The sequence below is a fragment of the Chryseobacterium scophthalmum genome (assembly GCF_900143185.1).
Classification (GTDB): domain Bacteria; phylum Bacteroidota; class Bacteroidia; order Flavobacteriales; family Weeksellaceae; genus Chryseobacterium; species Chryseobacterium scophthalmum.
Genome location: NZ_FSRQ01000001.1, coordinates 2189917 through 2242795, shown reverse-complemented (window position 1 = coordinate 2242795; position 52879 = coordinate 2189917). Strand labels below are relative to the sequence as shown.

Below are 52879 nucleotides of genomic sequence, written 5' to 3'. Positions count from 1 at the left end.
ATTCCGAACACAGAAGTTAAGCCCTCTAGCGCCGATGGTACTGCGAAAGCGGGAGAGTAGGTCGCCGCCAGTTTTTTTTAAAGTCTCATAGATTTGTTTCTATGAGACTTTTTTTTGTTATATACATCAACAATATAGATCAATGATAAATGATCAGTAATAAGCAATAGGTAATGAATAATAAATAATAGATAATAAGGAATTTTGCCTATTGCCTATTGCCTATTGCCTATTGCCTAATAGCTTAAGGTTAAGGTTAAGGTTAAGGTTAAGGTTAAGGTTAAGGTTCGCTCCTCCGGAGCGAAACCTTTGTAGCAGAGAATCATAAACAATCTCTCAGAGCTCCGGAGGAGCGATACAATTATTCACTATATTTTTTGGTTCAACTCAAAAAAAATAATATCTTGTTGTAAAAGCCTCTCTTTACAATAGTAAGTATATAATCTGTTATGAATGATTTCATAATCTTATTTCACAACAGTTTCTGTTTTTTGTAGATTTATATTTTCTTTAGCCATCAAATACTTTACAATAGTCAGTTTAGTTTATCATTTGAAAGATTTAGTGAATATTCGAATTAAATGATTACTGAAAATTCTGTTAATCTTCAATCTTTATTGTATGCTGAATTTTTTAGCCCGGATAGCAGCGGTTACCCCGCAATATGAGTTGGAGAGAAGAGGATTTAGAGATGGAAAAGCAAAGGTGTGAGGAGTAAAAGCGAATAGCCGGAATAAGCTCATAAGAAATTTGTTGTTTTAATCTAAATTATATATTTACATCCTTAAAATTTACGTTTAAGAAGCTGTTACAGTAGAATCTTTATTTTCTAATAATTGAAAATGAAACTGAATATTGGCAATGTTTTTCCAGGTTGCATATTTAAATAGAAAAAAGCCGATTAACATTCCCAAAGTATTTAAAAATACATCATCTATATCTGCAACGCCTCTTCCTGTAAAATACTGTGTTGATTCGATGATACTTATTGCAATTAAAAAGAACAAAGTAACGGGGATAAAACGGTTGAATTTTTTGATGCATAATCCCAACAAACCGAATGGACTGAATAGAAATATGTTCCCAAATATGTTGACGATAAAAGCCTGATTATCTATGTTATTATCATTAAAAAAATGCTGAATAGTAATAAACGGCTGATGCTGAATATAAGAAATTTCAGAAGGTTCTCTTCCGGATGCATAAAACATCATGTATAATAAAACGACGGTATATAAGGCAATAAATACTGCAAAATATCTTTTCATAGGTTTCCTTTTGGGATTAGTAATTAAAAAGAGGTTGTAGTGCTTATTAGTTTTTAGATATATTATGTTAACAAAAATCTTACCTTAATAGTATGGTGTTTTGAAACTTTATAATTCTTTAGGACTATTTAACATAATATAAAAAGCCCCACTTCTAAAAGTGAGGCCAAATATTTTAAAATCGAGTAAAATCAGACTTGAATTACTCCTAAATTAAATTTCTCAGTAATTGGAGAATGGTTCGCCGCTTCAATACCCATAGAAATCCATTTTCTGGTATCGATAGGGTTGATGATCGCATCAGTCCACAATCTTGAAGCCGCATAGGTCGCTTCTGTTTGTTTTTGATATTTTTTTGTAATGGTATCTAAAATTTCCTGGTGCTCTTCTTCAGTAATTACTTTTCCTTGCTTTTTCAAAGTAGATTCCTGAATTTGTGCCAAAACTTTCGCAGCCTGAGCTCCTCCCATCACCGCTAAATCTGCCCATGGCCAAGCTACAATTAATCTCGGGTCATACGCTTTTCCACACATTGCATAGTTTCCTGCTCCGTAAGAATTTCCGGTGATGATCGTAAATTTAGGTACTACAGAATTAGAAACTGCATTTACCATTTTTGCACCGTCTTTAATGATTCCGCCGTGTTCTGATTTTGAACCTACCATAAATCCTGTTACATCCTGTAAAAAGATCAAAGGAATTTTTCTTTGGTTACAGTTTGCAATAAATCGCGTTGCTTTGTCGGCAGAATCAGAATAAATTACTCCACCAAACTGCATTTCGCCTTTACCGCTTTTCACCAATTTTCTTTGGTTGGCAACAATTCCTACAGACCAACCGTCAACTCTTGCCGTTGCACAGATAATACTTTTACCGTAATCTGCTTTGTATTCTTCAAATTCAGAATTATCAACAATACATTTTATAATTTCTAAAGTATCGTATTGCTCTGCTCTGGAAACAGGCATAATTCCGAAAATATTATCTATTTTTTCTTTAGGAGGGAAACTTTCTATTCTGTCGAAACCTGCCTTGTCATAGCTTCCTACAGATTTCATAATATTTTTAATGCGGTCTAAAGCATCTTTATCGTCTTTAGCTTTATAATCGGTAACTCCAGAAATTGCACAATGCGTTGTTGCTCCACCTAAAGTTTCGTTGTCAATACTTTCACCGATTGCAGCTTTTACCAAATAACTTCCAGCTAAGAAAATAGATCCGGTTTTATCTACAATCATCGCTTCGTCGCTCATAATCGGAAGATAAGCTCCACCTGCAACACAGCTTCCCATTACTGCTGAAATCTGAATAATTCCTGAAGCGCTCATTTTAGCATTATTTCTAAAAATTCTTCCAAACATTTCTTTATCAGGGAAAATTTCGTCCTGCATCGGAAGATAAACTCCTGCAGAATCTACAAGATAAATTATTGGAAGTCTGTTTTCCATAGCGATTTCCTGCGCTCTTAGATTTTTCTTTCCAGTAATCGGAAACCAAGCTCCAGCTTTTACCGAAGCATCATTTGCTACAACTAAACATTGCTTTCCGGAAACATAACCCATTACAACCACAACACCCCCACTTGGGCAACCGCCATGTTCTTCATACATTTCATAACCCGCAAAAGCACCAATTTCTATGGAATCTGAATTTTTATCAAGAAGATATTCTATTCTTTCTCTTGCCGTCATTTTCCCTTCGTCACGAAGTTTCTGAAGTCTTTTTTCGCCACCGCCTTTTTTAATTTCTGTAAGCAAACGGTTGATTTCAGATAATTTTAATTTATTTTGATCTTCTCTTTTGTTAAATTCAATATCCATGAAATTTATATTTTAATCTGCCTAAAGATACTATTTTTAGAAAAAGTAGTAAAATATGTTTATTTTATTTTAATGATTTGGTTATCAGAAAATTATGATATTTTTAACAAATGATATGTTTTTTTTGGTGCATATTTTGCTAACTTTACAATAGAGTAATAGAAATGAAAGTTTCTATATAAATACTCTAAGTTCCTAGTTTATTTTTTTAATAGTTTATTATTTGAAGGCCCTGAAAGTTCTATAGATTTTCAGGGTTTTTGGATTTTTATACTCATTCTGTTATTTCTTTGATATCTAAATTTTAGTATTTATCTGATAAATTAAATAAAATTTTATCCTGAACAAGAAAGTTGATATTATCATTAGAAATAATGATACTAATCTTATATTTTTTTAAATTTAATGAAAAGCTATTTGTAAATTTGTCTGTTTAAAATTTAGAGGATCAATATGCAGAAATTAGCACTTTTCAGATTACATTTAATTGTCTTTTTATGGGGATTCACAGCAATTTTAGGTAAACTGATTACCGCAAATGCCCAGATTCTTGTATTTTACAGAATGCTTTTTGCAGCCATATTTCTTTATGCATTTATAAGAATTTACAAAAAAGAGAGCATTAAAGTTTCAAAAAAACTATTCTTACAGTTATCGGGAGTTGGTTTTTTTATGGCGCTGCATTGGTACTGCTTTTTTTATTCGATTAAAGTTTCCAATGTTTCTATTGCTTTAAGTTGTCTCTCGTTATCTACTTTGTTTGCTTCGGTTTTGGAGCCTATTGTTTTTAAACGGAAAGTTGATGTTTCGGAAGTGGTAATGGGAGCGGTTATTGTTGCCTGTATTTTACTTATTTTTAAAACAGAGTTTCAGTATAAAGAAGGAATTTTTTACGGAGTTTTGTGTGCCATTTTCGGAACCGTATTCTCAGTTTTTAATGGAAAACTTTTCGGAAAAACCAGTTCTGGAAATATTATTTTCTATGAAATCTTTTCAGGATGGTTTATTTTAATGATATTTTATCTTGCAACAGGGCAAATCATGCACATGGATGAAATAAATTATAGAGATCTTGCGTTAATAGGCTTGTTGGCAAGTGTATTTACAGCGTATCCTATGTTTGAATCTGTGAAGCTGATGAAATACATTTCGCCATTTACTTTAATTTTAACAGTTAATTTAGAACCAGTTTACGGAATTATACTAGCTTTTTTTATCTTTGGAGAATCAGAACACATGAGCCCGGTATTTTATGTTGCATCTTTGGTTATGATTTTGGCAATTGTTGTAAATGCGCTGATAAAAACTAGAAAACAAAAAAACATTAACTAAGCATCTATTCTACATGATGAAAAAATATCTATTATTAGTATTTTCCCTTTTATTTGGGTTTTCTCAATCTCAGATTATCAGAAAATATTCCAATGAATTTTTAAATATCGGAGCCGGAGCTAGAGGAATCGGGATGGGAGGTGCCGTAATGACCAGTCAGGACGATGTGTATTCACCAATGTGGAATCCCGCAGGTTTGAATGGGATTACAAGAGATTGGCAAGGTGCAGCAATGCACGCAGAATATTTTGAATCTATCGCAAAATATGATTATTTGGCTTACGCAAAAGTTTTGGAGACAGGAGTTTTTGGAGTTTCAATTGTTCGTTTAGGGGTTGATAATATTTTAAATACTACTCAATTAATCGATACGGAAGGAAATATTGATTACGATAAAATTACTAAATTCTCACAATCAGATTATGCAGGAATCATTTCTTATGCATTCAATCCTGGTGGAAATCCGAAATTGGATGTTGGTGTGAATGCTAAAATCGTTTACAGAAATGTAGGAAAATTTGCTAGCGGATATGGTTTTGGTTTTGATGTTGGTGCTATTTATAAAGCTGATAACGGATGGAAATTCGGTGGAGTTCTTCGCGATGCAACTACAACCGTCAACTTTTGGACTGTGAATCAAAAAGAATTGTCCACAATCGTAAATGGTGAAGAATTTAACCCTGCTCCAACCGATAAAATGGAATTGACAATGCCGAAGCTAAATGCAGGAGCAAGTAAGTTATTTAATATTAATAGCAGTTTGTATGTTTTACCAGAAGCAGGAATTAATGTAGATTTTGCTAAAACGGCGGCTCTGCTTTCAACAGATTTTGCAAGTATAACCCCTTATGCAGGAGCTGAATTGGGATATCAGAAAATGATTTTTGTAAGAGTAGGTGTTAACAGATTTCAGTCGATTACTGATATTGAAGATCTTCAGAGAAAAGTTTCTTTCCAGCCAAGCGCAGGTATAGGAATTCGTTACAGAGGTTTAACGCTTGATTACGCAATCAGTAATTCAGGAATCGGAGGTTCTAATTTTTATTCTAATTTCTTCTCATTAAAACTGGATATGGGAGAATTTAGAAATGATTAATTATTTTATTTAAATAAACTGTATGAAGAAGCTATCAGTCTTAATATCATCTTTTTGTGTAATGTTATCATATGCACAGAAAGTTTCTGATTATAAATATGTTGTTATACCAAGTTCGCTTGAAAGTTTTAAAAAAAATAATTACGGACTTAGCGCATTTCTAACTAAAAATATGAAAGCTAAGCAATATGTTGTGCTTTCTGAAAATAGAGGTCAATGGCCGGAAGAAGCAAATGTTAATCCGTGTAGCGTTCTGAATGCTGATCTCGTAAATGACAGCAGTTTTCTTAGAAATAGAATTATTTTAGAATTTAAAGACTGCAACAGCAAAGTGATTTCTTCTGAAAAAGGAAACTCGTCAATAAAAGAATATGAAGAAGGTTTCAAAGATGCATTATCTAAAGCTTTAGTAAATATTTCTATCTCAAAACCTGTTGAAAATACAACTTTTAAACAGGAAGTTCAAGTGGTGAAAGAAACTGCACAGGAAACTCCTAAAGTAAGTGAACAAAAATCTCAGGCTTCAAAGGCAGAAAAATACAGCAACGGAAAATTAAGTCTTCAGAAAATTCAGATTGATGCTTCTCAATTTATTTTGGTAGACGGAAACAGTTCTGTTCCCTTTGCTACTTTCAAAGAGACTACCAAAAAAGATGTTTTCAGAGTTAAATTAGGTTCAGGTGAATCTACAACAGGGTATTATGAAAACGGAAATTTAGTAATTGAAATTCCGAAAGGTAACGACGAGTATTCTAAAGAAGTATTTTCACCTGTAAAATAGTTTTAAAAGGTTCAAAAAAATATAAAAAGGCTTACCTGAAATTTTCAGGTAAGCCTTCCTTAAAATAAACCATAAAAACTAAAATTAAGGCATCAACACCGTATCAATTACGTGTATCACACCATTTGACTGATTAACATCTGCAATCGTAACTTTCGCTTTATTACCTTTTGCATCGGTAACGTATAAATCTTTTCCTTTTGTCCAGAACGTAAGCTCCTCACCTTGTACTGTTTTCATCATTGCTTTACCATTTCCTGCTTTTACAGCTGCCCAAACTTGTTTTGCACTATATTTTCCGGGTAAAACATGATAGGTAAGAATTTTTGTAAGCATTGCCTTATTCTCTGGTTTTACCAAATTTTCAACTGTTCCTGCTGGTAATTTTGCAAAAGCGGCATCAGTTGGAGCAAATACTGTGAAAGGACCTTTGCTTTGAAGCGTTTCCACTAAACCTGCAGCTTTTACAGCAGCAACCAAAGTTTTGTGATCTTTAGAGTTTACCGCATTTTCAATAATGTTTTTCGAAGGATACATTGCTGCTCCACCTACCATTACTGTTTTTTCTTTCATTTGCTGTGCAGCTGCATTTCCACTGAATGCGAATGATAAAGCCACCATTCCGAATACTGCGATTTTTGATCTTGTGTTCATTTCTTTAATTTTTTAAATTATTATTGAGTAAGTAATTTTGTTTGTTACCCTCATTTACGAAGATCAGTTTGGTTTAGATTTAAGAATTTAAATTTTAACAATAATTAACTGTAATTGATTATTTTTTAAATCAATTCTGTGTGGTACGTAATTTTTAATTTTTTTTCTCATTATTTATATTATTTCATTACATTTGAAATGAAAAATATTCACCATAAAAACAAATTATTCAGAAGAAGAACTTATCGTTTTACTGATACAGAAAAACGAAGCTGGTTTTCATCACTTGTATGATAACTATTCTGGTGCGTTGTATGGTGTGATCCTCAGAATTGTTCAGTCTAAAGAATATACAGAAGAGATTATTCAGGATGTTTTTGTGAAAGTCTGGAATTCTATCCATCAATATGACTCTACGAAAGGTAGATTTTATACTTGGATGATTAATATTGCAAGAAACACAGCAATTGATTATCTTAAATCTAAAAGCTTTCAAAAGCAACTTAAAAACCAACCTTTACCAGATTTCGTATATGAGAATGCGGAACTTACAACCACCAATAATTCAGATTTTATTGGGTTTAATAAAGTGCTTGAAAGTTTGGAATCTGATAAGCAGGAACTCATTGATCTTGCCTATTATCAAGGATTTACGCAGAGTGAAATATCAGAAAAACTGAATATGCCTTTAGGCACTGTAAAGACCAAAATGCGAAATGCATTGATTAAATTAAAAGACTTGTTAAAAGATTATCAATAAATTGGATAGTAAAGAATACATATCATCCGGAATTCTAGAATCTTACATTCTAGGTCTTGCTTCTCCCGAGGAAGCGGGTATTTTGGAGTGTGTGATGAAGAATAATGCTGAAGTAAAAGCTGCGTACGAAGAAGCGCAGAAAACTTTTGAATTGCTTGCAACTGCACAGGCAATGACACCACCCACTGATTTAAAAGCAAAAATCTGGGATAAAATTCAACTTGAACAAGAAGTTGTAGAAGAGAAACCTGTAATTCCTATTAATAATGTTGAACCAAAAATGGAAACTCAACAGGTAACGCAGGAAATAAAAGTAGAAAAAAACAACAGCTGGAAAACCTTTGCGGTGGCTGCATCTGTTTTATTTTTAGTAAGTATTGGAGGTAATTTGTTTTGGATGAATAGCCAAAATGAGATTAAAAAAGAATTAGCAGATCTAAAATCTGATAAACAATCTCAACACCTTGCGATGCAAAATCTTGAGCAAAAATTGAAGATAACTTCAAACCCAAATATGCTTAAAATTGTTTTGGCGGGCGTTGAAAAACATCCAGAATCCAACGCTGTTGTATATTGGGATAAAACTTCCAAAGATGTTTATTTAACGGCGAATAGTTTGCCAAAAGCTCCTGAAGGAATGCAGTACCAACTTTGGGCAATTGCAGACGGAAAACCAGTGAGCGCAGGAATGTACACCGACGAAAAAGATGCTAAAATAGCTTTAGCCAATATTCCGAATGCGCAGGCTTTTGCCATTACTTTAGAAAAAGAAGGCGGAAGCACAATTCCTACAATGGAAAACATGTATGTAATGGGAGGAGTTTAGAACTTTTCTTTAACAATAAATTGAAAATCTCTTATCATTGATAAGAGATTTTTTGTTTTATTCAGCGTTGAAAAATTCCCAGATTACTTTCGCTTTAGATTTTCCTAAAATTTCTTCTAAAGTTTCAAAGTTGGCATCTTTTATTCTTTTTACTGATTTTAATTTAGATAAAAGCAGTTCAATCGTTTTTTCACCAACCCCCGGAATTTCCTCAAGCTCAGATTTTATCGTAGAATTGGTACGTCTTGTTCGGTGATGTTTTACGCCAAAACGGTGGGCTTCATCACGTACTTGTTGTAAAATCTTAAGAGTTTCAGATTTTTTATCGAGATATAAAGGAATAGGATCTTCGGGAAAGAAAATTTCTTCGAGTCTTTTGGCAATTCCCACAATGGTAATTTTTCCGTAAAGACCAAGCAATTTTAAGCTTTTTACTGCAGAAGATAGTTGCCCTTTTCCACCATCGATCAAAATTAATTGGGGTAAACTTTCGCCTTCCTCCAGCATTCTTTTGTAGCGTCTGAAAATGACTTCTTCCATTGTTTTAAAATCATCGGGACCAATAACAGTTTTTGGATGAAAAATTCTGTAATCAGCCTTACTCGGTTTTCCGTTTTTGAAAACAACACACGCCGAAACCGGATTGGTTCCCTGAATGTTTGAGTTGTCAAAACCTTCGATATGTCTCGGTTCTACAGGCATCCTTAATAGCTTTTGCATTTCTGCCATAATTCTGTTAGAATGTCTTTCAGGATCAACAATCTGTACCTGTTTTAATTTTTCAATTCTGTATTCTTTGGCGTTTTTTTCAGAAAGTTCAACGATTCTTTTTTTATCGCCGACTTTCGGAACAATCAGCTTTACGTTCGGAATTTCAACGGTTAAGTGAAAAGGAAGCAAGACCTCTTTAGAATCAGAATCAAATTTTTGACGGATTTCAATTAACGCTTCTTCCATGATTTCTTCATCGGTTTCTTCAAGCATTTTCTTGATTTCTGTAGTGAAACTTTGAATAATATTTCCGTTCCTGATCTTGAAATAATTAACATAAGCCGCAGTTTCATCACTCGTCATTCCGAAAACATCTACATCATCAATATCCGGATTTACCACCGTATGCTTTACCTGATAATCCTCAAGAATATCCAATCTTTCTTTAATGAGCTGAGCATTTTCAAACTGAAGATTAGACGCATATTTCGTCATTTGATTAATTAAATATTCTTTTGCTCTTCGGAAATCTCCTTTTACAATTCCGCGAATCGCATCGATTTTTTCGTCGTAATCTTCCTTACTCTCCAAATCTTCACAAGGTCCTTCACAGTTTTTAATATGGAACTCCAAACAGACTTTGTATTTTCCTTCCTCAATTTTTTTCGGAGATAAATTTAAATTGCAGGTACGAAGCTTATAAATATGTTTAATTGTATCCAATAAAATCTTTGCAGGACGTACTTTTGCGTAAGGTCCAAAATATTCCGAACCGTCTTTTATTTTATTTCTTGTAAGGAAAATCCTTGGGAAATCTTCATTTTTAATACAAATCCACGGATAAGTTTTATCATCTTTCAACATCACATTGTAGAAAGGCTGATGTTCTTTAATCAGATTGTTTTCCAATAAAAGAGCATCATATTCACTGTTTACAATGGTCGTTTCAAGACGGTTAATCTTTCCGACCATAATTTTGGTACGGTATCCGGAAAGCGTTTTGTTGAAATAAGAAAGTACTCTTTTCTTTAGGTTTTTAGCCTTTCCTACATACAGCAGATTTTCGTTTTTATCATAATATCGATAAACGCCGGGTTCTGAAGGTAAAGTTTTAAGCTGTAATTCTAAAGACGGATTCATATCACAAAATTAAGCATTCTCAATGTATTTTAAACCAACAAAAAAAGCTGCAGAAATTCTACAGCTTTGAAATATTTTAAGATTAAATTTTATCCGTTACTCATTTCAGTATATTCATTGACCAAAAAGCTGAAAAAGCCCCATTCTACAGATTTTTTAGGATATTTTTTCATGAATTCTGCATTGTCACCAAATAAGAAATCATAATTGTCTTCAAAATCATCTTTGTGAAGCCAAAGAATTTTCTCTCCTTTTTTTACATAATAAGATTTTGCAAGTCCACCACCAAGTTGCATACCAAATCCTACCGTCATACCAGAAGTTTCTTTTGCTCTCGGATCATTATAAACAGAAATAATTTCGCTAAATTCAGGATTAATCAATTGCATTAAAAACTCTTTATCATCTTTTTTGTTTTTCAACGAAACGGTTTGATTTACAAATTGAATTTGGCCATCAGGCGTATTTTTACTCAGTTTTTTAGTGTTTAAGCTTCTCAAGTTAGTCATGTGTTTTCCAACTTTCAAAATTTTCGCCAATTTCGTAGGGTAAATGTACATTTCGTTCACATTATCTGCGTTGAAAACTATCTTCTTTTTTGTAGCACTGTCTTTTATAGAAATTTCGTAAATCTGACCTTTTTTGGTTTCAATATTGTCGCAATATCCTTTGTTGATAGTTCCGTCTTTTGAAATGATGGTTGAGATTTTTTTTGTGGATGGGCCAGGAAATCCTTCATTGAAAAGATAAGTTTCCATTTTTTTGATGTCTTCCTTAGAATACTTCACCTTGTCTTGAGCAAATGAGAATGCACTTGTGAATGAAAGTGCCAATAATAGAGCTTTAAATTTCATAAATATTAGTTTAAATTATTTCGGTAAAAATAACTAAATAATTGATGATTTGATAAAATATTTTAATGATGTCGAAGTTTTTTGTAAATCGGAATATTGTCTTATTTAAGGATACCATATTTTACTTTAATAGGCTTTTTAAGTATGATTCAAAATGTGTATTTTTAGGCAAATTTTTTGAAATGATATACGGTATAGATACTTTCAGTTTTCACGATGTTTTGGAAATCTGTAATGACCCAAATAAAGCTACATTAAATAAAGAAGCGAAAGAGCAGATTTTAAAATCTCAGAATAATGTAAAACAGATTGTAGAGTCAGATCGATGTGTTTATGGGATCAATACAGGATTCGGACCGCTTTGTGATACTAAAATTTCGGCTGATGAAACAGCTCAGCTTCAGTACAATTTAATTATTTCTCACGCAGTAGGAGTAGGGAAACCGATTGATAAAGAATTTTCAAAAATTATGATGATTGCGAAAGTTCATGCGTTGTCTAAAGGTTTTTCGGGAGTTTCTCTGGAAGTGATTGAAAGATTTATTCTGATGCTTGAAAAGGATATTATTCCTGTAGTTCCGGAGCAAGGTTCTGTAGGAGCTTCGGGAGATTTGGCTCCTTTATCACATTTAGTTTTACCACTTTTAGGACTTGGACAGGTTTGGGTAGGAAACGAAATTTTTGAAACTGCTGATGTTTTAGAAAAAAACAATCTTGAGCCATTGGTTTTAGGACCGAAAGAAGGTTTGGGATTAATCAACGGAACTCAGTTTATTCTGGCTCATGCGATAAAAGGTTTAGAAAAATTTGAATATTTATTAGACTTAGCAGATATGACTGCTGCAATGAGTCTTGAAGCTTACAGAGGTTCGGCAAGCCCATTTAAAAAAGAACTTCATGACATCAGACCGTTTGAAGGAAGCAAAAAAGTGGCGGCAAGAATGCTGAAATTTTTAAAGAATTCTGAAAACTTAAAAGCTCACGAAGAGTGTGAAAGAGTACAGGATCCTTATTCTATGAGATGTGTTCCTCAGGTTCACGGAGCGAGTAGAAATGCTTTTGAACATCTTAAAATGATGGCCGAAACGGAATTGAATTCTGTAACCGATAATCCGATCGTTTTAAGCGCTGAAGAATCTATTTCAGGAGGAAATTTCCACGGACAACTGATGGCAATGCCTTTAGATTATGCAACTTTAGCTGTTGCAGAGTTAGGAAATATTTCAGACAGAAGAAGTTATTTATTGTTAGAAGGGAAATACGGTTTACCAAGATTATTGACTGAAAGCTCAGGTTTGAATTCAGGATTTATGATCCCGCAATATACTTCTGCAGCGTTGGTTACTGAGAATAAAACGCTTTGTTTCCCGGCTTCGGCGGATTCTATCCCGACAAGTTTAGGTCAGGAAGATCATGTTTCGATGGGAAGTATTTCAGGTAGAAAATTCAATCAGGTTTTAGGAAATCTTGTAAATATTTTAGCTGTTGAATTGATGTTTGCAGCACAAGGTTTAGAATTCAGAAGACCTGCAAAATGTTCAAAAATCATTGAAGAAAACTTTGCGATTCTTCGTTCTAAAGTAGATAAATTAGAAGATGACCGATTAATCGGAAAAGATATGTTGGCCATTGCAGAGCTGATTAATGATAGAAAGTTTGTGGTGAGTTTTTAATTTAAAATGATGAAGAAAATTTTATTTGGAACCGCATTTCTCTTGGCTTCTATGATGTTTGCCCAAACCTCAAAAGAAAAAAAAATCAACGAATTTATCAAGCTTACAGAGATAGATAAATTGGGAAAACAATCCATCGATAAGATGATTGATATTTATAAGAAACAATTCACCGATTTGCCGGAAGAGTTTTGGGTTGAATTTAAAAAAGAAGCCAATGAAGATGAATTAACCAGAATTTATATTCCCATCTACGATAAATATTATTCTGAATCTGATTTGGATGCGCTGATAAAATTCTATAAAACCCCAACGGGAAAAAAGATGATTGCAGTAATGCCGGATGTGATGAAAGAAAGTATGGAAAAAGGGCGAATCTGGGGTGAAGAGATTAGCAAGAAAGTAATGGTAAAAATGGAGAAAACAATAGCAGAAAAGAGTGCTCATAGAAAAGCCGAACTGGAGAATGCGCCTGTAGTGACGGTGTCTGAATGATTTTTTTAATATAAAACTCTCGCAGATTGAGCGAATTTTGCAGATTTTTTAATCCACTTAATCTGCGAGAGGAATTTTAACCTAAGCAAATCTTTAAGTTTTAGTAAAAATGTAATGAAGAAAATAATTTGTTTAATTACTGTTTTTTCAAGTGTTTTAGTATTTTCTCAATCTAAAAATGATAAAGTCAAAACTTTGATTTCTTTAAGTGCCTCTTTTAAGCTTTCAAAGCAGGTTGAAAAAGATGTATTCTTAAGTTTTAAAAAAAGATATACAAATATTCCTGATTCTGTTTGGTCTTCATTAGAACCTAAAATCAATATTGATAATTTAATTAACCAAGTGATCGGTATTTATGAAAACAAATTCACAGAAAAGGAAATTGATGGGCTTTTGACTTTTTATCAATCGGAATTAGGGCAAAAATTTATTAAAAACAGTCCAGATATTATGACTGAAGTACAAAATGCTACAGCTGATTGGGCTAAAAATATAACTGATCTGGTTAATAAAGATTTAGAAGAAAAAGGTTATTTACAATCACCTCCACCGCCTTCTCCAAATCCACCAGCTCCTATGATTCCAAAAAAGAAATAACAATGCAAATCCTCAGAACTACTTCCGAGAATCAGAATTTTCAAAGTTTAGTACAAAAACTCGATGCTTATCTAGCCGAAATGGATGGTGATGATCATGCTTTTTATGATCAATATAATAAAATTGATCTGCTGAAAAACTGTATCGTTATTTTTGGAAATGAAAAACCTGTTGCTTGCGGAGCGATAAAACCAATTGACGAAAACACAATGGAAGTCAAAAGAATGTTTACGCTTCCTGAGTATCGTGGAAAAGGCTTTGCAGGATCAGTTTTAAAAGAACTGGAAATCTGGACTAAAGAATTGGGTTATGAAAAAACAGTTTTAGAAACAGGTAAGAAGCAAACAGAAGCTGTTGCTCTTTATAAAAAATGCAACTACACTATTATTCCCAATTATGGACAATATGCAGGAATTGAAAACAGTGTCTGTTTTGAGAAAATTTTATAAAAATATCAATAAAGTCGGGCTTTGGTCCGACTTTTCTTTTGCAATGAAATTTGGATTTAGCTAAAATTTAAATGAAAATCATTTACCATTTCTCCGTCAAATATTTCCAATATCGTTTTGGAACATGCTGAATGTGCAATTTTGTATTTTTCCTTTCTTTAATATTGGTTTTTGTAAAATAACTTTGCCAAAGTGTCTGGTATTTTTTTTCTTCTTCGTGAAATTTCTGTTGATATTGGTTTAAATCTACTTTTTCATTTGGATAAAAGAATTCACAGTTTTCTAAATCATACAACAAACCATAATGTCTTCTCAAATCATAAATCATCCATTTTTGGTCTGCGTAACGGTCTTTAAAATGTTTTCTGATCAAAGGTAAAACATTAAAATCAGGATCAATTTTCGCAAAATAAATATCATCTTGTAATTTTTCAAACCGTACAAAAGCAGTCATTCGATGTCTTTCTCTACTTACAGATTTGCATATTTTTGAAATTTTCAAAATATCATTATCTGCAAAATTTTGTAATATATTTTCTTCAGGATGTTTGATAGATTGTTTTACTGCTGATAAAATAAGATTTTCCATTTCCTGATCTTCTGAAAGAAAGATCTGTAACAATTGATGGATTCCCGACTTCCCAATATTTTGTTCTAATTTGTTTAAAACTCTTTCCGATTTTTCCTGTTGCGTGGTCACTTCATGAATTTCTGCAAACATATTTTCCTGTAAGAAATTTTCTTTGCTACAAATCTCCACATCTTGATACCGATACTCGAAAACTTCAAATATCGCAGTGAAAAGTCCGTCGAAACTTCCGTCGTAGAGTAGGGTGGTCATTTGAGTGTCTTAGAGTTATAATAGAATTATTTGTGAAAATATTCGTGAAATTCGTGTTTAAAAAAGTGTCAATTGCTGAGAAAATTGATTTTGAAATTTAGACTGACTTCCGCCAATAATCAACTTCCTTAAATTTAAATCAGTTAAATGTTTTAAAAATGGATTTCCATACGTGAAATCAATAAAATATTTTGCACGATTAACAGCCGCTCCTAATTTTTTAAGATGGTCAATATTTAAAACCTGAAATTTTCTTGCACTCACAATTTTCTGCGCAGTTTTCACACCAATACCAGGAATTCTGAGAATCATTTTATAATCTGCAGTTTGAAGATTGATAGGGAACTGATCCAGATGTCTCAAAGCCCAACTTAATTTTGGATCGACTTCCAGATCAAGAAATGGCATATTAAAATCTAAAATTTCATCAGCTTTAAAACCATAAAAACGCATTAACCAATCCGATTGATACAACCGGTTTTCCCGTAAAACAGGAACTTCTGAAGTAATTGCAGGTAAACGATTGTCGACTGTAACCGGAATGTAACCCGAATAATAAACCCGCTTCATTCCGTAATTTTTGTAAAAATGATCGGCAACTTTGATGATTTGTAAATCGTTTTCGTTGGTTGCTCCCACAATCATTTGTGTAGATTGACCAGCCGGAGCAAATTTCGGAGTACTTCTGATGATTTTCTTTTCATCTTTATATTGCTGAATTCCTTTCTGAACAATCCTCATCGGCTGAAGCATATCTTCACGATTTTTATCCGGCGCCAATAATTTTAACCCGGATTCTGTCGGAATTTCGAGATTGACAGATAATCGGTCTGCGTAAAGAGCTGCTTCATTCATCAAATCATCACTTGCTCCCGGAATTGATTTCAAATGAATATATCCGTTGAAGTTATGTTCGGTTCGCAGTTTTTTGGCAACCCTTACCAGACGTTCCATCGTTGTATCGGCATCTTTGAAAATTCCTGAACTTAAAAATAGACCTTCAATATAATTTCTGCGGTAAAAACTGATCGTTAAATCGACAACTTCTTCCACGGTAAAAGCAGCACGTTTGATATCATTCGATTTTCTGGAAACGCAATAGATACAATCGTAAATGCAATGATTGGTCAAAAGGATTTTGAGAAGAGAAACACAGCGACCATCTTCAGTATAAGTGTGGCAAATTCCGCTTGCTGAACTGTCGCCTAAACCACCGTTATTTTTTCTTTTTCCACCGCTTGATGAGCACGAAACATCATACTTCGCAGCATCTGCAAGTATTTCGAGTTTCTCTTTTATGCGGTCAAAATTCATTTAAATAAATATTTTTAAAATGGAAAATTCAATAAGATTTTAAGCAAAATTAAGTCCAAAATTGAGAAAAGTCAGTGTTTTTAAAACAAACTTATCCGCATATTTCCAAAGCAAAATTAGTATATTTACGGTCATTAATTTATGAGTGAAATCGTAAAAATTACGATGACATACAAGACATAAAAAATATTATCCATATGAATCATAAACCGGTAGAAGGTTTTTCTAAATTAACCAAACAGGGAAAAATAGACTGGCTTGTTAACGAATATCTCGAAGGAAACCAGGATTATCAAAATATACTTAATCAATATTGGAACGAAAATGCAGATTTACAGAAACTTCACGATGAGTTTTCTGAAAACACAATCTCCAATTTTTATATGCCTTACGGAATTGCACCTAATTTTTTAATCAACGGAAAATTATTTGCTTTGCCAATGGCGGTGGAAGAAAGTTCGGTAGTTGCGGCAGCTTCAAAAGCAGCAAAATTCTGGATCGATAAAGGTGGTTTTAAAACGACTATCATCAACACCGAGAAATTAGGACATACGCATTTTATCATCGATGTTGAATCTCACAAACTGCAGCATTTTTTTAATTTTAATTTAAAGAAAAAACTGTTTGAGGCAACAGAAGCGATCACGGCAAACATGAGAAATCGTGGTGGCGGAATTTTAGACATTAAATTGATCGACAAAACTTCCGAAATGCCAAATTATTATCAGCTGAAAGCAAGTTTTGATACGGTAGATTCTATGGGAGCCAACTTTATCAATTCGTGTCTTGAGCAGTTTGGAAAAACGTTGAAGCAGGAAATTGTCATTAGTGAAGATTTTACTCAGGAAGAGAAAAACTCATTGCAGATTGTAATGAATATTCTTTCTAATTTCACTCCGGATTGTGTGGTGAGAGCGGAAGTTTCTTGTAAAATTGAAGATTTAAAAGACGACAGCGGAATTTCAAACGAAGAGTTTGCAAGAAAATTCAAACAGGCTGTAACGATTGCTGAAATTGAACCTTTCCGTGCAACGACTCACAATAAAGGAATTATGAACGGTGTTGATGCTGTAGTTATCGCAACCGGTAATGATTTCAGAGCAACGGAAGCTTGTGCACATGCTTATGCTTCAAAAGACGGAAAATATTCTTCGTTGACGCATTGTACAATTGATAACGGAGTTTTCAGATTCTGGATCGATTTGCCAATTTCGGTAGGAGTTGTCGGTGGTTTGACGAATCTTCATCCTTTGGTAAAATTCTCTTTGGCACTTCTTGGAAAACCTTCTGCTCAGGAATTGATGAGTGTTTTGGCGGTTTCAGGATTGGCTCAGAATTTTGGAGCGCTTCGTTCTTTGATAACGACGGGAATTCAAAAAGGCCACATGAAAATGCATTTGCTGAATATTTTAAATCAAATGGGCGCAACGGAAGAAGAGAAACAGCATTTTGTGACTTATTTTAAAGATAAAACGGTGACGCATCACGAAGTTATCAACGAATTTAACAGATTAAGAGAAAAATAATGATACAGATTATTTTGGCTGTTTTATTTGTTGTTTTTGGATTCTTTCTTAAACAAACAAGTCATCCTGGTTTTAGAGGTTCTAAAAAGTTTTGGAAGATGTTTGTTATTTTGGGAGGTGTAATCTTGCTTAGCAGGTTGGTTTCATATTTTTTACATCCACTGTAATGAAAAAGAAATTTTTATTCTTTCTCTTGATTTCTGGGTTAAGTTTTTCGCAACAGAAAAATTTAAAAATAACTGATTTGCAACCGAAATCTGAAGATTTTGCTTTCCCTAAAGTTTCGTATGCTGAAAAACCTTTGGTTGAAAATAAAATAAATACGTTTTTACAGGTCAATCAGCTTGAATATATTCCGGGTTCAGAAGGAAATCCTTCGAAATTGGTATCTACAGGAAAAAATTCATATTCCAACTATGTTTATTTTTATGGTTGGGAAAAGCTGGAAACGCCTAAAAATATTTTGAGTATTGCCATTAGTGGAGAAGCTTCAGGAGCCTATCCTGAAGGTTTTGATATTTGGAAAAATTTTGATTTGAGAACGGGAAATTTAATCAATACCAAAGATTTATTCCAGCCTAATTCAATAAAAACTGTTGAAGGTTTAATTCAGAAAAACATTAAAAAAGAAATAAATGATTTTCTTAAAGAATTAAAATCAGAGAAAAATTCTTCGGAGGAAGTTTTAGACCAGATCGCTATTTATGAAGATTGTTTTACCGATTTTACTTTAGATGGAATTGAATATTATTTCGCAAAGAATAAGATAAAATTCATTGCCGGAAGATGTTCTAATCATGCGATGAGAGCGCTGGATGAACTGGGAAGTCATGTTGTGGAATTTCCTTACCAAGATTTGGAAAAGTATTGGAGTTCATACGCGAAAAACTTATTATCTGATTCTGAAAAAGTTGATAAAACGAGTTTCAGTAATAAACTGTATAAAGGAAAAATTGACGAAAAATATCCAATCACCGTTTTGATCGATAAAGTATATAATGATGGTTCTTTTTCTGCAAAATATTGGTACGATAAAAATAAAAAACTGATCGAGTGGAACGGTAAATTAAAAGGTAATCATATTTCTATTATTGAAAACGATTATTACAGCGAAGAAACCAATCAGTGGATTTTCAGAGCGTTGGTTGAAGCAGATTTACAAGGGAATAAGATCTCCGGAACTTGGCAGGATCATAAAACAAAAAAATATTTAAAACTAGAATTAGAAGAATTATAAAATGAAAACAATTACTTTGGTCTTCGGTGCTGTTTATGGCATGTTATCAGTTATTTTGGGAGCTTTTGGAGCTCATGCTTTAAAGAAAATTTTATCTGTGGAAAGACTTGAAAGTTTTGAAACAGGAGTAAGATATCAAATGTACGCTGCATTTTTTTTGCTGATTGCAGGGTATATTTTAAAATTTGACACCTCATCTCAAAAATGGATTTCTATTTTGATGATTGCAGGAACAATACTGTTTTCTTTCAGTATATATATGCTCAGTATGCAGGATTATTGGGGGATGAATCTTAAATTTTTAGGACCAATTACTCCACTTGGAGGATTGTTTATGATCTTAGCTTGGTTGATGCTGATTTTTTATTTTGTGAAGAATAAAATTTAAATAATAAGAAAGTCTTCGACTTCGCTCAGACCGACATTCCTACAACAACTTTTAGTATTAGAGATGTCATGCTGAGCGAAGTCGAAGCATTTCACAAAACATTTTACAAATGATGATTGTAATTTTAAACAATAAATTAAAATGAAAATCAACAGAAGACGACGCTTAATACGAACTTTTAATCTTTTGGATCAACCCATTAAGTTTAATCCTTTCGTATTCAGCCGTACTTTTTTTATGTGGGCAATTACAGGTTTGGTTGGCGGAATTATCGCCGGATTATACTGGATTGTTCTCGAACATTTCACAGAATTTTTACATCACTTCCAAGGTTGGATGGTGATTCCTACGATGGCAATTTCCGGTCTTTTGGCAGGTTTGGTCATTCATTTTATTGGCGATCCTGGAGAAATTCATTTGATTGTTAATAACATCAGATTTAATAAAGGAAAATTAGAGCCGAAAAATAATCCTTCCATGATTTTGTCGTCACTTTTTTGTGTTGCATCGGGTGGAAGTCTTGGTCCTGAAGCGCCTTTGGTTCAGGTTACTGGTTCTACGGGAACTTATTTGGGAAAACTTTTTAGACTGAAAGGAGAAGAGTTACGCTCTTTAAGTATTGCCGGAATGGCTTCCGGTTTTACGGCGCTTTTTGGCGCTCCGCTTGGTGGAAGTTTATTTTCTCTTGAAATCCTTCATCACAAACACGCTGTAGAATATTACAAAGCGATTATTCCGGCTTTGGTAGCGAGCTGTTTCAGTTATCTGATGTTTGCTTTGATCATTCATTTGGGAATCGGAGCGACTTGGGATTTGAAAGCCTATCATTATACCGGAGTTTACGATTTTGCGTATGCAACCGCTTTTGGAATTGTAGGAACTTTATTCGGTTGGATTTTCATTTTCGTGGTTAAATTTTTCAAAAAAGTTTTCGAATACAGGAATTTTCCAATCTACATCAAAACTTTGGTAGGTGGAATTTTATTGGGAATTATCGCATTTTACTTTCCACTGACAAGATATTTTGGGCATCATGAAGTTAATGAATTGATCAATGGAAATTACACTTTGAATTTTTTAATTATCATTTTAATTTTCAAAATTTTAGCCATTGCGATTACCGTAACTTCCGGATGGAGAGGTGGTTTTATCATTCCATTGTTTTTTGTAGGAACGACTTTGGGATTGATTATTCATCACTTATTCCCAACTGTTGATACCACTTTAGCGATTGTAAGTTGTATGGCTGCAATCAATGCATGTGTTACGAGAACGCCGATGAGTACAACGATTATTTTGGGAACTTTAACAGGGTTTACGTATTTCGTACCGATACTTTTTGCAAGTTTGACGGGATATTTCCTGGCTCCGAAAATTCCGTTCATCGGTTCGCAATCGGAAAAATTAGCCGAAGAATAGAAATATTTAAGACAAAAAGTAAATGAAAGAAGAAATATCATCTTAATTTTTATTCTAATAAACTTGAACTTCCGTGTCTTTTTATTAAATTTGTCAACCTTTAAATATTAAAATAAAATAATAAAAATAATATGAATCTTCACGAGTATCAATCAAAAGAGATTTTATCAAAGTATGGAGTAGCTATCCAACGTGGTTTCGTTGCAAACAACGTAGAAGAAGCTGTAGCAGCTGCTGAAAAATTGACTGCTGAAACCGGAGCTCAGGCTTGGGTTGTAAAAGCGCAGATTCACGCAGGTGGTCGTGGTAAAGGTGGTGGTGTAAAGTTTTCTCCAAACATGGATAAGCTTAAAGAAAATGCTGAAAACATCATCGGAATGCAGTTGGTAACTCCACAAACTTCTGCTGAAGGTAAAAAAGTACACTCTGTTTTGGTTGCAGAAGACGTTTATTATCCGGGAGAATCTGAAACTAAAGAATTTTATGTTTCTATTCTTTTAGATAGAGCTGAAGGTAAAAATACAATCGTATATTCTACAGAAGGTGGTATGGATATTGAGCACGTTGCAGAAGTAACTCCTCACTTAATCCACAACGAATTGATCGATCCTACTTTGGGTCTTCAAGGTTTCCAGGCTAGAAAAATTGCTTTCAACCTAGGTCTTGAAGGAAATGCGTTCAAAGAATTTACAAAATTCATTTCATCTCTTTACAATGCTTACGTAGGAATTGATGCTTCTCTTTTCGAAATCAACCCGGTTTTGAAAACTTCTGATAACAAAATTATCGCTGTAGATGCTAAAGTAACTTTGGATGGTAACTCATTGTTCCGTCACAAAGATCTTGCTGAGTTGAGAGATACAAGAGAAGAAGATCCTTTGGATGTTGAAGCAGGTGAAGCAGGTCTTAACTTCGTAAAACTAGACGGTAACGTTGCTTGTATGGTAAACGGAGCTGGTCTTGCTATGGCTACAATGGATATCATCAAATTATCTGGTGGTAACCCAGCAAATTTCCTAGACGTTGGTGGTACTGCAGATGCTGCGAGAGTACAGACTGCTTTCGAAATCGTTTTGAGAGATCCAAACGTAAAAGCTATTTTGATCAACATCTTCGGAGGTATCGTAAGATGCGACAGAGTTGCTCAAGGTGTTGTAGATGCTTACAAAGCGATGGGAAGCCTTCCGGTTCCATTGATTGTAAGATTGCAAGGAACTAACGCTGTAGAAGCTAAAAAATTAATTGACGAGTCTGGTCTTCCAGTACACTCTGCAATTACTTTAGAAGAAGCTGCAAACAAAGTAAAAGAAGTTTTAGCTTAATCCTAAAACTTTTATATAAATTTAAACCGTTCCATTTTTGGAGCGGTTTTTTTTTGTTAAAATCTAAAGTATTTGTTTTTAAATTATTATTTTTACAATAATTAAGCACAAATATGAAAATATATTTATACTTTATGCTCTTTTTGTTTATTAATTGTCAATCTCAAATTGTCGGTAATAATGTATTGTCTCAAAGAAAAGAAATTCAATTTGAAGACCAATACCATTATCCTTTTACTGTGAGTCAAAAAGATTTTGTAATCATCAATTCTCAGGAAAAAATGGATGAGATTTTTAAAATCATTCATCAGAAAAATAAAGGAAACAGATTTTCGCCAATTCCTACAGTAATAAAAAATGAAACTTATATTATAATAAAGCCACATTTGAAAAATTCTAATGACGTTTCAATCGATAAAATAAGTTTAGTTAGAAACACACTTTATATAAAAGTAACAGAATTCAACAACCCTGACTTTCAGAAAACAAGCCGTGTTTCACCCAATATTCTTCTGAAATTATCAGGAAATGTAAACTTCAAAAACATCACCACACAATATTAATAATAAAATTTACGATCAATGAAAGCAAAAGCATTTATTATCTCATGTCTTCTTATAGCAGGACATAGTTTTGGACAGCAAAATTACTGGTCAAAGCAGAAAGACAGTAAAATTGAAAGAGGAGATCTCAAACCAAGATGGACAACTCCGAACACCTTCTCTCTTTATCAATTAGATTTAAATAAAATAAAATCTGATCTGAAAAATGCACCACAACGTTTTTCAAATAACAAAAGTTTAGTAATTAAATTCCCTGATTCTAATGGCGGAGTAAGAGATTATATCGTTCAGGAAGCATCGGTAATGGAAGCAGAGCTACAAGCTAAATTTCCTGAATTAAGATCTTATACAGGTTGGGAAAAAGGGAATCCTAACAATACAATTCGTTTTAGTTTAACACCACAAACCGGCATCAGTATTATGTATTTTGACGGTTGGGATGTAAGTTATTTAGATAGCTATACAAAAGATAATTCGTCTTTTATTCTCTATAAAAGAAAAGATCTTCCTAAAAATGACCGACTTTTTGAGTGTCATGTTGAAGATATGCTAGATCAAAATACAAATCAAGATCCTTCAGCACAGAAAAAAGCAGCTTTAGTTGCTGATGGACAATTCAGAACCTATAGATTGGCATTGGCTGCAACAGGAGAGTATACAACCTTTCATGGTGGGACAACCGGAGCAATGAGCGCAATGGTAACCACAATGGTAAGAGTAAACGGGGTGTATGAAAAAACAATATCAGCAACTATGGTGATGATAGCCAATAATAATCTGCTAATTTATACGAATGCCGCTACAGATCCTTATACAAATAATAATGGTTCTACGATGTTGGGTCAAAACATTTCCAATATCAACAGTGTTATAGGAACTGAAAATTACGATATTGGTCACGTTTTCAGTACAGGTGGAGGTGGAGTAGCTTATTTGGGTTCTGTATGTACAACAAATAAAGCAGGTGGCGTTACCGGTTCTGGAGCACCTGTAGGAGATCCTTTCGATATTGATTATGTAGCCCACGAAATGGGGCATCAATTTGGAGGAGGACATACATTCAGAGCAAATACAGGTTCATGTCAAGGAAATGCGAGTACAGCTACAGCATATGAACCTGGAAGCGGAACAACAATTATGGCGTATGCAGGAATTTGTGGATCTAATAATAATGTACAAAATAATAGCGATCCTTATTTTCATGCAGCAAGCGTAGTGCAAATGTATGCAGTTTTACAAAGACCAACAGACTGTTCTGCCAAAATATCAAATAATAATGGGGTACCTACTGCAGATGCAGGAGCAGATTACATTATTCCTAAAGGAACAGCCTTTGTTTTAACTGGAGCAGGAACCGATCCCAACAATGATCCTATTACTTATTTATGGGAGCAGTATAATAATACCAATACGACACAACCTCCTCTTGCAACTGCAACTGCAGGTCCTGTTTATCGTTCGTTGCTTCCTAAAGTTTCTCCGATGAGGTATTTCCCTGCTATGACTTCTGTTTTAGCAAATAATTTAGTTCCGAAATGGGAAGTTACCCCAAGTGTTGCAAGAACGCTGAATTTCTCTCTTTTGGTAAATGATAATAAGGCGACAGGAAATCAGGCTGCAAATGATGCAATGGTGGTAACAGTAACTGATGATGGTCCTTTCACCGTGACTTCTCAAACAACAAATACTTCTTACAGCGCACAAAATCCTATTACAGTAACTTGGAATGTTGCAGGAACCAATACAGGAACCATCAATACTCAAAATGTTACTATCCTTTTATCGAAAGATAACGGAGCTAACTTTAACGAAGTTTTGGCGGCGAGTGTTCCAAATAATGGTTCGGCTGTCGTTAATTTGCCGAATGAAAATGTAGCATCAGCAAGAATTATGGTAAAAGCAGTTGGCAATATTTATTTTGCGGTAAATTCTTCCAATTTCTCTATTCAGCAGTTTTTATCTACATCTGAAAGTGCTGTAAAAAGTTTTGCTATTTATCCCAATCCTGTAAAAGATGTTATTAATATTAAGTTTAAAAACAAAACAGATCAGGCAAAATACACAATTTATGATGTGTCTGGAAAACTTGTTCTTTCGGGAGAGCTGAAAGGTGATCATCAAATAAGAACTGACGGATTTATATCAGGAAATTATATTCTTTCACTACAAATGAATAATGGTGAAATTTATAATGAAAAACTGATTATTAAAAAATAAAGAATAATCATAAAATAAAAAATACGGTTAGATTTATCTGACCGTATTTTTTTTGATTAAATCTAAAGTGACAAATCTCACAAGCTGTTTTCGGCGTAAAACTTGTACCTTTATCATTGATGGAAGACTACATTTTACAACCAAGATTTAAAGATTCTCTTCATTTCAAAGATTTTTGGACAAAAGGAAACGGAAAACAATTGATTGATTTTTCCGTAGCAGAGGTGAGTTTCAGAGACTTTGAAAAATTCGCTCCTTTCTTTTATCATGTAGATGAAGTAGGGGATGAAGTTGTAAAAGATGTTTATTTCACAAAAAAATACAGTGAAGCATCACGAGAGATTGAGCAGTATATCAGAAATGGAATTTCGCAGAATGATGATATTCCCAAAAGTGTAAAAAAGCTTTTTGCTCAAACACAAAAACTTCCTGACTGGCTAGATTATAATTTGATAAAAGCAGGGGCAGAGCTATGTATGCGAAGTAATCTCGATTCTTTAATTTCGCTCAGAGATTATTGTTTAATTGGCGGTTATGATTATGCTTATCTCAACAAACCTTTGGTGGCAACCGAAGCTTTAAAAAAAGGTGCTGTAAAAAGACTTTCAGAAACACTTGATTTTTGGGTAAACGTCACAAGATATGATGCATTAGAAATTCATCAAAAAGGTTATGAATTTGCCATCAAAACAAGGCTCATTCATTCTTACGCAAGACTTTCGATCAAAAAACATTACAAAAGTTGGGACACTGAAAACTGGGGTGAACCCATCAATTCATGGGATATGATGGCGACTTACATTGGCTTCAGCCTCGTTTTCCTGCACAGTCTTCATAAATTTGGCAATACTTTTTCTGAAGAGGAAGAGAAAGGGCTTTTTCACCTCTGGAAATACGTAGGATATTTACTCGGAATTCCCGAAAATCTCCTTCCCAATGATAAAAAACAGGCGACAGAATATTTTTATTTATGGACTTCCGTTCAGCCTTCTTCAGACAAAGATTCGGTTTTATTAGCACATTCTTTACTGAATGAATCTTTAGAAAATCCTATTTTAAAATATAGCTTTCAAAGAAAAAATCTACGGTATTTACATATTTGTTGCACCTGGTTTTTGCTGGATGATGAGGTTTGCAAAAGACTTCAGATTCCTGATGTACCTTTCAAAAAAGGCTTTCCTATTACAAAAAAAATCATCAATAAAATATATGATTCTACGGTAAGCCGTGAAGCAAGAATAAAAAAAGGCAATAAAGATCAGATGAAAGTTTTGGAGGATTACCTGAGAATTACCCAGAACTCAAATTTCCATTAATAGATTATTCATTGCCTATTCTTTATTATTCATAGTTAGAAGCTTAATCCTGCTTTCACTACTCGCTTTTTCTTTATTTTTTGGCGGAGCGGCAAAGCCGCTCCGCCAAAAAATAAAGAAAAGAGCTCAAACATGCCGTTCAATCAGGGCTAAAAAAAGCAATGTTGAATATCACCCCGTCAAAAATTCTAAAGAATTTTCGCCACCCCTCCTTTGGAGGGGAATTCTCGTTACAGAAAATTTATGATGACAAGAATTAATTTGTGAATTTCAATTTAGCTTGAACAATGTAAAATTCTACGGATATCAATAGAAACGGGCTTTAGCCCGTTTTTAAAAGAAACAATTCAATTTGGCTTTAGCCAAAATCTGTATTTTGTAAATAACCCTTTTCAATAGCCCCGATTGCAGCGACATCCTTTTTCTGAATTGGATTGTTAAAAAGCGGTGGCGAAAAAGATATAGTGGAAAGCGGGATTAAGCTTCAAAAAAGGTCAATATTTTAAAAAATCTATCTTGATTTTTTGCTTTTTTAAAGGAATAAATTTTATCATTTTTTAACGCTAAAAACTAAATCCGAAGACAAATAATATTAGCATTTAAAATTTAAAATATGTACTTTTGATAAAATATTTTAATATAATATGAGCAACATAGATGATAAGAAAAAAGCACTTGCATTGGTGCTTGACAAGTTAGATAAAACATACGGAAAGGGAACTGTAATGACTTTAGGGGATGATGCAGTTGATACAACCATCGAAGTAATTCCGTCTGGATCATTAGGATTAGACATCGCTTTAGGTGTTGGTGGGTATCCTAGAGGAAGAATAATTGAGATTTACGGACCAGAATCTTCAGGTAAAACAACATTAACGCTTCATGCGATTGCTGAAGCTCAGAAAGCGGGTGGAATAGCAGCTTTTATTGATGCTGAGCACGCTTTTGACAGAGGGTATGCTGCAAAATTGGGAATAGATTTAGAAAACCTGATTATTTCTCAACCAGACAACGGTGAACAAGCTTTAGAAATTGCTGATAACTTGATTCGTTCAGGAGCAATCGACATTGTGGTAATTGACTCTGTAGCGGCATTGACTCCAAAAGCAGAGATTGAAGGCGAAATGGGAGATTCTAAAATGGGTCTTCATGCAAGATTAATGTCTCAAGCATTAAGAAAATTAACTGCGACTATTAACAGAACAAAATGTACGGTAATTTTCATCAATCAGTTGAGAGAAAAGATTGGTGTAATGTTCGGAAATCCTGAAACAACAACCGGTGGTAATGCACTGAAATTTTACGCTTCTGTAAGATTAGATATCAGAAAAGCAAGCGCACCAATTAAGAATGGTGATGAAGCTATCGGTAGCCGTGTCAAAGTGAAAGTGGTGAAGAATAAAGTGGCTCCACCTTTCAAAATGGCAGAATTTGACATTATGTATGGTGAAGGAGTTTCTAAAACCGGAGAAATCTTAGATACAGCTGTTGATATGGGAGTTGTGAAGAAAAGCGGTTCTTGGTTTAGCTACGGTGAAACTAAGTTAGGGCAGGGTCGTGATGCTGTGAGAGATCTGTTGAAAGACAATCCTGAATTAGCAGAAGAACTTGAAAATAAAGTAAAAGAAGAAATTGCTAACAAAAAGTAATTTTTGTTCTAAGTAATATTAAAGACAGCTGAATGGCTGTCTTTTTTTATGCCCAAACCTAACAGGTTTCTAAAACCGTTCAGCTTTTTGTTGATAAACGAATGAATGTTTCAAATAAAAATGCCAATCTGTCACTTTCCGTTCAATGGTATTTTTTTTGAGAATTGATAATCAAATTTAAAAATTAAATACAATGACAAAAGGAAATATCAATGTTTCGGTGGAAAATATTTTTCCGTTGATTAAAAAATTTCTTTACAGCGACCACGAAATATTTTTAAGAGAATTAATTTCAAACGCAACAGATGCTACTTTAAAATTAAAACATTTAACCAATATTGGTGAAGCTAAAGTAGACTACGGAAATCCGAAAATCGAGGTGAAAATCGATAAGGAAAACAAAAAACTTCACATCATCGACCAAGGTTTGGGAATGACGGCTGAAGAAGTTGAAAAATACATCAACCAGGTTGCATTTTCAGGAGCTGAAGAATTCTTAGAAAAATATAAAGATTCAGCTAAAGATTCGGGAATTATCGGTCACTTTGGTTTAGGTTTCTACTCTGCTTTTATGGTAGCAGAAAAGGTGGAAATTATTACTAAATCCTTTAAAGACGAACCAGCCGTTCACTGGATTTGCGATGGAAGTCCTGAATTTACCTTAGAAGAGACTACTGCAAAAACCGACAGAGGAACTGAAATTATCCTTCATATTGCAGAAGATTCTTTAGAATTTTTGGAAGAAGGAAAAATCCGTGAATTGTTGACGAAATACAATAAATTCATGCCTGTTCCAATTAAGTTCGGAACAAGAACTGAAACGCTTCCTTTACCGGAAGGTGCTGCAGAAGATGCGGTTGCTGAAACAGTTGAGGTTGATAATATTGTTAACAATCCAACTCCGGCTTGGACGAAATCTCCAAGCGAATTAAAGGATGAAGATTATAAAGCTTTCTATCACGAGTTGTATCCGATGCAGTTTGAGGAGCCGTTATTTAATATTCATTTGAATGTTGATTATCCGTTCAACCTGACAGGAGTTTTATATTTCCCAAAATTGGCGAATAATTTAAATATCGAAAAAGATAAAATTCAATTGTACCAAAACCAGGTTTTCGTAACTGATGAGGTGAAAGGAATTGTGCCTGACTTTTTGATGTTGTTGAGAGGGGTTATTGATTCTCCGGATATTCCGTTGAACGTTTCTCGTTCTTATTTGCAAGCTGATGGTGCTGTGAAGAAAATTTCTTCTTACATCACGAAAAAAGTGGCTGATAAAATGGTTTCGTTGATTAACGAAAACCGCGAAGATTACGACAAAAAATGGAATGACATTAAAATCGTTATCGAATACGGAATGATCTCCGAAGATAAATTCTTTGAAAAATCTGACAAATTTGCACTTTACCCAACAACCGACGGAAAATATTTCCTTTGGAATGAATTGGAAGAAAAAATTAAACCTAATCAAACCGATAAAGACGGGAATTTAGTGATTCTTTACGCTACCAATGCAGACGAACAGCATTCTTACATTCAATCAGCGAAAGATAAAGGGTATGAAGTTATTCTTTTAGATTCGCCGATTGTTCCTCATTTAATTCAAAAATTGGAAACTTCAAAAGAGAAGATTTCTTTTGCAAGAGTTGATGCAGATCACATCAATAATTTAATCAAAAAAGACGAACCGGCTATTTCTAAATTAAATGAAACTGAAAAAGAATCATTAAAGAAAAATGTTGAAGAATCGATTAACGATAAAAAATTCACTGTTCAGCTGGAAGATTTAGACAGCAACGATGCTCCGTTTACAATTACCCAACCAGAATTTATGCGTAGAATGAAAGATATGCAGGCAACCGGAGGCGGTGGAATGTTTGGTATGGGTGGTTTCCCTGAAATGTATAATTTGGTGGTGAATTCTAACAGTGAGTTTGCAACTAAAATTCTTGCTAATGAAAACGCTGAGGAGAAAAACTCTCAAATTAAACACGCTTTAGACTTAGCTAAACTTTCTCAAAATCTATTGAAAGGAAAAGAGTTGACAGACTTTATTCAGAGAAGTTACAAGCAACTGGAGAAGTAATTTAAACTAATTTATATTGTAAATCGGGCACAACAAAGTTGTGCCCGATTTTTTTTGGTTTCAGCGGCGGCTTTGCCGCCGCCGAAACTCTTATTTATTGTCTAAAGCATTACTTAATCAAAGCTTCAACTGCTTTTACAACTTCTGCAGGCTTTTCGGTTACGGCACTCAAGTGATCGGCTGTAAATTCAAAAAACTGTTTTGGTTCAGAAGCATTTTTATAAATTTCTTCTCCCTGAGAAAAAGGAACGGTCTTATCATTTTTACTATAGATAAAAAGCTTTGGAAGTCCTTCTGTATATTTTATATCTTCTTTTGCAGCATAGACGGAAGATAACATTTTTGCAAGTGCATCTTTAAATTGTGGAGCAAAAACCGCAGCAATATCTGCGAATGAAGACATTCCGCCATCAATGACCAATCCTGAAATTTTATCTTTATTATTTTTAGCTAAATGAGTAGAAACCTGAGATCCTAAAGAAGCTCCATAAATGATGATTTTAGTGTTTTTTACATCTTTTCTTTCTGTCATCACATTAAAAAACTTTTGTCCGTCTTCGGCAACGTTGATGTGAGTAGGTATTCCCGTTGATTTTCCATAGCCTCTGAAATCGACCATTGCAACTTGAAATCCGTTTTCAATCAAAGGTTTTACCATGAAGAAATAAGTAGAAACATTTCCTCCTGCGCCATGAAAAAACAAGATTGTAGCTTTGGGTTTTGAAGTTTTAGGTTTAAAAAAAATTGCAGTAATCGTATCTTTTTCAACAGGAATGGTAATGTCTTCGAACTTTAAATCAATAGGTTTGAATGTCTTACTTGGCTGATAAAATTTATCATCAATTTGAGCATAGAAAAATTGGGTAAGGATGATGAATAAAAATGTAATGCTAGTTTTTGCTTTCATACAATTGTTTTAATTATGAAGCAAATATAAAGAGGATAGGAGGTTTACGCAATATTAAATCACTGAACCGTTACTTTCTATTGCTGAACTGTTGCTTTAAAATAAATATTACATTTTTCTTTTAAGCGATAAATTTTACAATTCATCAAAAGGATTCCAAAATAGTTTTTTGAAATTTTTTATTCTGAAGTTTTCTACTTCAATTCCTTCAGCTTCCAATCTTTCCTGAAATTCAGGAACGGATAATGTTCCTGAGCTTGAAATTACACGATGAGCAGGAACGTCTTTAGGGCAACCTCCCATTGCTTTCCCAACATGACGTGAATGATTAGGAAAACCTACAGCTTTGGCTATTGCGCCATAGCTTGTCACTCTTCCTTTGGGAACTAATTTGGTAATTTCCCAGACTTGTTGCTTGAAAACTTCATTCATTTCCTGAATATTTACAATCAAAAATAAGAAATTTGGATCTCTTTTTTAAGATTAAACGGGTATTTATTTTGTGAAATGTTTTTTGAATTAATGAAATGTTATCATACATCAAGAAAATGAAAGGTATGATTGTTGTAAATTGAAGCAATGAAATAAATATAAATATTATGTCAAACTTTAAAGGAAAAGCAGTAATCGTAACAGGTGCTGCAATGGGATTAGGATTGGCTGCAGCAGAAGCTTTAGCTTCAAAAGGTGCAGATCTTACTTTGGTAGATTATAATGCAGAGGCTTTGGAAAAAGCAAAAGCAGAATTATCCTCAAAGTATCCTGAGAGTAAGTTTATTACAGTCACTGCTGATGTTTCTGTTGAAGAAAATGTAAAGAATTATGTAGACGAAACCGTAAAAGCATTTGGGAAAGTTGATGGTTTATACAACAACGCCGGAATTGAAGGAAAGCAAGCTCCATTGGTCGATTATGATATTAATGTTTTTAAAAAAGTAATTGATATCAATCTTTTGGGAGTGTATTACGGAATGAAATATGTAATTCCTGAAATGCAGAAAAACGGAAGCGGAAGAATCGTAAACGTCGCTTCAGTTGGCGGAATCAGAGGAGTTCTAAACCAAACTGCGTATGTTGCTACAAAGCACGCTGTAGCCGGAATGACGAAGAATGCAGCCTTAGAATATGGTAAAGATAATATTTTAACGAATGCAATTGCTCCGGGTGCGATTTTGACACCGATGGTTGCCGAAGCTTTCAATCAGGTAAATCCTTCTGATCCAAAAGCTGCAGAGAAAGAATATGCATCGAGAAATCCCACAAGAAAATTGGGTGATCCGAAAGATGTTGGTAATTTGGTTGCCTATCTTTTAAGTGATGAAAATGGATACGTTTCCGGACAGGTCATCGCAATCGACGGTGGAGAATCTAATATGTACGGAAACCCATAATTATGGGTAATAAATAATAATTGTCTGCAGAAATGCGGACAATTTTTTTATAAAATTTAAATTAATTCATATCAATAAATTTTTCGCACAATTTTTGAATGTTTTAAAATAACACCCTAAAATAGTCTGTCATGAAAAAGTCCATTTTCAGATTTCTGAATAAAATAAATAAAGCAATTTTACCTAAATTAAGCGATAAAGATCCATTGAAACTGACCAAATTTCAGAAAGGAATTTTGGCGTACCGTTATTTTGTACTGACGAATTCTTTAGATTAAATGATATTATGCAGATTTTAAAACGATTTGCTTAATAAACTTAATATAATCAATTTATTGATTCTTAAAGACAACAGTGAATCTTACTTAAATCCTTAATGTTTAAAAAAAATTAAGCATTATCAGCCAGAGAAAATAACTATTTAATTTTAGCGATCAACTTTCTGCAAGCTTCATACAAAGGCTTTTCAATTAAAAGATAAATAATAATTGAACAAATCCACAACGCTATAAAGTTACGGTCTGGTAAATAAAAATAAGATTTCAGCTTCATATTAAAATAGCTGAGATGGATCAAATAAAAGACAAAAGAAGCATTTCCTAAAAGAATAAAAAATTTAGTAGAAAGTATTCTTGAAACGAAGGTTCTCTCGGTCATCAATCCCCAAAAGAAAATGGCAATTGCAACAGGCAAAAACAACTCATGAATGAGTCTTCCTTCCCAACGTTCTACACCATGCACGAAATTATTTCTGGCAAAAAATGCAATAGAAATTGTGAAAATAAGAATGGAAATTCCACCCCAAAGTGTCGGTTTTTTAATCTTGTTTAAAAATTGGATTCCTTTTTCTTTTTTCATTAAATAAGCGAGCAACATTCCGAAGAAAAACTCTAAACTTCTCCCAAAGAATGTACTTCCGATCATAAATTGGAGAGGATATAAAAACCCTTTAGGATTTCCGTTGAATTCTTTAAGTCCGAATCCGATTCCCCATCCTAAAAGAAAAAATCCGATTAAAAAAAGAATACAATATTTCCAGCTTTTCTTTAATAATAGAAATAAAAGCGGAGCCAGAATGTAAAAGAAAAACTCAACTGTCAACGACCAAGCCTGTACAATTCCTGAAACCGAATATCTTTCAAAGAGTGAATAAAACAATGAGTATTGCAGAAAATAAGTATCAACACTTTTGGAATATGAAGTATCGAGAAAATAACAGCTCAGCAAAATCCAGTACAATGGAAAAATTCTCGCAATCCGGAGAAGAATATATTTTAAATAAGATTTTTTTGATTCTAAAGGTTTCTCTTCATAGCGATAAGCGAGCAAAAATCCGCTCAAAACAAAAAATACAGTTACGCCGATGTGCCATTCGCTGATAAAACGCATGATTTCAAAAGGTAAATCGTAACGCCAATATTTTCGGTTGTGATAGACAAAAACCATGATCGCGGCAATGGCGCGCATTCCGGTTAAAGCATCGAATTTATTTTTCTGAAGAGCTTCCAAAGGATAAACAATAAAAGTTTTTAGTTTTTTTAACCGCAAAAGAATCAAAAGATTTTTATGTAAGAAGTATTTCAACAGCTTACAAAACATCAGACAAATAATGCATTCATATTTTGTCAACTTTTGAATTTCTATTTTTTCAATGAATTCTTTTGTCCCTTTTGCGGTTAATGAAATTGTTATAAATTAAAAAAGGCTTAATAAATAAGCCTTTTAAATATAATTAATTTTAAAAATTAGTTTTCCAAAATGTAAGAGAACATCAGTGGTGCACAGATTGTAGCATCACTTTCAACGATATATTTCGGTGTTGTGATGTCTAATTTACCCCAAGTAATTTTCTCGTTTGGAACTGCTCCTGAATAAGAACCGTAAGAAGTCGTTGAATCTGAAATCTGACAGAAATAAGACCAGAACGGAATGTCATGCATTTCCATATCCTGATACAACATCGGAACCACACAAATTGGGAAATCTCCTGCAATACCTCCACCAATCTGGAAGAAACCAACACCTTTTCCTGCAGAGTTTTTAGTATACCAATCTGCCAAATATGTCATGTATTCGATACCAGATTTCATTGTTGTAGCCGTTAATTCTCCTTTGATGCAGTAAGAAGCGAAAATGTTACCCATTGTAGAATCTTCCCATCCCGGAACTACGATTGGCAAGTTTTTCTCAGCTGCAGCAATCATCCAAGAATTTTCTCTTGGAATTTCGTAATACTGCTCCAAAACTCCTGAAAGAATCATTTTATACATAAATTCGTGCGGGAAATATCTTTCTCCTTTAGCTTCAGCATCTTTCCAGATTTCTACAATATGTTTCTGCAGTCTTCTGAAAGCTTCTTCTTCAGGGATACAAGTGTCTGTAACTCTGTTTAAACCTCTTTCCAACAAATCCCACTCATCCTGAGCTGTAAGATCTCTGTAATGAGGAACTCTTTCGTAATGAGAATGCGCTACAAGATTCATCAAATCTTCTTCAAGGTTTGCCCCTGTACAAGAAATAAAATCAACTTTATCCTGACGAATCATTTCAGCCAAAATTTTTCCTAATTCAGCGGTAGACATTGCTCCCGCCAAAGTAATCATCATTTTTCCGCCTTCTTTAAGGTGGGCAACATATCCTTTTGATGCGTCTACCAAAGCTGCTGCATTGAAGTGCAGATAATATTTTTCTATGAACTCAGTAATCGGTTTGCTCATTTTTTTTAAATTTTCACAAAGATAATGAAAGATGTTGGATGCGAAAAGTTCACAGGGTTTTTAAAACAGTTTTTGGGCGTATCCCTTGCCAAAACTTCACCCGCCGCTCGGGTCGGGCTATTCGTTGCAATCTTTTTTAGTCAAAAAAGGATTTCCACTTCTATCCCTTACGCAAAAAGGTTAAGTTTTTATTTTTCAGAATTTAAAACGTCTGTTTTCTTTTTTATCAGAAAGTTTCTTTTTAGTGTCTAATCTCTTCTGAACTTTAGCCTTAGAAGGTTTTGTTTTATATCTCGTTTTAGGAATAATGATAGAATCATTCACAATTTCCAAAATTTTCTCTGTAGCAATTTTTTTATTCTGCAGCTGCGTTCGCGATTCTGAAACAGTTAGTTGAAGAATTCCATCCAGATTAATTCGGTTTTTAAGTTTTTTGTTAATTAATTTTTTTTGAAAATCATTAAAAAAATCAGAATCTGAGACTTTCCACATTACCGTTACAGAAGTTTCTACTTTGTTCACGTTTTGTCCACCTGCACCGCTGCTTCGTGAAGTTTTGTAAGTGAGTTCTGTGGTAAAGTTTTTCATAAATAATATTTTTAGTGACTCAAATTCCCCTCCTTTGGAGGGGTGGATTTCGAACTTTGTTCGAAAGATGGGGGTGGTTTTAAACAAATCAAATTCTTAAACCTCAAAAATACTTTTTAATTCCAAACGATTTACTTTTCCATTAGGCGTTCTTGGAATTTTTTCAATGAAAATAATTTCTTTCGGCTTATGGAAAGACTTTTCAAATTTGAGATTTGAGATTTGGAATTTTAGATTATCGCTTTCAAATCCTTCAACAATTAAAATCAATTTCTGTCCCAAAATTTCATCTTTTATTCCTAAAAATACAACCTCGTTCGGAACTTCTTTTTTTACCAAAGCTTCAAGCTGTTCAGGAAATATTTTTGCACCTCCGGAATTGATTACATTATCAATTCTTCCTAAAAATTTAAACTGATTTTGGTTTTTGATTTCAACCAAATCATTCGTCTGCAATATTTCAGAATTAAGTTGGGGTGCAGAAATTTTCAGACAATTTCTTTCGTCTGTTGAAATTTCAATACCATCAAAAACACTGAAGTATTCATCCTGAGTAGGGTAGGTTTTCTTTAAAGCAATATGAGAAAGAGTTTCAGACATTCCATACGTCTCGTAAATCTGAGTGGGAGAGTGGGGGTGTAGGAGTATTTGAGAAATTTTCTTTTTTAAAGATTCAGAAACGGATGCTCCGCCAATAATTAAATTTTTTATGAAGTGAATTTTATCTAATGAATTTTCAACCTGTAATGGAGTCATCGCACAAAAGTCAATGCTGTCATTTAAATTTTCCAACGGTTTTAAAGAAGGATCTGAAATAATAAGTTTTAACTTTCTGGTAATTGCCCGCACAACCATCATTTTTCCTGAAATATATTCTATAGGTAAACAAATTAAAGCCGTGCCTCCTTCTTTTAGATTTAAAAAATTGCAAGTCATTTTTGCTGAATTAAGCATTTTTTCTTTTTCAACTTCAATAATTTTAGGAATGCCTGTAGAACCTGAAGTCTGTACTTTTACCGTTTTAGATTCTGAGAACCATTCTTTGAGAAAAAAAATAACTTTTTTCTCGAAATTGGTTTCAGCATGTAAATTATTAATTTCGAGATTATTGAAGTCGAGCAGCATATTCACGGGGTTAAATTGTAAGTGTAAATTTAAAGAAAAATTAAAAAATGATTTGCAAATAAAGAAAAAAGCTTTAAATTTGCATCACCAAAATAAAACAGACCCATGGTGTAACGGTAGCACTCTGGTTTTTGGTACCATCAGTTGGGGTTCGAATCCCTGTGGGTCTACTTTGACAGGAGAAATGATTATCATTTCTCCTGTTTTTTTGTGATTAATTTTGTCATTATTAATCTCTGAAATATTTAATAAAAAAATCCCAAAAGTTTTTAAACATTTTGGGATTTTAATGAAAAGGTTATTTGGCTCTTTAACTACTAGGTTTCCAAAAGCTCCACACTGTACCGTTGAACACAGCAAGCCCGCATCTTAATATCATCAATCCTGCACCGGGAATGATGGTTTATGATACCACAGCGAAGCAACTTGCTGTGTTCAACGGTACAGTATGGAGCTTCTGGAAACCTAGTAATTAAATTAAAGATTTTGCTTTTTTGAATTAAAGATAAAAATGGGTTGGAGTATAGCTTCAACTCTTTTTTTTGCTGAAAATTTGGATGATAGAATAAGTAAAATGATAATGTTGTTTTGAAGAATATCGATGAGAGAAAGAAAAAATCAAAAAAAAATCAGAAATTGATTTGCAGATAAAGAAAAAATCTGTAAATTTGCATCACTAAAAAATACAGACCCATGGTGTAACGGTAGCACTCTGGTTTTTGGTACCATCAGTTGGGGTTCGAATCCCTGTGGGTCTACAAAAAGCCTTGTTAATCACTCGATTTTCAAGGCTTTTTTGTTTTTCAATCATTAAGGTTTGTTGAGTTTGTGTCATGAATTTCATTAATCTGAGCCTCTTTAAAATTAGCCCAGATCGCAACGGCATCCTTTTTTGTTGTGAGGAATTAGCTTGAGACAAAAAAGATAGAGTGGAGAGCTGGAAAAAGCTCCTAAAAACTGGCTTTTACCTGCATACTTCCGATGTGGATGGTTCTTTCACCGGAATTTCTTCCTTCATAATTTAAATTCAGCTGTAAGAAAGAATTGATCGCCTGTTGAATGAAAACACTCCAAACCTGGTTTTTCCCTGGTTTTAAACCATCAAGCATTTGGTTTCCTACAATACTGAAGCTGTTTCCTGTAAAATCGTTGTTGATGAATGAGAAGTTTCCTCTGATTGATGTTTTCTTGCGTTCCCACTGAATTGTTCCGGTGATATCAAATGCTTTCAATAATTCTTCGCCGTCTTTTCTCTGTTTTTCACGGTAAGCCGATGAGAATTCTGCCTGAATAGCATCTGTAAATTTATACGTTGCTTTTGGTTTTGTTTCAAAATTATTGAGCCTGTAATCTCGTGTTGCAAATAGTTGTGATGAATTTTTTAGATCGTGAACGGAGTTTTCCCAATCGACTCTGAATTCTTTATTAAACCAATATCCGATATTCACAAAATGGGAAGTTTGATTTCGCTCTTCGTTGCTGAAGTTGGCATTAATAAGATTGTCGTTCTGTATAAAACGGTAATTTCCGTTCCAGCCCGATTTTTCGGTAGGATTAAACTGTGCCGACATCAAGATATTCTGATTTTTAAGAATCTGATTTTCGCCTTTTTCGAAAGGATTTAAAACCAAAACTTTATCTTTTTTATAGAATGAATTCTGAGAGTTTAATGAGATGTTGAAGTTCCAACGTTTTAAAAATTTATTTTCCGAATTGAAAACAACCGATGGATTGACAAATAAAGCCAACTGTAGTTTGTTTTTATTGGAAGGAATGTATCGCACCGAATTGGTGTAAATTCTAATGTATTGTGCCAAATCGGAGTATTCTGCAATTTCAAATTCGTCGAGCTGCTGTATCCCGTCACCATTGTAATCGGTCCATTTATAAATTCCTTGCCCGTCTGTCACTTTTATATATTGAAATTCTCTTTGTGCTTCCTGTCCGTTTCCTAATTCGTAAAATGCCTGAAGTCGCATTCCGTTTTTGAAAAGTTGTTGGTTGTACAAAATATTCCCAACCACAAAATCTTTATTCTGATTTACATCTACAATGTCATCTTTATAGAAGAATTTTCTGTAATGAAGCAACGCATTTAAAGTTGTTTTTTCAGTTTTAATGATTTGGCTTTCTGCCATGAAACCTAAAATCCTGTTCGTATTTTGGAGGCTGTTGTCACGTACCGAGTCATTTTCTCGCATGTACATTTTGGCTAAAAGCTTCGTTCTTGTACTGTCTCCGATTTTTTTCTGAACGAAAAGCTCTCTCCAGCTAAAACTCGTCACATCCATCAATTGAGTGTCGTTGTATTTCTTTTCGTTGTGTTCCATACTTCCTCCAACTGCCCAACTTCCTTTTTTACCGGTGTACTCGGTTCCGGCTCCTCCACGGATGAATTTGGTGTCTTGCAGAGTAGCATTGGTATTAAGATAAGACAAATTACCTTTTGTATTGAATTTTTCTTTAATCCAGCTAAAATCTAGGTCGTTTTTGGTTCCTTTATATGAATCCTGTTCGTCAAGATAATTGATCCTGTAGTTTAAAGTCGATTTATTATTCCACTTATTTAGAAAGCTGAAAATAAAGCGGTTTTGTGTTAATCCGTTAAATTCCTGCGCTAAGTTGAAATCACGAGAAAACTCTACATCGTTGATACGATCTAAAATATGGAACTGCTTATCGATGTATTGATATTCAAAGCTTGGTGTTCCTTTCCAGCTGTTTTTAGTAAATGTTTTATTCCCAAAAATTCTTGCAGCATATCCCAAATTTTGATCAGAATCTTTTGAAGAAAATAAGTTGATGTCATAATTACTCATCGAAATATCAGCTCCGATTTTACCGTCTTTCAGTAAGTATTCAGAGTTGAAAGTATACACCTGAGCTTTTTGCGGTGACGGAAGTTTTCTTACCGCACGGTAATCTCCCAGATTAGGACCAACATATTCAAAAACCCTTCCGTTATTGGTGGTTTGTGTTAATTTGTAATCTCCCAGGTTAGCTCCAAAATAAGTGAACGAAACCTGATATAAAGTTTGAGTGGCATCTGTAGAAAACTGATAATAATTTCCGTTAGGATTCAGAACGAGACTGTAAAGAATTTTGTTGACATCGTATTCTGCAACCACACCGGAAGGTGCATACATTAAGTTTAAATCATTTCCGGCATCTGCTAAAATCTGCTCGTCTTCTTTAGATAAATTTAAAGCTAATGGAGCATTTTTATTATCATTCTCCATAAACCAGTTTAAGCCTAATTTTAATTTTTCTCTTTGATGCTCAACTTTTCCGGTAAATAAATATCGGGAATAATTTCTGTTGGCATAATTAAAAGAAATGGTAATGAAGTTTTGTTGGAAAATCGGTCTGAAACTGGTGAAAGTAACTTCCCCTGTATTGTAATTAATGATATAATCCTGATTTTCCCCACGCTTCATCAAAATACCGTCGATGAAAACCTGTTCGGAACCAGAAATTAGTGTAATGAATTGTTCACCGTTTTTCCCGGTTAGACGGTAAGGTCCCTGGTTTCCTTCGATACCCTGAAAACGAATTCTATGAAATTCGCTTCGTGCCACACCTGCTGAAATATCAACCAAAGTTTTATTATCGGTTCCAAACTGTGTCTGAAACTGAAGTCCCATGCTTCGACGCTGATATTTGGCGAAATAATTTTTAGAATCAACCAAATCTAAATGTCCGGCTCTAAGAATAGATTTATCCTTAATATTAAGCTGCATATAAATTTTGTCGAATTCTTCTAAAGTCTGCGTGTAACCATCTGCCTGAATCGGTAAATTGTGATCGGAAATACTTGCCAAAACCGTAACATCTTTTGAGAGTCTGCCGGAAATCTGAAGATCCATCGAACTTTGTACCGATTGTCCTTGGTTGTTACCAAAAGTAATCCCCCGGATAATAGAACCTTTTGAATTTAGTTCTCCTAAAAATCTTTTAGAATCGTTTTTTGCAAGTACCGCTTCATCTACAATAATCCTGTTGCTGGTTTTCACAAAATCCATCGTGTCTTTTGCGAAAATATCCTGCCCGAATTTAAAAGCGAGAATGCTGTCTTTTTTTTTAGCTAAAATGCTGTCATTTTTAGAAGAGATAGAATCTTTTGGGATATTGGGATTTTTCCATGAGAATATTTGAGCATTATTCAGCGATAAGCCCATGAAAAAAAGAACGAATATCAGAATAGAATTTCGCAAGTCTCCTAAAATAAGTGGTAAAAATAACTAAAAAATATGAACAGTTCGGGTTTTGGCATTATTAACAGAAAATTAACCTAAATATTGTCTCAAATGGAAAAAATGCCGTAATTTTGCTATGTAAATTATTAATAATTAAAAAATTAAGTTATGAAAAAAATCTTTACAGTTTTAGGAATTGTCGCAGTTGCAGCTTTTGCAAATGCACAATTAGTGTATGAGCCATTTAATTTTACAGGAAGTGTTGCTGGACAAAATGGATGGGCAACACACAGTGGAGCAACTCCTGGTCAGGTTACTGCAGCTACAGGAAATCTAACTTATACAGGGTTAGCAGCTCCTTCTGGAAATAGTACAAGTGTTTCGTCATCAAATACTGAAGATATTAATAAGAGTTTTACGCCTCAAAGTGCAGGAGTGGTTTATTACTCAGTACTAGTTTCTGCACAGAATACTACAGGTATTACAGCCAATACAGCAACAGGAGATTATTTTTTACATTTTGGAACATACTCAACTGGTACAAATCCTGCACTTTCTTTATTTCAAGCTAGAATTTATGTGAGAAAAGGAACTGCCACTGATACAGTAAATTTTGGTATCTTAAATAATAGCGGAGGTACTGCTGCTCCTTCATTTGTTTCAACAGATTTCCCTATTAACCAAACTGTTTTCTTAGTTGTTAAATATCATTTTGCTACAAATACAGCGTCATTATTTGTTAATGCAGCTCCTGGTTCTACTGAACCAGCAACAGCTTCTGCTACGAACAGTACTGGTACAACAGCAGCTCCTACAGCAATTGATTATTTCTGTATAAGACAAGGTTCTTCAACAGGAAACTTCCAAATAGATGAGATTAGAGTAGGAACAACTTATGCTCAAGTTGCACCAACTTCAGCATCATTAGCTGTTTCAGATTTAAATAAAACAAAATCAAACTTTGTAAAAAATACTTTTGTTAAGAATGACGAAATTACTTTCGGAGCAGATGCAAAAGATGTAAAAGTTTATACATTAACAGGTCAATTAGTAAAAACAGCTTCTGTAAAAGCTAACGGAACTTTAAATATTGCTGAATTAGCTGAAGGTAACTATATCGTTACAGGAACTGTAAACAACCAAGCAGTTTCTCAGAAAATTTTGAAAGACTAATCAGATTTTTAATAATCAAATTAATCATACAAACCGCTTCTTTGAGGCGGTTTTTTTGTGTTCTATATATAGTGAGTTTTTTAAATAACTCAACATATTTGGTATATTATTATTGATATGGTATTAATTTTGCATAAATTATTACGAATCAATCAAAATATCACATTATGAAAAAAGTATTTACTTTTATCGGACTTGTTTCGATAGCAGCATTCTCTAATGCCCAGATTGTAATAAATGAAATCTATACCGGTGGTGGACTTTTAGGAGCAGCCATTACCAATGACTTCATAGAACTGAAAAACATAGGTTCCTCTACAGCTTCCCTAAATGGTGCAACTATTCAATATGCGTCTTCCTCAGGAGCTTTTACCCAGTACAACAATTTACCCAATATCACTTTAACTCCGGGACAAACGTACTTAATTCAGCAAGGTTCTGATGGATTAGGTGGGCTCATTAATTTATTGAATCCCAATCTTATCGTAACGGTTCTCTTGAATTTAGACGGTTCACCAAGTGTTGGGGTAGGTGTTGGTCTTGCGCTTACTTCAGGAAAGGTTGCTTTGGCAAGTAATGCCACACCAGTTACAGGACCAACTGCTGCAAATGTTTTAGATTTTGTAGGTTATGGTTTGGCTAATCAGTTTGAAGGAGCAGGAGCAGCTCCGTCGCCGACTATTTTAAATTCCATTACCAGAACAACTGGAGATACCAATAACAACAACGTAGATTTTACAATAAGTTTACCTACGCCACAGGCAACATCCGGAACTTTAGCGGTCAATGATTTAACTGATCTTTCCAAAAAATCAATGTTTATTAAAAACTCATTGGTTAAAAATGATGAGATCATTTTCGCTGCAGAGGTGAAAGATATTAAGGTTTACACATTATCTGGACAGTTGGTAAAAACAGCTTCTGTAAAAAATGGTGTTTCTTTAAACGTTGCTGAATTACAAAAAGGTAATTATATCGTAACAGGATTTGTAGATAATCAACCGGTTTCTCAGAAAATTTTGAAAGATTAAATTTTTTGAAAATTTTTAATAAAAAGAGTTGTCATCAGGCAGCTCTTTTTGTGTTAGTACCAACCTCTTCTCGCAGCATTAATAATGGTGCTCAGATTTAAAATCAAAGTATATCGTATTCTTTTTCCGTAATCTTTAAAACCTGGCTCAAAACCTAAAGAAGACTGCACCGGAAGATATATTTCAAGAAAATCTGGGATCAAACGTACTTTCACACCGCTGTCCCAAATAAATTGTGTCGGATTATTTTTGTTTTTATATAAACCTGCATCTGCATAGACGTGGAAAATTTTCCAGACACTTGAATCTACATTGAAGGAAGTAATCCACTGATTCACTGTTCCTGGGAGAAAAGATTTAAAACCACCATCAGCTAAAATAAACTGTTGTGATAAAATTCCGCTCGATGCACTTTGTCCTAAAAGATTGTATGAAAAAGAATAATCTGAAACTCTTGAAATTCCATAATTAAAAGTATTGTTTCGGGTTTCATTTCTTACAAAATATCCTGCGAAAAGTCTTAAGCTAAGCTTTTGCCTTGGTGCAAATTCCCATCTGTAAAATCCTTCTGCTGTAATCTTGTTATAATCTTCCATTCCCTGTGTACTCAGACTGAAGCTTTTCTCGTGAATCATCTGATTATCGGTGTAGCCGTAACCAACCGTCCAAAGATTATATTTGTTGTAATCACGATTGGCGATCATTTTTGCGCTCAGATCACGTTCAAAATAAGTATAGGAAATTCCTAAACCACGGCTTACTGTACTTCTTGGATTTTTTCTGAAACTGATATTCGAATACAGTGAATTTTTCTGATACGCTAAATCATAATCATAATGAAAATATGATCCTGAAACTCCAAAAGTCAATCTCTGAATCACACTTTCAGCGGGCAAAAAAGAGTAGGAAACTGCTCCTGAACCTGTCATTTTACCCGTTCCTGTGCTGAATGACGGAGTCAATGAATATAAAAATTTCTGATCAAAAAGCGATTGGTTTTTAAAGTTGATACCAATCAGAAATTTGTCATAGGTATTGGTGAATCGTATTCTTGGGTTCAGATATATTTCATTAAACTCAGGATTGGGAATATCTTTAATGAGTTTAAATTTAATTTTTTTGGCATTCGAAAATATTCCTTTGGTATAAAGAAAATTATCGCGGTAATTCGCTTCCGGAAATATGTAATCGTTATTTAATGTAATTTTATAAATATCTTCAGACGGAAGATTGACTGTTTTCAGTCTTTCGTTTTCTGCAGTTTCGATCCAATAAGAAGTTTTTTCCCCGCTTTTGGTTTGGGTTTCCAGCTTTACAGGAATTGCCTCGTCTGTATTTTTTACGATTTTAATATTAAGAGAATCGTTATTTACTCTGAAATTTTTAAGTCTGAAATTAACTCTGTTTTTCTGTTTCAAAAATCCTTTTAAATAAGACGTTGAAGATTCTTCTTTTACCAATTGATCTAAAAAATCTTCAGGATAAGCCTGTTTGTCTGTATTTTCAGCAATGTAATTTTTCAGTAGAAGATTAAATTTTTCTTCGCCCATTTTATCGGCAGAATAACTGAAAAGGCTTCCCGTTTCAAAACTGCTGATTGCCATATCATTAAAATTACTCAAAACCGCAAAAGGTTCGTCAATTTTTTGATCGAGATTCTGAGACATGATGTATTGATAAGCCAAACCGTATCGGTCAAGCAATTTCACTCTTGAAGCATGGAATAATTTTAAAGGCTTAACTCCTAAAATGCTATTTTCAGGAAGGTTTCCGAGAAGTTTTGTTTCTCCGTAGAATTTTTTCAGATACTGAATTTCAAGATATGATTTTAAACCATTTTTAAACCAGTGATTTTCCTGCTTATCGGTGATGATGCTTTCATCAAGAATTTTTTTTGAGATAATTCCGAAATAATCTAAATCGGTATTTTCGGCATCCGAAAATAATTTAAACCTGAATTTCCAAAATTTAATATCATTATTTCCAAAAAAGTCCTCTTTTGCCCTGAATTTTTCCGAAATAAAAAGCTGTTCCGGAATAAAACCAATTTTATCTTTAATAAATTTCAACTGCAAAGGAAGGTAAAATTCGAGATTCTGAATTTCCTGTTTGCTGATATTGTACCCAAATTTTATTTCGGTTTTAATATCTTCTGTATCGATTTTTATCGGAGGAAAAGTATTTTTAGAAATAATAAATTCAGGATCTGAATCTAAATATCCTTTAAATAAATTAGGCTGAATCTGCTGAAGATTACTTTGAATAAAAGAATTTGAAGGCGCATCAAAATCAACCGACCAATACGTGTTAAAATTAACAGATTCTTCAATGTCGTGATAATCCCTTTTAGAAATATTATCAGCATCAAAATGATCAGGAACAATAAAGAAATATTTTAAAGCAATGTCCTGTTCAGAAGTTCCGTAACCGGTAAATTTTTTATCAGGAAGCTGCATTTTATACTGGAGTTGCAACTTAACACTTTTTCCGGGTTCTAAATTTTCATTTAAAGAAATAAATAAATTCTCGTCAGAAGTATTTTGTAGTGGAAGAGGTTGGTTTCCCGAATTTTTTATATTTAATTCTAAAACTTTTCCAAGTTCTTCCTGTTTTGCAAAGTGAAGACTGTTGTTCCTATCTTCCAATTTTCTGTAAACAAGAGAAGTTCCTCTTTTGTTATAGGCAGAAATCCAGTTGAGAAGTTTTATTTTGGTCAAATCTTTATCGGAATGGTTATGATATACAATTTCCTGATTAACCACAAGCGTTTTTCTGTTCTGCGATAATTTTGCATGAATGGAAATGCTATCTTTTTGTGCAGAAACCTGTACAACTCCCCAAATCAAAAAAAGACCAATACTAAACTTTTTCAATGTCCTGATAAAGCATCAAATATAGCTTATTTTGGATATAATTCTTTATGATTTTAAGTTAAGATTTATTAAAAAATAAATATTTTGGGAGTTCTTTAAAATAAAATTTGCTCCCAAATGAATGAGAGCAAATCGTAAATTATTTATTTTATAATGAAGCGAGATAAGCCTTCCAGCCTTCATTTTTATAAGTAACAGAAGCTTCTGCAGGGTTTTCAGATTTGTAAATTCCTCTTCCTACGATAATGAAGTCAGTGTGAAGCGTTTTGAAAACATGTTCCGGAGTATTGTATTGCTGACCTTTTCCGTCACCTGAGTCTGCTAAATTTACACCTGGAGTAAACAGTAAAATTTCTTGAGGAAGTGCATTCTGAGAAACTCCACCAATTACATTAGGATGAGACAAAGCCACTTTTAAAGCTTCTTCTCTATAGCTGTTCGTTGTTAAAGTTCCTTTTGAAGACATTCCGATAATTGCAACAACTCCTACATTTTTGAAGCAGTCTAAAGATTCAAAACCACCAATTACCTGAGACGTTACAAAATCTGCCCAATCTGTAATTTTGAAAACTCCGCTTGTGAACTGTAATTCCTGCGTGTTTCCGATGTCGGCAAATTTTCTGTCTTCCATTAATAAGAAATTGTGCTTTGAAGCCAGTTCTTTCAAAGGAACGATTGTATTTTGATAATCGAAATCTGAAATAATATCGATATGCGTTTTTAAAGCAATAATATTTGGACCTACTTTTTCAGCAAGTTCCAATAATTCCTGAGTGGTTGTTACATCAGCTGAAGCAATTAAGTTAGATTCTTTTGCTAAAGCAGTTTCTAACAGTTTTTTTGAAACAGAATGCTCAGCATTTTCAAATTTTTGCTGATAAGAAAGTCTTTTCTTTTCTTCAAACTGAATATGATTTCCTTTTAAAAAATCCTGAATTCTTTTTACTTCCTCATCGCTCAATTCACCTTCTTCCTGTAGAATAGTACAAACTTCAGAAATATTAAATAAAGTGTGAACTCTGAAACCTTTGCTTTCCAAAAGCTGTTTGCCACCTTGTTCTCTGTCTAAAACAACAACAATGTCGGCAACTTTCAAATCTTCCTGCTCAACTTCGGCAATGGTTTCTACCAAAGATTTTCCGGAAGTGATGACATCTTCTACCAAAAGACAGTTTTGCCCTTTTTGGTAAATTCCTTCAATCATTTTTTTAGTTCCGTATTCTTTGGCTTCTTTTCTTTTAATAATTAATGGAATATAGCTTTCCAAAGACATTGCTGTAGCCATTGGAAGTGCAGCATAAGGAACTCCGCAAATCAGATCAAAATTATCTAAAGGAAGCATTTCCAGTAAATAATTGGCCAGGTTTTTTAAAATTTTAGGATCTGATGCTAAAGGTCTTAAATCTACATAAAACGGACTTTCGATACCGCTTTTTAATGTAAATCTTCCAAATTTGATGATGCCCAGTTTGTAACATTCCAAAAAGAATTCTTTCTTACTTTCCATTAATTTTTTATTAGATTTTGCAAATTTAAGGATTTGATGTTAAAGTCAATTGTCAATCGTGAATTTTGCTTCACAAGTGAAGAATTAAACTTAAAAAAATAGAGAATGAATTGAATTTACATTTCATTCTTCATAAAAAAACATCCCCGAAAGGATGTTGTTAATTATTTAAACGATTTCTGCGTCAATTATTTTTGCGCCGTTTGTACTGTATTTCTGTTCAGCTTCCCAAAGAAGAAATTTATCAACTTCCCTTATTAATTTCGGAATAGCTAAAGATAAAACTGCCAAATCATCCAGAACTCCTGCAACAATAATGAAGTCGGGAATGATATCAATAGGAGAGATGACGTAAAGAAGACCTACCAATGGTAAAATAAGATCCATCGACTTTACAGGGTAATTACCTTTTCTCCACATATTCACCATTCTGAACATGTCCGGAATTTTTTTTAAGAAGCCTTTGTGGGCAATTGCTTCTTTTGCAAGATTGAGTTTTGAATATTTCATGTTTGTGTTTGTTTTAAAATAATTTTCAACTCTGTAAAATTCGCAAAATTTGTACCAACTCAATCTAAATTTTAGTTAAAGTTTACTTAATAATATTATCAATAAACTGGTGGATAGATTCTGCATCCCAATCAGTTGCGGCATCTTCCTTGATTAAAATTCTCCCGTTTTTGTCTAAAAGAAAGGTTGTAGGGAAAGCTTTCGGAAGGATCTTTTCAGAGATCGGGCTTTGTGCAATATATACAGGAACGGTGTAGTTATTTTCTTTCAAAAATTTTCTTACGGTTGCTTCCTCGTCTTTCATTGCAATTAAAACAAAATCTACATTTTCTTTTCTTCTGTCGTACAATCTTTGAATTGAAGGCCATTCTTTTCTACACGGAGGACACCATGTTCCCCAAAAATTCAGAAAAACTGGTTTGTTTTTAAAGTTTTTCAGATTGGTACTTGGAACATTGATCCCTTGCAAGTCTACATCATAATCTTCTTCACTGATGTGTACTGCATTTTCTATAGTTGCGATCGGGAAAAATTGATCTTTAAGATAATTTCGTATTCCGGGAACTAAAAAAATAACACCTAAAATTACGAGAACAACAACGTAAATAGCCAGTTTTTTCATAGTATTTATTTTATAGTAATTCTAAAATTTCCTGAATGGCATCTTTACCTCTGTTTCTTGAATAATATACTTGCAGATCATTGTAAAAACTCTCTCTTGGATATGCTTCTGGATCAGCTTTAAATTTTAATAATAATTCGTGCCCGAATTTCGGACGAGGTCCCCAAGAATTTTTCACATTGAAATCCTCGTCTAAAATAATCACTTTCGGAATAGATTCTGTACCATTCGTTAAGAACTGATTGATTAGACTTTTATCGCTGTCTCTCAAAAAGATTTTCACTTCATTATGTCCTTCAAAAAACTTTGCCAAAGCAGGAACCGTTGCACTTGCATCACCACACCAAGCTTCAGAAATAATTAAAATTTTTCCGTTGAAATTTTTAGATTTCAGCTCGTTGATTTGCTCTTCATCGATGACGAATTTTTTAAGCGTTCGATCCATTCTCTGAATTCCAAGCTCGTAATACATTTTATATTCGGCATCTTGCGGAGTCGGAGGATTTTCAAGTCTTTGGTTGGCAATCTGAAGATATTCTTCAAAAAATATGGCTTTATCCCAGTAATTTTTCATGATTACTAAAAATTAAATTTAAAATTGATTAGTGTTTCGTGTTTTGTTGATCAGAAATAAATCAGCTAAAACAAATGCTGCTAAACTTTCTACAACGGGAACTGCTCTTGGAACAACACAAGGATCGTGTCTTCCTTTTCCTTCCACAGTCACAGCATTTCCGTCTTTATCAACACTTTCCTGAGGTCTTAAAATAGTGGCAACAGGTTTGAAAGCTACCCGGAAATAAATATCCATTCCGTTAGAAATTCCGCCCTGAATTCCGCCTGAAAGATTTGATTTTGTAGAAAAATCGGTGTTAAACTGATCATTATGTTCACTTCCTGTCATTTTTGCACCACAAAATCCGCTTCCATATTCAAAACCTTTGCAGGCATTAATGTTAAGCATTGCTTTTGCCAATTCAGCCTGAAGTTTAGAAAAAACGGGTTCGCCAATTCCTACAGGAACATTTTTGATAACGCAGGTAATGGTTCCGCCAATTGTGTTGCCTTCTTTTTTGATCTCTTTAATTTTTGAAATCATTTTTTCGGCAGTTTCAGTATCGGGACAGCGTACTTCATTGCTTTCAGTTTTAGAAAAATCTAAATCCTGATAAGGTTTTACACAGAAAATTTCGCCCACGGAAGAAACGTAAGCGTTAATTTCAATATCTTTTAAAAGTTGTTTTGCTAAAGCTCCGGCAACCACCCAGTTGATGGTTTCTCTTGCAGAAGATTTTCCGCCACCGCGATAATCTCTGATGCCAAATTTTTGATCGTACGTGAAATCTGCATGACTCGGGCGATAAGAATTCGCAATATGGTCATAGTCTTTTGACTTCTGATTTTCGTTTTCAATCATAAAACCAATAGGAGTTCCGGTAGTTTTTCCTTCGAAAATACCGGAAAGAAATTTTACAGTGTCGCTTTCTTTTCGTTGGGTAACGATTGCTGACTGACCTGGTTTTCTACGATCCAACTCATATTGAATTTTTTCAAAATCGACTTCCAGACCTGCTGGAAAATTATTGATGATTCCGCCATAAGCAGCGCCGTGACTCTCGCCAAACGTGGTTAGGCTGAGAAGATTACCTAAAGTATTGAACATAGTACAAAATTACCGTTTTTTATTCAGATAATAAAGTCTTTACTAATCGGTTTGTAGATAACTCTTTTTGATGAATTCAATTGATTTGTCGAGCTCTTTTTTTTCTTCGGGATTCAGTTTTTTCCAGATAAATCCTTTTTTTAAATTGTTTTTGTCAATCGGTTGCGGAAATATGCCTAATTTCTGATAATCTAAAACGTAGCTTTCTGAAATGGCAGGAGTGGGAGTGTCAAAACTAAAGGTATATTTTTTTGAAACATTAAACTTAAGATCTCCTATTTTGAAAGAATTATACTGATTGTATTTATAATCGGAAGGTTTTAAAAGTTGTGTTTTTGCAAACGGAGTCAAATTTCTACCCAGCTTAAAACTTGGAATAAATTGCTGAATGATTTTTGGAAATGAAAAAAGACCAATAAAAATGAGAGCTAAACCCGAAGAAATGAAGAGCGCATTTTTCTTATTTATACTGTTGAAAAAGACTACAAAAAAGACTACAAAAAATACATCAATAAAGAATCGGTATTGTGCAGAAAAAGATAAAATTAAAAGACTTTTTATCAATATAGAAATACCAATTAAACTGGTGATTTTATTTCTTTTAATAATAGAAAATACAATAAACCCGATTAAACTTGTTACAAATGAAATGTTGATTGCCGATTTAATTCCATTTAAAAAAAGCCAGTTTTTAACGTAATCAAACCATGAGAATTTTAAAATTTCTGCATAAGAATATTGCTCGTCAAAAGTTTTTACAATCGCAAATTCTGATGATGCTTTTAATAATTCAGGATTGGGTTTCCACGAAATTCCGAAGTCGAAAACTGTTAAAGGGAAAACGGGATAACCAAAGATCCAGATATTTTTTACGATGAATAAAAGAAAAACAAGTGAGCCTAAAATAAGTTTTTTATACTGAAATCCGGAAACGAAAATAGAGTAGAGCAGAATGAAAATCGGTAGCCAAATAACGGTTGGTTTTATCGCAAATATAAAAACAGAAAATGCAAATAAGAAAGCCAGGTTTTTGTTTCCGGATAAAATTTCATTCAGAATAATTAAAGAAAATAAAATCGCGGGCAAATCCGGACTTGGAGATTGAGAAAAAATCAGGAAAACCGGAATAAAAATCAGTTGAATCCAGCTTTTATTTTCAACAATATAGATTCCGTAAATAATAAGTAAAACGGCATTAAGCCTTAAAAAAGGATCTGCGAAATTACTGAATCCTGCTTGGAAAATATGCCAAACCGACATTTGCCCCAAAATAAGATCAAGATTGGAAATCCCTTTAACCAAACCGTATTCTGTAAGCCATTTTATTGTAGGAACATAATACCCGAAATGATCTAAAATAAAAGGATAAAAAGAAGCTGAAAATAAAATGACAGCTGCTAAAATTCCTAAAATGACTGAGTCTTTTTTTGACAATCGGAAATACTCTAAATAAAGTTTGTCTTTAAAAAAGTAGAAAAGTCCGATGAAAATTGTAGGAATTTCAATATATAAATTCAGTGGGACAAAAAATGATACCACTGTAAAAATTAATCCGACAGAGAAAATTCCTGTTAAAATTTTCCCTGAAATTCCGTGTAAGCTTTTCCCAAAAATATTTTCCATCAGTTTTCCCCAACCCATTAAGGTTGTTATGAGAAAAATTGAAGAGCATACAATCAGGAGCATAAAAAAAAGATTGCTTAAAAATAAGCAATCTTTGATGTTTTTAAAAATATTTAATTATTTAGGCTGTACCCGACCACTTTTTCTATCCTGTGATCTACCTAAAGTATATCCTGTTGCACCACCGATGATACCACCTACAACGGCACCACCACCACGGTTTTTCTTATTGACAATAGCTCCCAAAGCAGCACCACTCACAACACCAATTGCAGTGCCTTTTGCAGCTTCACTGATTCCTTTTTTCTTAGCTGTAGTACCTTGAGATGAAGAATTGCTTGCCTGACTTCCGTTGTTAGAAGAAGATGGGGCATCTCTGTATATTGTTTTGGTTTCTCTGATTACCTGAGGTTTTGCTGCAGCTGCGGTTTTAGCTTTTTCAACTTCAGCTATACTGTCGGTTCTTTTTTGTGCTTCGTAAGCAAATCTTTCTCTTTCAATAGCTAGCTTTTGCTTTTCTATATCCAGCTGTCTTGCCTGAAATTCTAATTTCTGCTGTTCTAAAGTTTTTTCGGCCACTTTATTATCATCCTTCTTACAGGCGGTCAATGTAAATATT

At 33.7% G+C, this 52879-nt stretch carries 46 protein-coding genes, 2 tRNA genes and 1 rRNA gene (1 of these 49 cut by a window edge); 27 read left to right on the top strand and 22 right to left on the bottom strand.

Annotated elements, in window-relative coordinates; all coding sequences use genetic code 11:
• Window positions 1-73: ribosomal RNA gene (gene rrf / locus BUR17_RS21290) — 5S ribosomal RNA — on the top strand; the annotation flags it as partial.
• Between the two features lie 724 nt (window positions 74-797).
• Here the strand turns inward: rrf and BUR17_RS10125 are convergent.
• Both BUR17_RS10125 and BUR17_RS10120 read right to left on the bottom strand, forming a co-directional pair.
• Window positions 798-1268: a VanZ family protein gene (locus BUR17_RS10125; RefSeq protein ID WP_074230162.1), complete on the bottom strand. Its 471-nt coding sequence runs from the start codon at window positions 1266-1268 to the stop codon at window positions 798-800.
• Window positions 1269-1459: 191 nt separating this feature from the next.
• Window positions 1460-3088: an acyl-CoA carboxylase subunit beta gene (locus BUR17_RS10120; RefSeq protein ID WP_074230161.1), complete on the bottom strand. Its 1629-nt coding sequence runs from the start codon at window positions 3086-3088 to the stop codon at window positions 1460-1462.
• Window positions 3089-3541: 453 nt separating this feature from the next.
• On the opposite strand from BUR17_RS10120, the gene BUR17_RS10115 reads away from it, so the two are divergent.
• From BUR17_RS10115 to BUR17_RS10105, 3 genes are read left to right on the top strand one after another with little or no spacing between them, the layout of a single operon-like run.
• A complete protein-coding gene (locus tag BUR17_RS10115) occupies window positions 3542-4420 on the top strand; it encodes a DMT family transporter (protein WP_074230160.1) in 879 nt (292 codons plus the stop codon).
• 13 nt (window positions 4421-4433) lie between these two features.
• Complete coding sequence (locus tag BUR17_RS10110) at window positions 4434-5516, top strand: putative type IX sorting system protein PorV2 (protein ID WP_074230159.1); 1083 nt, start codon at window positions 4434-4436, stop codon at window positions 5514-5516.
• Between the two features lie 22 nt (window positions 5517-5538).
• Entirely contained in the window at window positions 5539-6297 is a 759-nt protein-coding gene (locus BUR17_RS10105; RefSeq protein WP_074230158.1) for a hypothetical protein, read from the top strand.
• 84 nt (window positions 6298-6381) lie between these two features.
• Here BUR17_RS10105 and BUR17_RS10100 read toward each other — a convergent pair whose 3' ends face one another.
• Entirely contained in the window at window positions 6382-6951 is a 570-nt protein-coding gene (locus BUR17_RS10100) for a fasciclin domain-containing protein (RefSeq protein ID WP_074230157.1), read from the bottom strand.
• 286 nt (window positions 6952-7237) lie between these two features.
• Here BUR17_RS10100 and BUR17_RS10095 point away from each other — a divergent pair, with 286 nt between their 5' ends.
• Together BUR17_RS10095 and BUR17_RS10090 are read left to right on the top strand one after the other, a co-directional pair.
• Window positions 7238-7711 carry an RNA polymerase sigma factor gene (locus tag BUR17_RS10095; protein WP_084550491.1) on the top strand — a complete coding sequence of 158 codons (474 nt, stop codon included), beginning with the start codon at window positions 7238-7240 and terminating at the stop codon, window positions 7709-7711.
• Window position 7712: 1 nt separating this feature from the next.
• A complete protein-coding gene (locus BUR17_RS10090) occupies window positions 7713-8537 on the top strand; it encodes an anti-sigma factor (protein ID WP_074230155.1) in 825 nt (274 codons plus the stop codon).
• 57 nt (window positions 8538-8594) lie between these two features.
• Here BUR17_RS10090 and uvrC read toward each other — a convergent pair whose 3' ends face one another.
• Together uvrC and BUR17_RS10080 are read right to left on the bottom strand one after the other, a co-directional pair.
• Window positions 8595-10388 (bottom strand): excinuclease ABC subunit UvrC, encoded by a 1794-nt coding sequence (uvrC, locus tag BUR17_RS10085; RefSeq protein WP_074230154.1) that lies wholly within the window; start codon window positions 10386-10388, stop codon window positions 8595-8597.
• An 89-nt stretch (window positions 10389-10477) separates the two neighbouring features.
• Window positions 10478-11242: a hypothetical protein gene (locus BUR17_RS10080; RefSeq protein WP_074230153.1), complete on the bottom strand. Its 765-nt coding sequence runs from the start codon at window positions 11240-11242 to the stop codon at window positions 10478-10480.
• 182 nt (window positions 11243-11424) lie between these two features.
• On the opposite strand from BUR17_RS10080, the gene hutH reads away from it, so the two are divergent.
• The 4 genes from hutH to BUR17_RS10060 all read left to right on the top strand — a co-directional run bounded on the left by hutH (window position 11425) and on the right by BUR17_RS10060 (window position 14456).
• Entirely contained in the window at window positions 11425-12915 is a 1491-nt protein-coding gene (gene hutH / locus BUR17_RS10075) for a histidine ammonia-lyase (RefSeq protein ID WP_074230152.1), read from the top strand.
• Window positions 12916-12924: 9 nt separating this feature from the next.
• On the top strand, window positions 12925-13410 hold the full coding sequence (locus BUR17_RS10070; protein ID WP_159437596.1) for a DUF2059 domain-containing protein: 486 nt from the start codon (window positions 12925-12927) through the stop codon (window positions 13408-13410).
• A gap of 114 nt (window positions 13411-13524) precedes the next feature.
• A complete protein-coding gene (locus BUR17_RS10065; RefSeq protein WP_074230150.1) occupies window positions 13525-14007 on the top strand; it encodes a DUF2059 domain-containing protein in 483 nt (160 codons plus the stop codon).
• Between the two features lie 2 nt (window positions 14008-14009).
• Window positions 14010-14456: a GNAT family N-acetyltransferase gene (locus BUR17_RS10060; protein ID WP_074230149.1), complete on the top strand. Its 447-nt coding sequence runs from the start codon at window positions 14010-14012 to the stop codon at window positions 14454-14456.
• 82 nt (window positions 14457-14538) lie between these two features.
• Here BUR17_RS10060 and BUR17_RS10055 read toward each other — a convergent pair whose 3' ends face one another.
• The gene (locus BUR17_RS10055; RefSeq protein WP_074230148.1) at window positions 14539-15297 is read right to left on the bottom strand and encodes a TIGR03915 family putative DNA repair protein; all 759 of its coding nucleotides are present in this window, start codon (window positions 15295-15297) and stop codon (window positions 14539-14541) included.
• Window positions 15298-15354: 57 nt separating this feature from the next.
• Complete coding sequence (locus BUR17_RS10050; protein ID WP_074230147.1) at window positions 15355-16611, bottom strand: putative DNA modification/repair radical SAM protein; 1257 nt, start codon at window positions 16609-16611, stop codon at window positions 15355-15357.
• Window positions 16612-16808: 197 nt separating this feature from the next.
• Between BUR17_RS10050 and BUR17_RS10045 the strand changes: the two genes are divergently transcribed.
• The 10 genes from BUR17_RS10045 (at window position 16809) to htpG (ending at window position 30334) form a co-directional block, all read left to right on the top strand.
• The gene (locus BUR17_RS10045; RefSeq protein ID WP_074230146.1) at window positions 16809-18137 is read left to right on the top strand and encodes a hydroxymethylglutaryl-CoA reductase, degradative; all 1329 of its coding nucleotides are present in this window, start codon (window positions 16809-16811) and stop codon (window positions 18135-18137) included.
• 166 nt (window positions 18138-18303) lie between these two features.
• Complete coding sequence (locus BUR17_RS10040) at window positions 18304-19374, top strand: hypothetical protein (protein WP_074230145.1); 1071 nt, start codon at window positions 18304-18306, stop codon at window positions 19372-19374.
• Between the two features lies 1 nt (window position 19375).
• Window positions 19376-19762, top strand: a complete 387-nt coding sequence (locus BUR17_RS10035) for a DUF423 domain-containing protein (protein ID WP_074230144.1) — start codon at window positions 19376-19378, stop codon at window positions 19760-19762.
• Window positions 19763-19903: 141 nt separating this feature from the next.
• Window positions 19904-21181: a chloride channel protein gene (locus BUR17_RS10030; protein ID WP_074230143.1), complete on the top strand. Its 1278-nt coding sequence runs from the start codon at window positions 19904-19906 to the stop codon at window positions 21179-21181.
• A gap of 131 nt (window positions 21182-21312) precedes the next feature.
• Window positions 21313-22503, top strand: coding sequence for an ADP-forming succinate--CoA ligase subunit beta (gene sucC, locus BUR17_RS10025; RefSeq protein WP_074230142.1), 1191 nt, complete (start codon window positions 21313-21315; stop codon window positions 22501-22503).
• 113 nt (window positions 22504-22616) lie between these two features.
• Window positions 22617-23066 (top strand): hypothetical protein, encoded by a 450-nt coding sequence (locus tag BUR17_RS10020; protein ID WP_143747554.1) that lies wholly within the window; start codon window positions 22617-22619, stop codon window positions 23064-23066.
• An 18-nt stretch (window positions 23067-23084) separates the two neighbouring features.
• Window positions 23085-25283 carry a reprolysin-like metallopeptidase gene (locus BUR17_RS10015; protein ID WP_074230140.1) on the top strand — a complete coding sequence of 733 codons (2199 nt, stop codon included), beginning with the start codon at window positions 23085-23087 and terminating at the stop codon, window positions 25281-25283.
• Between the two features lie 119 nt (window positions 25284-25402).
• Window positions 25403-26599 carry an oxygenase MpaB family protein gene (locus tag BUR17_RS10010; protein ID WP_074230139.1) on the top strand — a complete coding sequence of 399 codons (1197 nt, stop codon included), beginning with the start codon at window positions 25403-25405 and terminating at the stop codon, window positions 26597-26599.
• A gap of 644 nt (window positions 26600-27243) precedes the next feature.
• Window positions 27244-28248 (top strand): recombinase RecA, encoded by a 1005-nt coding sequence (gene recA / locus BUR17_RS10005; RefSeq protein ID WP_074230138.1) that lies wholly within the window; start codon window positions 27244-27246, stop codon window positions 28246-28248.
• Between the two features lie 193 nt (window positions 28249-28441).
• Window positions 28442-30334 carry a molecular chaperone HtpG gene (htpG, locus tag BUR17_RS10000; RefSeq protein WP_074230137.1) on the top strand — a complete coding sequence of 631 codons (1893 nt, stop codon included), beginning with the start codon at window positions 28442-28444 and terminating at the stop codon, window positions 30332-30334.
• Between the two features lie 109 nt (window positions 30335-30443).
• On the opposite strand, the gene BUR17_RS09995 is transcribed toward htpG, so the two are convergent.
• Both BUR17_RS09995 and BUR17_RS09990 read right to left on the bottom strand, forming a co-directional pair.
• Entirely contained in the window at window positions 30444-31241 is a 798-nt protein-coding gene (locus BUR17_RS09995; RefSeq protein ID WP_074230136.1) for an alpha/beta hydrolase, read from the bottom strand.
• Between the two features lie 135 nt (window positions 31242-31376).
• The gene (locus tag BUR17_RS09990) at window positions 31377-31673 is read right to left on the bottom strand and encodes an MGMT family protein (protein WP_074230135.1); all 297 of its coding nucleotides are present in this window, start codon (window positions 31671-31673) and stop codon (window positions 31377-31379) included.
• A 167-nt stretch (window positions 31674-31840) separates the two neighbouring features.
• Between BUR17_RS09990 and BUR17_RS09985 the strand changes: the two genes are divergently transcribed.
• Window positions 31841-32632: a glucose 1-dehydrogenase gene (locus BUR17_RS09985; RefSeq protein ID WP_074230134.1), complete on the top strand. Its 792-nt coding sequence runs from the start codon at window positions 31841-31843 to the stop codon at window positions 32630-32632.
• 131 nt (window positions 32633-32763) lie between these two features.
• A complete protein-coding gene (locus BUR17_RS20860) occupies window positions 32764-32910 on the top strand; it encodes a hypothetical protein (RefSeq protein WP_167594294.1) in 147 nt (48 codons plus the stop codon).
• Between the two features lie 139 nt (window positions 32911-33049).
• Here the strand turns inward: BUR17_RS20860 and BUR17_RS09980 are convergent, their stop codons facing one another.
• From BUR17_RS09980 to BUR17_RS09965, 4 genes are all read right to left on the bottom strand, one after another.
• Complete coding sequence (locus BUR17_RS09980) at window positions 33050-34180, bottom strand: acyltransferase family protein (protein WP_228418660.1); 1131 nt, start codon at window positions 34178-34180, stop codon at window positions 33050-33052.
• A 197-nt stretch (window positions 34181-34377) separates the two neighbouring features.
• Window positions 34378-35349 carry a deoxyhypusine synthase family protein gene (locus BUR17_RS09975; protein WP_066680555.1) on the bottom strand — a complete coding sequence of 324 codons (972 nt, stop codon included), beginning with the start codon at window positions 35347-35349 and terminating at the stop codon, window positions 34378-34380.
• 195 nt (window positions 35350-35544) lie between these two features.
• The gene (gene arfB, locus BUR17_RS09970; RefSeq protein WP_074230133.1) at window positions 35545-35937 is read right to left on the bottom strand and encodes an alternative ribosome rescue aminoacyl-tRNA hydrolase ArfB; all 393 of its coding nucleotides are present in this window, start codon (window positions 35935-35937) and stop codon (window positions 35545-35547) included.
• A gap of 96 nt (window positions 35938-36033) precedes the next feature.
• Window positions 36034-37062, bottom strand: a complete 1029-nt coding sequence (locus BUR17_RS09965) for an AMP-binding protein (RefSeq protein WP_074230132.1) — start codon at window positions 37060-37062, stop codon at window positions 36034-36036.
• Window positions 37063-37161: 99 nt separating this feature from the next.
• On the opposite strand from BUR17_RS09965, the gene BUR17_RS09960 reads away from it, so the two are divergent.
• The 3 genes from BUR17_RS09960 (at window position 37162) to BUR17_RS09955 (ending at window position 37820) form a co-directional block, all read left to right on the top strand.
• A tRNA-Gln gene (locus BUR17_RS09960) sits at window positions 37162-37232 on the top strand.
• A gap of 177 nt (window positions 37233-37409) precedes the next feature.
• Window positions 37410-37538, top strand: coding sequence for a hypothetical protein (locus tag BUR17_RS21135; protein ID WP_262484506.1), 129 nt, complete (start codon window positions 37410-37412; stop codon window positions 37536-37538).
• A 211-nt stretch (window positions 37539-37749) separates the two neighbouring features.
• Window positions 37750-37820: transfer RNA gene (locus BUR17_RS09955), tRNA-Gln, on the top strand.
• A gap of 192 nt (window positions 37821-38012) precedes the next feature.
• On the opposite strand, the gene BUR17_RS09950 is transcribed toward BUR17_RS09955, so the two are convergent.
• Complete coding sequence (locus BUR17_RS09950) at window positions 38013-41240, bottom strand: hypothetical protein (RefSeq protein ID WP_074230131.1); 3228 nt, start codon at window positions 41238-41240, stop codon at window positions 38013-38015.
• Between the two features lie 186 nt (window positions 41241-41426).
• Between BUR17_RS09950 and BUR17_RS09945 the strand changes: the two genes are divergently transcribed.
• Window positions 41427-42431, top strand: coding sequence for a T9SS type A sorting domain-containing protein (locus BUR17_RS09945; RefSeq protein ID WP_074230130.1), 1005 nt, complete (start codon window positions 41427-41429; stop codon window positions 42429-42431).
• 167 nt (window positions 42432-42598) lie between these two features.
• The gene (locus tag BUR17_RS09940) at window positions 42599-43462 is read left to right on the top strand and encodes a lamin tail domain-containing protein (RefSeq protein ID WP_074230129.1); all 864 of its coding nucleotides are present in this window, start codon (window positions 42599-42601) and stop codon (window positions 43460-43462) included.
• 53 nt (window positions 43463-43515) lie between these two features.
• On the opposite strand, the gene BUR17_RS09935 is transcribed toward BUR17_RS09940, so the two are convergent.
• From BUR17_RS09935 to BUR17_RS09900, 8 genes are all read right to left on the bottom strand, one after another.
• Entirely contained in the window at window positions 43516-46335 is a 2820-nt protein-coding gene (locus BUR17_RS09935) for a gluzincin family metallopeptidase (protein ID WP_074230128.1), read from the bottom strand.
• Window positions 46336-46483: 148 nt separating this feature from the next.
• Complete coding sequence (pyrF, locus tag BUR17_RS09930) at window positions 46484-47842, bottom strand: orotidine-5'-phosphate decarboxylase (protein WP_074230127.1); 1359 nt, start codon at window positions 47840-47842, stop codon at window positions 46484-46486.
• 168 nt (window positions 47843-48010) lie between these two features.
• Complete coding sequence (locus tag BUR17_RS09925) at window positions 48011-48352, bottom strand: YkvA family protein (RefSeq protein WP_074230126.1); 342 nt, start codon at window positions 48350-48352, stop codon at window positions 48011-48013.
• An 82-nt stretch (window positions 48353-48434) separates the two neighbouring features.
• On the bottom strand, window positions 48435-48974 hold the full coding sequence (locus BUR17_RS09920; RefSeq protein ID WP_074230125.1) for a TlpA family protein disulfide reductase: 540 nt from the start codon (window positions 48972-48974) through the stop codon (window positions 48435-48437).
• Between the two features lie 10 nt (window positions 48975-48984).
• Complete coding sequence (locus BUR17_RS09915) at window positions 48985-49548, bottom strand: thioredoxin family protein (protein WP_074230124.1); 564 nt, start codon at window positions 49546-49548, stop codon at window positions 48985-48987.
• A gap of 18 nt (window positions 49549-49566) precedes the next feature.
• Window positions 49567-50637 carry a chorismate synthase gene (gene aroC, locus BUR17_RS09910; protein ID WP_074230123.1) on the bottom strand — a complete coding sequence of 357 codons (1071 nt, stop codon included), beginning with the start codon at window positions 50635-50637 and terminating at the stop codon, window positions 49567-49569.
• A 42-nt stretch (window positions 50638-50679) separates the two neighbouring features.
• Window positions 50680-52278, bottom strand: a complete 1599-nt coding sequence (locus BUR17_RS09905) for an LIC_10190 family membrane protein (RefSeq protein WP_084550488.1) — start codon at window positions 52276-52278, stop codon at window positions 50680-50682.
• 99 nt (window positions 52279-52377) lie between these two features.
• A protein-coding gene (locus BUR17_RS09900) for a glycine zipper domain-containing protein (protein WP_074230121.1) crosses the window boundary here: on the bottom strand, window positions 52378-52879 show its 3' portion. The gene runs 32 nt beyond the window's last position; 502 of the gene's 534 nt are visible here — the last part of the coding sequence; its start codon lies beyond the right edge, outside the window; its stop codon occupies window positions 52378-52380.

Coding starts and splice junctions, on each gene's coding strand:
- BUR17_RS09975 (WP_066680555.1), bottom strand. CDS start 35,349: ATGAGCAAACCGATTACTGAGTTCATAGAAAAATATTATCTGCACTTC.
- BUR17_RS09940 (WP_074230129.1), top strand. CDS start 42,599: ATGAAAAAAGTATTTACTTTTATCGGACTTGTTTCGATAGCAGCATTC.
- BUR17_RS09995 (WP_074230136.1), bottom strand. CDS start 31,241: ATGAAAGCAAAAACTAGCATTACATTTTTATTCATCATCCTTACCCAA.
- hutH (WP_074230152.1), top strand. CDS start 11,425: ATGATATACGGTATAGATACTTTCAGTTTTCACGATGTTTTGGAAATC.
- BUR17_RS10125 (WP_074230162.1), bottom strand. CDS start 1,268: ATGAAAAGATATTTTGCAGTATTTATTGCCTTATATACCGTCGTTTTA.
- BUR17_RS09945 (WP_074230130.1), top strand. CDS start 41,427: ATGAAAAAAATCTTTACAGTTTTAGGAATTGTCGCAGTTGCAGCTTTT.
- recA (WP_074230138.1), top strand. CDS start 27,244: ATGAGCAACATAGATGATAAGAAAAAAGCACTTGCATTGGTGCTTGAC.
- BUR17_RS09925 (WP_074230126.1), bottom strand. CDS start 48,352: ATGAAATATTCAAAACTCAATCTTGCAAAAGAAGCAATTGCCCACAAA.
- pyrF (WP_074230127.1), bottom strand. CDS start 47,842: ATGGAAAGTAAGAAAGAATTCTTTTTGGAATGTTACAAACTGGGCATC.
- BUR17_RS09915 (WP_074230124.1), bottom strand. CDS start 49,548: ATGAAAAATTACTGGGATAAAGCCATATTTTTTGAAGAATATCTTCAG.
- BUR17_RS10065 (WP_074230150.1), top strand. CDS start 13,525: ATGAAGAAAATAATTTGTTTAATTACTGTTTTTTCAAGTGTTTTAGTA.
- sucC (WP_074230142.1), top strand. CDS start 21,313: ATGAATCTTCACGAGTATCAATCAAAAGAGATTTTATCAAAGTATGGA.
- htpG (WP_074230137.1), top strand. CDS start 28,442: ATGACAAAAGGAAATATCAATGTTTCGGTGGAAAATATTTTTCCGTTG.
- BUR17_RS10045 (WP_074230146.1), top strand. CDS start 16,809: ATGAATCATAAACCGGTAGAAGGTTTTTCTAAATTAACCAAACAGGGA.
- BUR17_RS10110 (WP_074230159.1), top strand. CDS start 4,434: ATGATGAAAAAATATCTATTATTAGTATTTTCCCTTTTATTTGGGTTT.
- BUR17_RS20860 (WP_167594294.1), top strand. CDS start 32,764: ATGAAAAAGTCCATTTTCAGATTTCTGAATAAAATAAATAAAGCAATT.
- BUR17_RS09905 (WP_084550488.1), bottom strand. CDS start 52,278: ATGGGTTGGGGAAAACTGATGGAAAATATTTTTGGGAAAAGCTTACAC.
- BUR17_RS10080 (WP_074230153.1), bottom strand. CDS start 11,242: ATGAAATTTAAAGCTCTATTATTGGCACTTTCATTCACAAGTGCATTC.
- BUR17_RS10020 (WP_143747554.1), top strand. CDS start 22,617: ATGAAAATATATTTATACTTTATGCTCTTTTTGTTTATTAATTGTCAA.
- arfB (WP_074230133.1), bottom strand. CDS start 35,937: ATGAAAAACTTTACCACAGAACTCACTTACAAAACTTCACGAAGCAGC.
- BUR17_RS09990 (WP_074230135.1), bottom strand. CDS start 31,673: ATGAATGAAGTTTTCAAGCAACAAGTCTGGGAAATTACCAAATTAGTT.
- BUR17_RS10055 (WP_074230148.1), bottom strand. CDS start 15,297: ATGACCACCCTACTCTACGACGGAAGTTTCGACGGACTTTTCACTGCG.
- BUR17_RS09950 (WP_074230131.1), bottom strand. CDS start 41,240: ATGGGCTTATCGCTGAATAATGCTCAAATATTCTCATGGAAAAATCCC.
- BUR17_RS10060 (WP_074230149.1), top strand. CDS start 14,010: ATGCAAATCCTCAGAACTACTTCCGAGAATCAGAATTTTCAAAGTTTA.
- BUR17_RS10050 (WP_074230147.1), bottom strand. CDS start 16,611: ATGAATTTTGACCGCATAAAAGAGAAACTCGAAATACTTGCAGATGCT.
- BUR17_RS10040 (WP_074230145.1), top strand. CDS start 18,304: ATGAAAAAGAAATTTTTATTCTTTCTCTTGATTTCTGGGTTAAGTTTT.
- BUR17_RS10010 (WP_074230139.1), top strand. CDS start 25,403: ATGGAAGACTACATTTTACAACCAAGATTTAAAGATTCTCTTCATTTC.
- BUR17_RS09965 (WP_074230132.1), bottom strand. CDS start 37,062: ATGCTGCTCGACTTCAATAATCTCGAAATTAATAATTTACATGCTGAA.
- BUR17_RS10105 (WP_074230158.1), top strand. CDS start 5,539: ATGAAGAAGCTATCAGTCTTAATATCATCTTTTTGTGTAATGTTATCA.
- aroC (WP_074230123.1), bottom strand. CDS start 50,637: ATGTTCAATACTTTAGGTAATCTTCTCAGCCTAACCACGTTTGGCGAG.
- BUR17_RS10070 (WP_159437596.1), top strand. CDS start 12,925: ATGAAGAAAATTTTATTTGGAACCGCATTTCTCTTGGCTTCTATGATG.
- BUR17_RS10015 (WP_074230140.1), top strand. CDS start 23,085: ATGAAAGCAAAAGCATTTATTATCTCATGTCTTCTTATAGCAGGACAT.
- uvrC (WP_074230154.1), bottom strand. CDS start 10,388: ATGAATCCGTCTTTAGAATTACAGCTTAAAACTTTACCTTCAGAACCC.
- BUR17_RS10120 (WP_074230161.1), bottom strand. CDS start 3,088: ATGGATATTGAATTTAACAAAAGAGAAGATCAAAATAAATTAAAATTA.
- BUR17_RS10115 (WP_074230160.1), top strand. CDS start 3,542: ATGCAGAAATTAGCACTTTTCAGATTACATTTAATTGTCTTTTTATGG.
- BUR17_RS09985 (WP_074230134.1), top strand. CDS start 31,841: ATGTCAAACTTTAAAGGAAAAGCAGTAATCGTAACAGGTGCTGCAATG.
- BUR17_RS10035 (WP_074230144.1), top strand. CDS start 19,376: ATGAAAACAATTACTTTGGTCTTCGGTGCTGTTTATGGCATGTTATCA.
- BUR17_RS10030 (WP_074230143.1), top strand. CDS start 19,904: ATGAAAATCAACAGAAGACGACGCTTAATACGAACTTTTAATCTTTTG.
- BUR17_RS09920 (WP_074230125.1), bottom strand. CDS start 48,974: ATGAAAAAACTGGCTATTTACGTTGTTGTTCTCGTAATTTTAGGTGTT.
- BUR17_RS10100 (WP_074230157.1), bottom strand. CDS start 6,951: ATGAACACAAGATCAAAAATCGCAGTATTCGGAATGGTGGCTTTATCA.